Annotated in this window: 49 protein-coding genes and 1 riboswitch (2 of these 50 only partly in view); of the genes, 28 read left to right on the forward strand and 21 right to left on the reverse strand. The window is 53.4% G+C overall.

The genetic code is table 11. From position 1 onward, the window contains the following. The 5 genes from rapA to araB form a co-directional block, all read right to left on the reverse strand. Positions 1-838 carry the start of an RNA polymerase-associated protein RapA gene (gene rapA, locus HV127_RS12050; protein ID WP_182236293.1) on the reverse strand. The gene continues 2069 nt to the left of window position 1, outside the view, so only the first 838 of its 2907 coding nucleotides appear in the window; its start codon is at positions 836-838; its stop codon lies beyond the left edge, outside the window. Positions 839-1024: 186 nt separating this feature from the next. Further along, entirely contained in the window at positions 1025-3355 is a 2331-nt protein-coding gene (polB, locus tag HV127_RS12055; protein ID WP_182240639.1) for a DNA polymerase II, read from the reverse strand. Between the two features lie 177 nt (positions 3356-3532). Then, entirely contained in the window at positions 3533-4228 is a 696-nt protein-coding gene (gene araD / locus HV127_RS12060) for an L-ribulose-5-phosphate 4-epimerase (RefSeq protein ID WP_182236295.1), read from the reverse strand. A 187-nt stretch (positions 4229-4415) separates the two neighbouring features. Further along, entirely contained in the window at positions 4416-5918 is a 1503-nt protein-coding gene (gene araA / locus HV127_RS12065; RefSeq protein ID WP_110272591.1) for an L-arabinose isomerase, read from the reverse strand. Positions 5919-5928: 10 nt separating this feature from the next. Beyond that, positions 5929-7638, reverse strand: coding sequence for a ribulokinase (gene araB / locus HV127_RS12070; RefSeq protein ID WP_182236297.1), 1710 nt, complete (start codon positions 7636-7638; stop codon positions 5929-5931). Between the two features lie 337 nt (positions 7639-7975). Between araB and araC the strand changes: the two genes are divergently transcribed. Then, positions 7976-8821, forward strand: a complete 846-nt coding sequence (gene araC, locus HV127_RS12075) for an arabinose operon transcriptional regulator AraC (protein WP_110272589.1) — start codon at positions 7976-7978, stop codon at positions 8819-8821. Between the two features lie 128 nt (positions 8822-8949). After that, complete coding sequence (locus HV127_RS12080; protein ID WP_182236299.1) at positions 8950-9717, forward strand: DedA family protein; 768 nt, start codon at positions 8950-8952, stop codon at positions 9715-9717. On the opposite strand, the gene thiQ is transcribed toward HV127_RS12080, so the two are convergent. From thiQ to sgrR, 4 genes are all read right to left on the reverse strand, one after another. Then, the gene (gene thiQ / locus HV127_RS12085; RefSeq protein WP_182236301.1) at positions 9704-10405 is read right to left on the reverse strand and encodes a thiamine ABC transporter ATP-binding protein ThiQ; all 702 of its coding nucleotides are present in this window, start codon (positions 10403-10405) and stop codon (positions 9704-9706) included. The genes HV127_RS12080 and thiQ overlap by 14 nt on opposite strands. Further along, positions 10389-11999, reverse strand: coding sequence for a thiamine/thiamine pyrophosphate ABC transporter permease ThiP (gene thiP / locus HV127_RS12090; RefSeq protein ID WP_182236303.1), 1611 nt, complete (start codon positions 11997-11999; stop codon positions 10389-10391). The genes thiQ and thiP overlap by 17 nt, the downstream gene beginning before the upstream one ends. Beyond that, positions 11975-12958 carry a thiamine ABC transporter substrate binding subunit gene (thiB, locus tag HV127_RS12095; RefSeq protein WP_182236305.1) on the reverse strand — a complete coding sequence of 328 codons (984 nt, stop codon included), beginning with the start codon at positions 12956-12958 and terminating at the stop codon, positions 11975-11977. The genes thiP and thiB overlap by 25 nt, the downstream gene beginning before the upstream one ends. Before the next feature lie 32 nt (positions 12959-12990). Next, positions 12991-13154, reverse strand: a riboswitch (TPP riboswitch). Between the two features lie 37 nt (positions 13155-13191). After that, positions 13192-14847, reverse strand: a complete 1656-nt coding sequence (sgrR, locus tag HV127_RS12100) for an HTH-type transcriptional regulator SgrR (protein WP_182236307.1) — start codon at positions 14845-14847, stop codon at positions 13192-13194. Positions 14848-14934: 87 nt separating this feature from the next. Between sgrR and sgrT the strand changes: the two genes are divergently transcribed. Both sgrT and HV127_RS12110 read left to right on the forward strand, forming a co-directional pair. Beyond that, on the forward strand, positions 14935-15087 hold the full coding sequence (gene sgrT / locus HV127_RS12105) for a glucose uptake inhibitor SgrT (protein WP_110272583.1): 153 nt from the start codon (positions 14935-14937) through the stop codon (positions 15085-15087). A gap of 229 nt (positions 15088-15316) precedes the next feature. Beyond that, entirely contained in the window at positions 15317-16501 is a 1185-nt protein-coding gene (locus tag HV127_RS12110) for a sugar efflux transporter (RefSeq protein ID WP_182236309.1), read from the forward strand. Positions 16502-16553: 52 nt separating this feature from the next. Here the strand turns inward: HV127_RS12110 and HV127_RS12115 are convergent, their stop codons facing one another. After that, complete coding sequence (locus HV127_RS12115; protein ID WP_182236311.1) at positions 16554-17864, reverse strand: MFS transporter; 1311 nt, start codon at positions 17862-17864, stop codon at positions 16554-16556. A 232-nt stretch (positions 17865-18096) separates the two neighbouring features. Here HV127_RS12115 and HV127_RS12120 point away from each other — a divergent pair, with 232 nt between their 5' ends. Further along, positions 18097-18993 (forward strand): LysR family transcriptional regulator, encoded by an 897-nt coding sequence (locus tag HV127_RS12120; RefSeq protein ID WP_110272580.1) that lies wholly within the window; start codon positions 18097-18099, stop codon positions 18991-18993. Positions 18994-19165: 172 nt separating this feature from the next. On the opposite strand, the gene aroD is transcribed toward HV127_RS12120, so the two are convergent. The 9 genes from aroD to leuL form a co-directional block, all read right to left on the reverse strand. Further along, the gene (gene aroD, locus HV127_RS12125) at positions 19166-19921 is read right to left on the reverse strand and encodes a type I 3-dehydroquinate dehydratase (protein ID WP_112215539.1); all 756 of its coding nucleotides are present in this window, start codon (positions 19919-19921) and stop codon (positions 19166-19168) included. Between the two features lie 33 nt (positions 19922-19954). Continuing rightward, positions 19955-21169: an MFS transporter gene (locus HV127_RS12130; protein WP_182236313.1), complete on the reverse strand. Its 1215-nt coding sequence runs from the start codon at positions 21167-21169 to the stop codon at positions 19955-19957. 12 nt (positions 21170-21181) lie between these two features. Next, on the reverse strand, positions 21182-22045 hold the full coding sequence (locus tag HV127_RS12135; RefSeq protein WP_110272577.1) for a shikimate dehydrogenase: 864 nt from the start codon (positions 22043-22045) through the stop codon (positions 21182-21184). Positions 22046-22055: 10 nt separating this feature from the next. Beyond that, positions 22056-24089, reverse strand: coding sequence for an FAD-dependent oxidoreductase (locus HV127_RS12140; RefSeq protein WP_182236315.1), 2034 nt, complete (start codon positions 24087-24089; stop codon positions 22056-22058). Between the two features lie 410 nt (positions 24090-24499). After that, positions 24500-25105, reverse strand: a complete 606-nt coding sequence (gene leuD / locus HV127_RS12145; protein WP_182236317.1) for a 3-isopropylmalate dehydratase small subunit — start codon at positions 25103-25105, stop codon at positions 24500-24502. Between the two features lie 10 nt (positions 25106-25115). Further along, positions 25116-26516 carry a 3-isopropylmalate dehydratase large subunit gene (gene leuC / locus HV127_RS12150; protein ID WP_182236319.1) on the reverse strand — a complete coding sequence of 467 codons (1401 nt, stop codon included), beginning with the start codon at positions 26514-26516 and terminating at the stop codon, positions 25116-25118. A gap of 2 nt (positions 26517-26518) precedes the next feature. Then, the gene (gene leuB, locus HV127_RS12155; protein WP_110272573.1) at positions 26519-27610 is read right to left on the reverse strand and encodes a 3-isopropylmalate dehydrogenase; all 1092 of its coding nucleotides are present in this window, start codon (positions 27608-27610) and stop codon (positions 26519-26521) included. After that, positions 27610-29181, reverse strand: a complete 1572-nt coding sequence (gene leuA, locus HV127_RS12160; protein ID WP_110272572.1) for a 2-isopropylmalate synthase — start codon at positions 29179-29181, stop codon at positions 27610-27612. Before leuA ends, leuB begins: the two co-directional genes overlap by 1 nt. 95 nt (positions 29182-29276) lie before the next feature. Next, positions 29277-29363 carry a leu operon leader peptide gene (gene leuL, locus HV127_RS12165; RefSeq protein WP_110272571.1) on the reverse strand — a complete coding sequence of 29 codons (87 nt, stop codon included), beginning with the start codon at positions 29361-29363 and terminating at the stop codon, positions 29277-29279. A 605-nt stretch (positions 29364-29968) separates the two neighbouring features. Here leuL and leuO point away from each other — a divergent pair. The 23 genes from leuO (at position 29969) to mutT (ending at position 57195) form a co-directional block, all read left to right on the forward strand. Next, positions 29969-30937: a transcriptional regulator LeuO gene (gene leuO, locus HV127_RS12170; protein WP_112215534.1), complete on the forward strand. Its 969-nt coding sequence runs from the start codon at positions 29969-29971 to the stop codon at positions 30935-30937. A 390-nt stretch (positions 30938-31327) separates the two neighbouring features. Further along, positions 31328-33052: an acetolactate synthase 3 large subunit gene (gene ilvI / locus HV127_RS12175; RefSeq protein WP_182236321.1), complete on the forward strand. Its 1725-nt coding sequence runs from the start codon at positions 31328-31330 to the stop codon at positions 33050-33052. A 2-nt stretch (positions 33053-33054) separates the two neighbouring features. Then, the gene (gene ilvN / locus HV127_RS12180; protein ID WP_110272568.1) at positions 33055-33546 is read left to right on the forward strand and encodes an acetolactate synthase small subunit; all 492 of its coding nucleotides are present in this window, start codon (positions 33055-33057) and stop codon (positions 33544-33546) included. Positions 33547-33726: 180 nt separating this feature from the next. Further along, positions 33727-34731: a catabolite repressor/activator gene (gene cra / locus HV127_RS12185; protein ID WP_112215532.1), complete on the forward strand. Its 1005-nt coding sequence runs from the start codon at positions 33727-33729 to the stop codon at positions 34729-34731. Between the two features lie 639 nt (positions 34732-35370). After that, positions 35371-35829, forward strand: coding sequence for a division/cell wall cluster transcriptional repressor MraZ (gene mraZ / locus HV127_RS12190; protein ID WP_110272565.1), 459 nt, complete (start codon positions 35371-35373; stop codon positions 35827-35829). A gap of 1 nt (position 35830) precedes the next feature. Beyond that, positions 35831-36772 (forward strand): 16S rRNA (cytosine(1402)-N(4))-methyltransferase RsmH, encoded by a 942-nt coding sequence (gene rsmH / locus HV127_RS12195; RefSeq protein WP_182236323.1) that lies wholly within the window; start codon positions 35831-35833, stop codon positions 36770-36772. Then, the gene (gene ftsL, locus HV127_RS12200; RefSeq protein WP_110272563.1) at positions 36769-37134 is read left to right on the forward strand and encodes a cell division protein FtsL; all 366 of its coding nucleotides are present in this window, start codon (positions 36769-36771) and stop codon (positions 37132-37134) included. Before rsmH ends, ftsL begins: the two co-directional genes overlap by 4 nt. Before the next feature lie 15 nt (positions 37135-37149). Next, on the forward strand, positions 37150-38916 hold the full coding sequence (locus HV127_RS12205) for a peptidoglycan glycosyltransferase FtsI (protein WP_182236325.1): 1767 nt from the start codon (positions 37150-37152) through the stop codon (positions 38914-38916). Then, complete coding sequence (murE, locus tag HV127_RS12210; protein ID WP_182236327.1) at positions 38903-40390, forward strand: UDP-N-acetylmuramoyl-L-alanyl-D-glutamate--2,6-diaminopimelate ligase; 1488 nt, start codon at positions 38903-38905, stop codon at positions 40388-40390. The genes HV127_RS12205 and murE overlap by 14 nt, the downstream gene beginning before the upstream one ends. Further along, the gene (murF, locus tag HV127_RS12215) at positions 40387-41745 is read left to right on the forward strand and encodes a UDP-N-acetylmuramoyl-tripeptide--D-alanyl-D-alanine ligase (RefSeq protein WP_182236329.1); all 1359 of its coding nucleotides are present in this window, start codon (positions 40387-40389) and stop codon (positions 41743-41745) included. The genes murE and murF overlap by 4 nt, the downstream gene beginning before the upstream one ends. Continuing rightward, the gene (mraY, locus tag HV127_RS12220) at positions 41739-42821 is read left to right on the forward strand and encodes a phospho-N-acetylmuramoyl-pentapeptide-transferase (protein WP_110272559.1); all 1083 of its coding nucleotides are present in this window, start codon (positions 41739-41741) and stop codon (positions 42819-42821) included. Before murF ends, mraY begins: the two co-directional genes overlap by 7 nt. Before the next feature lie 2 nt (positions 42822-42823). Next, positions 42824-44140, forward strand: coding sequence for a UDP-N-acetylmuramoyl-L-alanine--D-glutamate ligase (gene murD, locus HV127_RS12225; RefSeq protein ID WP_182236331.1), 1317 nt, complete (start codon positions 42824-42826; stop codon positions 44138-44140). Continuing rightward, the gene (ftsW, locus tag HV127_RS12230) at positions 44140-45390 is read left to right on the forward strand and encodes a cell division protein FtsW (protein WP_110272557.1); all 1251 of its coding nucleotides are present in this window, start codon (positions 44140-44142) and stop codon (positions 45388-45390) included. Before murD ends, ftsW begins: the two co-directional genes overlap by 1 nt. After that, on the forward strand, positions 45387-46457 hold the full coding sequence (gene murG / locus HV127_RS12235) for an undecaprenyldiphospho-muramoylpentapeptide beta-N-acetylglucosaminyltransferase (protein ID WP_182236332.1): 1071 nt from the start codon (positions 45387-45389) through the stop codon (positions 46455-46457). The genes ftsW and murG overlap by 4 nt, the downstream gene beginning before the upstream one ends. A 47-nt stretch (positions 46458-46504) precedes the next feature. Next, positions 46505-47980: a UDP-N-acetylmuramate--L-alanine ligase gene (murC, locus tag HV127_RS12240; protein ID WP_181483597.1), complete on the forward strand. Its 1476-nt coding sequence runs from the start codon at positions 46505-46507 to the stop codon at positions 47978-47980. After that, positions 47973-48893: a D-alanine--D-alanine ligase gene (locus tag HV127_RS12245; RefSeq protein ID WP_182236333.1), complete on the forward strand. Its 921-nt coding sequence runs from the start codon at positions 47973-47975 to the stop codon at positions 48891-48893. Before murC ends, HV127_RS12245 begins: the two co-directional genes overlap by 8 nt. Before the next feature lies 1 nt (position 48894). Then, positions 48895-49728: a cell division protein FtsQ gene (ftsQ, locus tag HV127_RS12250; protein ID WP_110272553.1), complete on the forward strand. Its 834-nt coding sequence runs from the start codon at positions 48895-48897 to the stop codon at positions 49726-49728. Beyond that, positions 49725-50981, forward strand: coding sequence for a cell division protein FtsA (ftsA, locus tag HV127_RS12255; protein ID WP_004098594.1), 1257 nt, complete (start codon positions 49725-49727; stop codon positions 50979-50981). Before ftsQ ends, ftsA begins: the two co-directional genes overlap by 4 nt. Positions 50982-51043: 62 nt before the next feature. Beyond that, positions 51044-52195 (forward strand): cell division protein FtsZ, encoded by a 1152-nt coding sequence (gene ftsZ / locus HV127_RS12260; RefSeq protein ID WP_110272552.1) that lies wholly within the window; start codon positions 51044-51046, stop codon positions 52193-52195. 100 nt (positions 52196-52295) lie between these two features. Further along, positions 52296-53213: a UDP-3-O-acyl-N-acetylglucosamine deacetylase gene (gene lpxC, locus HV127_RS12265; protein WP_110272551.1), complete on the forward strand. Its 918-nt coding sequence runs from the start codon at positions 52296-52298 to the stop codon at positions 53211-53213. Positions 53214-53465: 252 nt separating this feature from the next. Continuing rightward, positions 53466-53975: a secA translation cis-regulator SecM gene (secM, locus tag HV127_RS12270; RefSeq protein WP_182236334.1), complete on the forward strand. Its 510-nt coding sequence runs from the start codon at positions 53466-53468 to the stop codon at positions 53973-53975. A gap of 61 nt (positions 53976-54036) precedes the next feature. Continuing rightward, positions 54037-56742: a preprotein translocase subunit SecA gene (gene secA, locus HV127_RS12275; protein ID WP_182236335.1), complete on the forward strand. Its 2706-nt coding sequence runs from the start codon at positions 54037-54039 to the stop codon at positions 56740-56742. A gap of 60 nt (positions 56743-56802) precedes the next feature. Beyond that, positions 56803-57195 (forward strand): 8-oxo-dGTP diphosphatase MutT, encoded by a 393-nt coding sequence (mutT, locus tag HV127_RS12280; protein WP_181483594.1) that lies wholly within the window; start codon positions 56803-56805, stop codon positions 57193-57195. 65 nt (positions 57196-57260) lie between these two features. Here mutT and yacG read toward each other — a convergent pair whose 3' ends face one another. Further along, a complete protein-coding gene (gene yacG, locus HV127_RS12285; protein ID WP_112215520.1) occupies positions 57261-57455 on the reverse strand; it encodes a DNA gyrase inhibitor YacG in 195 nt (64 codons plus the stop codon). Positions 57456-57464: 9 nt separating this feature from the next. Further along, positions 57465-57671, reverse strand: partial view of a cell division protein ZapD gene (zapD, locus tag HV127_RS12290; RefSeq protein WP_182236336.1) — the 3' end only. It continues 537 nt past the right edge of the window; 207 of the gene's 744 nt are visible here — the last part of the coding sequence; the start codon falls outside the window, past its right edge — the gene reads right to left on this strand; its stop codon occupies positions 57465-57467.

The following is a 57671-nucleotide window of genomic DNA, read 5'->3' on the forward strand; positions in this document are numbered from 1 at the left end:
CGACGACCATAATGTCCCACTCGGCATCGCACAGGTGTTCCAGACGTTGCTTGCTGCGGCGCACGAAATCCAGCGAGCAGATAACCAGCTGTTCGGTTTCGAACGGGTTAAAGGCGTCGTGCTGGGCTTCGGCATAGCGTTCGTCATCAAACAGCGAGAAGCGCAGGTTGAAGCGGCGCAGCATCTCCACCAGCCATTGGTGTTGCAAAGTTTCCGGAACGACGATCAGCACGCGTTCGGCAGCGCCACTGAGCAATTGTTGATGGAGGATCATCCCGGCTTCGATGGTTTTACCTAAGCCCACTTCATCTGCCAGCAGGACGCGCGGCGCGTGACGGCGCCCGACATCGTGGGCGATATTCAACTGATGCGGGATCAGGCTGGTGCGCTGTCCGCGCAGGCCGCTCCACGGCATACGGTACTGTTCGCTTTGAAATTTGCGCGCGCGATAGCGCAGGGCGAAACGGTCCATGCGGTCGATCTGTCCGGCGAACAGGCGATCCTGCGGTTTGCTGAAGACCAGCTTGCTGTCGAGCAGCACTTCACGCAGGACGACGTTGGCTTCTTCGGTATCGAGACGGGTGCCGGTATAGGCCAGCAGGCCGTTCTCTTCATTAACTTCGTCAACCTGGAGCTGCCAGCCTTCGTGGCTGGTGATGGTATCGCCCGGGTTAAACATCACGCGGGTGATCGGGGAGTCGTTGCGTGCGTACAGACGGTTTTCGCCGATAGCAGGGAAAAGAAGGGTAACCATGCGCGCATCCAGCGCAACCACCGTCCCTAATCCCAGTTCGCTCTCTGTGTCGCTAATCCAGCGTTGACCAAGTGTAAAAGGCATATATGTTCGGCTCTTTAGTTCTTTAATTGCAGGCAATAGTTGAGAGTCTCCAGAAAGGTCGGAGATGCGTCAATATTGGGTCCGGGAATGGAAAGGGCGCTATATTACTGGATGGCGGAACGTTCGTCACGTCCTGCTCACCCTTCAATTTACTGCTTTTTTGCAGGTTGAATGAATGAGTAAAAATCAAAATAGCCCCAGCTGACCTGTCACTATTGTAGCAAAATCGTCGTCGACAAAGGGAAGAATTCCGTCGGCAACAGGCTGTAATTGCTTTGACAAATAGTGCTCATAATCGAGCGGTGATTGCTGATAGTCCACTGGCTCGGGCCCGCTGGTGGTCCAGACATACTTAATGCTGCCGCGCTGCTGATACTGCTGCGGCCTACCCAGTTTGACGTTTTGCTCATCCGCGAGCCTGGCTGCTCGCACGTGCGGCGGCACATTGCGCTGATACTCCGCCAGCGGGCGGCGCAGGCGTTTACGGTAGATCAGCCGATCGTTAAGCTCGCCGTTCATCAGCTTATCAATGGTTTCGCGCACATACTCCCGGTAAGGCTGATTGCGGAAGATGCGCAGATAAAGCTCCTGCTGAAACTGCTGGGCCAGCGGCGTCCAGTCGGTGCGTACCGTCTCCAGTCCTTTAAAAACCATCCGCTGCTCGTCACCATCCTGAATCATCCCGGCATAGCGTTTTTTACTGCCGGTATCGGCACCGCGAATGGTCGGCATTAAAAAGCGGCAGAAGTGGGTTTCAAACTCCAGTTCCAGGATGCTGGTCAGATTATCTTTGCCAAGTTCTGTTGCCCACCACGCATTGACGAAGGCCACCAGCGAATGGCCGATTTTCGTCGCCTCTTCTTCGCTGTGGGCGCGCTTTAGCCACACGAAGGTGGAGTCGGTATCGCCGTAGATAACGTCATAGCCCTGGGATTCAATCAGCGCTTTGGTCTGGCGCATAATCGCGTGGCCGCGCATGGTGATTGAGGAGGCCAGGCGCGGATCGAAAAAGCGGCAGGCGCTGGTGCCCAGCACGCCATAAAAGGCGTTCATGATGATCTTCAGCGCCTGTGACAGCGGTTTGTTTTTGTGCAGTTTAGCCTCGTCGCGCCCGTGCCAGATTTGCCCGACAATGCCCGGCAGGCAGTGTTTCTCACGCGAGAAGCGCGCGCCAAGGAAGCCTTCGGTGCTGTGTTCGTTATCGGGCTGCGCCAGCCCCTCAACCAGCCCGACCGGGTCAATCAGGAAGGTACGGATAATTGACGGGTACAGGCTCTTATAGTCCAGCACCAGCACCGAATCATACAGGCCGGGCCGCGAGTCCATCACGTAGCCGCCGGGGCTGGCCTGCGGCGGTACTTCGCCGAGGTTTGGCGCGACGTAGCCCAACCGGTGCATACGCGGGAAATAGAGGTGGCCGAAGGCGGCGACCGAGCCGCCGTGACGATCCGCGGGCAGGCCGTTGACCGTCGCGCGTTCCAGCAAAAACGGCATGATCTCCGTTTTATGAAAGATACGCGTAACCAGCTCGCAATCCTGCAGGTTATAGGTCGCCAGCGCCGGTTTATCTTCATTAAAGCGGCGGTCGATTTCGTCCATCCGATCCCAAGGATTATCGATGGCTTTCCCCTCGCCGAGCAGCTCGCGAGCGACTGATTCCAGCGCAAAAGAGGAGAAGTTCCAGAAGGCGGATTTTAGCGCCTCAATGCCGTCGATAATCAAGCGGCCGTTGGCCTGAGCGAAGAAGACGCCGTTTTTAAACCCGTGCTCGCGCCACTCCAGTTCGCTGTTGCCGCGCCCTAGCATCAGCGGGATACGATAGCGCTCGGCGTGCTTTTGCAGGACACGTAAATCGAACTGCACTACGTTCCAGCCAATCAGTACGTCCGGGTCGTGGGCGGCAAACCAGGCGTTCAGCTTTTCCAGCAGCAGGGGGCGGCTGGCAACATACTCCAGCTCAAAATTGACGGCTGGCGGCGAGGCCGGTTCAGGCCCGAGCATATAGACGACGCGCTGCCCGCAGCCTTCAAGACCGATGCAGTAGAGCTCGCCGTGGCGGCTGGTTTCGATATCCAGTGAGACCCATTTCAGCGGCGGGCGGTAATCGGGGTTGGGCTTCATCCGCGCGTTAACCAACTGCTGGCCGCGCGCGTCACCTTCGACCCACACCGGGGCGGTGATAAAGCGCTCCATCAGATAGCGCTCTGGCGGACGAATATCGCCTTCATAGACCGTGATGCCGTTTTCGCGCAGCTTTTTTTCCAGCCGCATCAGCTGGCGGTGAGCGCGGCAGTAGAGGCCAAACACCGGCTGGCGATGAAAATCTTTTAGGGTAAGGGGAGCAAGACGGTGGCCGTTTTCCCCTTGCAGCAGGCGTTCAACCTGCGCGCGCTGGGATTCGGGGATGAAAGCAACGGATTCCTGCGGCGGCAGCGTGACCTGAAGCGGGCCGTCATCGGTCGCTAGCCAGAAGGTCAGTTCGGTGCCCTGCGCGGTATCCCGCCAGTGACGGGTCAGTAAAAAACCTTCTCGTGGCTGCGTTACGCCGTGCTCTCATTAGTAAAAACCAGGCCTGATTATAGCCTGGTTCATGCAATGGTGCTGGGGTTTTATACAGGTGTGGCGGGCATCCGTTCCCGGAGGCGGCGCTTCGCACCTGTCCGGGCTACCAGACTTGCAGACGGTTGTGGAGTTTTACTGCCCGTAATAGGCTTTCGCCCCGTGTTTACGCAGATAGTGTTTATCCAGCAGCGTTTGCTGCATATCTGGTAATTGCGGTGCCAGCTGGCGGCAGAAGATGCCCATATAGGCGATCTCTTCGAGCACAATAGCGTTATGCACAGCGTCTTCGGCGTTTTTCCCCCAGGCAAACGGGCCGTGGGAGTGCACCAGTACACCGGGCATTTGCGCCGGATCGATGCCTTTTTCACGGAAGGTTTCGACAATCACCTCGCCAGTTTCCCACTCGTATTCACCATTGATTTCGTCGTCGGTCATCAGGCGGGTGCAGGGAACCGCGCCGTAGAAATAGTCGGCGTGGGTGGTACCGGTAGCGGGAATCGACTGCCCGGCCTGCGCCCAGATGGTGGCGTGGCGCGAATGGGTGTGGACGATGCCGCCCAGCGTTGGAAATGCCTGATACAGCAGGCGGTGAGTTGGCGTATCTGAAGAGGGTTTTTTCTTGCCTTCAACCACTTCGCCAGTCTCAAGGCTGACCACGACCATGTCTTCGGCTGTCATCACGCTGTAGTCGACGCCGGAAGGTTTAATCACCAGTACGCCCTGTTCACGGTCGACGGCGCTGACGTTGCCCCAGGTAAGGGTGACAAGATTGTGCTTTGGCAGGGCCAGGTTGGCTTCCAGTACCTGGCGTTTGAGATCTTCTAACATAATGTACTCCAAATAGCAGGCGAGTCAGGTTTCCCTCACCCCGGCCCTCTCCCAAAGGGAGAGGGTGAACGGCGGGCCGCGCTTGAACTTTCCTCCTCAGCCGAAGGGAGAGGGAGAAAGGCGGCATTGCGCTCGATCGGTCCCCTCTCCCCGCAGGGGAGAGGGTTAGGGTGAGGGGAACGGCCTCTTAACGTTTTGAACCGTAATAAACTTCGTTCCAGCGCAGCGCATCTTTGAACGACGGCAGGCGGGTCTCGTTATCAATGACGGTCAGCTCGATATCCTGCAGTTCGGCGAACTGGCGCATATCGTCCAGGGTCAGCGCGTGGCTGAAGACGGTGTGGTGCGCGCCGCCTGCGATAATCCAGGCTTCAGACGCGGTGCGCAGGTCCGGATGGGCTTTCCACAGGGCGTTAGCCACCGGCAGCTTCGGCAGATCGTGCGGGGTTTTCACCGTTTCAATGGTGTTAACCAACAGACGATAGCGATCGCCGAGATCGATCATGCTGGCGACGATCGCCGGGCCGGTCTGGGTATTGAAAATGATACGCGCTGGATCGGCTTTACCGCCGATGCCCAGCGGCTGCACATCGAGAATTGGTTTCTCGGCGGTAGCGATGGTCGGGCAGACTTCCAGCATGTGCGAGCCCAGTGCCAGATCGTTGCCTTTCTCGAAGTGGTAGGTGTAATCCTCCATAAAAGAGGTGCCGCCCTGCAGACCAGTTGCCATCACCTTCATGATGCGAAGCAGAGCGGCGGTTTTCCAGTCGCCCTCGCCCGCAAAGCCGTAGCCCTGCTGCATCAGACGTTGTACGGCCAAACCCGGAAGTTGTTTCAGGCCGTGTAAATCTTCAAAAGTGGTGGTGAACGCATGGAACCCACCTTGTTCGAGGAAGCGCTTCATCCCCAGTTCGATGCGTGCGGCATCAATCACGTTCTGACGCTTATCGCCGTGGATTTGCGCCGCAGGCGTCAGTCGGTAGGTACTTTCGTACTCATCGATCAGCGCGCTGATTTCACCCTCAGTGACCGCGTTGACCACCTGCACCAGATCGCCCACCGCCCAGGTGTTAACCGTGAAGCCGAACTTGATTTGCGCGGCAACTTTATCACCGTCAGTGACCGCCACTTCACGCATGTTGTCGCCGAAACGGCACACTTTCAGATGGCGAGTATCCTGTTTTGATACCGCCTGGCGCATCCATGAGCCGATGCGCTGATGAGCTTCCTGATCCTGCCAGTGGCCAGTCACCACGCTGTGCTGCTGACGCATACGCGCGCCGATGAAACCGAACTCGCGGCCGCCGTGTGCGGTCTGGTTCAGGTTCATAAAGTCCATATCGATGCTGTCCCACGGCAGAGCCGCGTTGTACTGGGTATGGAACTGCATCAGCGGTTTATTGAGGATAGTCAGGCCGTTAATCCACATTTTGGCAGGCGAGAAGGTATGCAGCCACACCACCATTCCGGCGCACTTATCATCGTAGTTCGCGTCGCGGCAAATATGGGTGATTTCATCCGGGGTGGTGCCTAACGGTTTAAGCACCAGTTTGCACGGCAGTTTGGCTTCCGCATTGAGGCTATTCACCACATGTTCGGCATGCTTCGTGACTTGACGCAGCGTTTCTGGGCCATACAGATGCTGGCTACCAATAACGAACCACACTTCATAGTTATTAAAAATTGTCATTTTCATGTCCTTAATGGGTGAGAGCTGCCTGGGATTGCGGGGCTGTTTCCGCCTTTGCAGTCGAAGGGAGATAGAGTTGTTCTGCGCTGACCGACCATTGTTGGTAGCGCTGATAGAGTTGTTCGAAACGTTGTGCCTGCTCAGGGCGCGGCTGCAAGGTACTTTCCACCTGGCTGGCCATGTTCTCCTGCGCGGTCGGAATATCGCGGTACACGCCAGCGGCGACGGCGGCGAAGATGGCGGCGCCCAGGGCGCAGCACTGATCGGAGGCGACGATTTGCAGCGGGCGATTCAATACATCGCAGCAGGCCTGCATGATCACCTGGTTTTTCCGCGCAATGCCGCCGAGCGCCATCACGTTATTGACCGGGATACCCTGTTCGGTGAAGCACTCCATAATGGCGCGTGCGCCGAAAGCGGTAGCGGCAATCAGCCCGCCGAACAGCGCCGGAGCGTCGGTGGCGAGGTTCAGGTCGGTAATCACCCCTTTCAAACGCTGGTTTGCGTTCGGCGTGCGGCGACCGTTAAACCAGTCCAGCACCACCGGCAGATGTTCGAGGGACGGATTTTTCGCCCAGGCTTCGGTCAGCGCAGGTAGCAGCTGTTTTTGGCTAACTTTGATCTGCTCTTTCAGCTCCGGATGCGCGAGCGCCAACTGCTCCAGCGGCCAGCCAAGAATGCGGCCAAACCAGGCATAGATGTCGCCAAAGGCGGATTGCCCGGCTTCCATACCGATAAAGTCGGGCACCACGCTACCGTCTACCTGACCGCAGATCCCTTTCACCGTACGTTCGCCAACGCTTTGTTTGTCGGCAATCAGGATGTCGCAGGTTGAGGTACCGATAACTTTGACCAGTGCGTTAGGTTGGGCACCAGCACCGACTGCGCCCATATGACAGTCGAAAGCGCCGCCGGAGATGGTGACGGTTTGCGTCAGACCCAGGCGCTGCGCCCATTCGGCGGTCAGCGTGCCGACAGGTAAATCGGCGGTCCAGGTTTCGCTGAACATCGGCCAGGTCAGGTTCTGGTTAAGAATGGGGTCGAGTTCATCGAAGAAGCTGGCCGGCGGCAGGCCACCCCAGCTATCGTGCCACAGTGATTTGTGCCCGGCGCTGCAGCGGCCACGACGAATATCCTGCGGGCGGGTGGTGCCGGAAAGCAGGGCTGGGACCCAGTCGCACAGCTCAATCCACGAAGTGGCGGCCTCGGCAACGGCGCTATCCTCGCGGGTGACATGGAGGATCTTGGCCCAGAACCACTCGCTGGAGTAGATGCCGCCGATATAGCGAGAGTAGTCCTCTTTGCCTGGCTGGTGGCACAGACGGGTGATGGCCTCCGCCTCTTCCACCGACGTGTGGTCTTTCCACAGTACGAACATGGCATTCGGGTTGTTGGCGAACTCTTCGCGTAACGCCAGGACGTTGCCGTCGGCATCAATCGGCGCGGGCGTTGAGCCAGTGCTGTCGACGCCGATACCCACGACGGCGGCGCGTTGTTCGGCGCTCAATGACGCGAGGACGCTTTTCAGCGCGGCTTCCATTGATTCAATGTAATCACGTGGATGATGGCGGAACCGATTGTTCGGGCCATCGCAGAACAGCCCCTCCTGCCAGCGCGGATACCATTCGACGCTTGCGGCGAGCTCTTCGCCGGTCGCGCATTCCACTGCCAGGGCGCGTACTGAATCACTGCCAAAATCGAGGCCAATCGCAATTGCCATTCTGTTACTCCATGCTAAAAAACATTCATGGTGAAACAGTAGATATTCGTGCCGAAAACCGTCAGGCTGTATTCGCTAATCTTATGGACTATATTGCTGTGAGGTCGCAAAGTGTGACGCCGTGCAAATATTCAATGTGGACTTTTCTGCCGTATTTATAGACACTTCAGTTATGTGCTGAATGCGTATGAATTGTGCGCTGTGCTCAGTTTTTGCCGAGAGAAGGCGGGTTTTAATTCGATTTCTAATCCACGTCGCAGTACGGGCTGTCAGCCAGACGATAAAATACAAGGTATGGACAATTGGTGTCCAAAATGTCTCCGGGAGAGCTGATTTTATGGCCGAAACGCAAAACGATCCTTTATTGCCGGGTTACTCCTTTAATGCCCATCTGGTGACGGGCCTGACGCCAATTGACGCAGAAGGCTATCTGGATTTCTTCATTGACCGCCCGCTGGGTATGAAGGGGTATATTCTGAACCTGACGATCCGCGGCGAAGGGGTAATCAACAACCACGGAGAGCAATTTATCTGCCGACCCGGCGATATGCTGCTGTTCCCACCGGGGGAGATTCACCATTATGGGCGCCACCCTGATGCCCGGGAGTGGTATCACCAATGGGTTTACTTCCGGCCGCGCGCCTACTGGCATGAATGGCTGAACTGGCCGACGATTTTTGCCCAGACCGGTTTTTTTCGCCCCGATGAGCAGTGGCAGACGCGTTTTTGCGAACTGTTTGGTCAAATTGTTGATGCCGGGCAGGGGGCTGGGCGTTATTCCGAGCTGCTGGCGATAAACCTGATGGAGCAACTGCTGCTAAGGCGCATGGAGGCGATCAACGAGTCGCTGCACCCGCCGCTGGATAACCGGGTGCGCGATGCCTGTCAGTACATCAGCGATCATCTGGCGGACAGCCATTTTGATATTGCCAGCGTCGCCCAACATGTGTGCCTGTCTCCGTCGCGCTTATCGCATCTGTTCCGCCAGCAACTGGGCATCAGCGTACTCGGATGGCGGGAAGATCAGCGAATTAGCCAGGCCAAGCTACTGCTCAGCACCACGAGGATGCCAATCGCCACCGTAGGTCGCAACGTGGGCTTTGAGGACCAACTGTACTTTTCCCGGGTATTTAAGAAATGCACCGGCGCCAGCCCGAGTGAGTTCCGTGCGGGATGTGAATAAAAAGTAAAGAAAGTGAAATGATCACCCGGATTATTAACACTGCCAGTAAACTATACAAACAATTGATGGCTTGACGAAGTATTGGCGGCTCCGGAGAATCCGTGCTTCGTTTTTAAACCGGGTACATTATGCAAGCATTGCTGGAACACTTTATTACTCAATCCACGGTCTATTCCCTGATAGCCGTTCTGCTGGTTGCCTTCCTGGAGTCGCTGGCGCTGGTGGGGCTTATCTTACCGGGAACGGTAATGATGGCCGGATTGGGGGCGCTGATCGGCAGCGGTGAAGTTAACTTCTGGCAGGCGTGGCTGGCGGGGATTATTGGTTGCTTGCTCGGTGACTGGATTTCGTTCTGGCTTGGCTGGCGCTTTAAGAAGCCGCTGCACCGTTGGTCTTTTTTGAAGAAAAACAAAGCGCTGCTCGATAAAACCGAACATGCGCTGCATCAGCACAGTATGTTCACTATTTTGATTGGCCGATTCGTTGGACCGACGCGCCCGCTGGTGCCGATGGTTGCCGGAATGCTTGACCTGCCGGTCGCGAAATTTATTCCGCCTAATATTATTGGCTGCCTGCTGTGGCCGCCGCTCTACTTTTTACCAGGAATTCTGGCCGGAGCGGCGATTGATATTCCGGCCGATGAGCATAGCGCCAGCTTTAAGTGGCTGCTGCTGGGAGCGGCGCTGTTGGCGTGGCTGGCTGCGTGGTTGTGCTGGCGACTGTGGCGCAGCGCCAAAAGTTCGGGCGATCGCTTAACCCGCTTCCTGCCGCGCTCGCGCCTGATGTGGCTGGCGCCGCTGATGCTGACTGCCGCCGGAGTGGCGCTGACTTTTGCCTTCCGCCATCCGCTGATGCCGGTCTATCTTGAGATCCTGCATAAGGTTATTTTGCGCTAATCCCCAATAGCGACGAGGCGCTGCTGTTGCCGCTGAGCAGTTCGGCAGTTGTGCCATCCCAGGCGATTCTCCCCTCAGCGACCACGATTGAACGCGGCGCAATGCGCGCCGCATCTTCCACGCTGTGCGACACCATCAATAGCGTCAACTGCTGCTGCTGACAAACGTCGGCGACCAGCGCCAGCATCTCCTGGCGCAGAGCGGGATCGAGCGCCGAAAAGGGTTCATCCAGCAACAGTACCGGCTGCTTGCGCACCAGACAACGCGCTAGCGCCGCACGCTGCCGTTGGCCGCCGGACAGCTCGCCCGGTAGGCGTCCCAACAGCGAATCGATGCCCATCTGCCCGGCAATAGCCTGCAAACGGTCTGTCTGTTCGGCATTTAACTTAAGCCCCGGATTCATCCCGAGCGCAATATTGTGGCGTATGGTCAGATGGTTAAAGAGGTTATTTTCCTGAAACAGCATCGATACCGGACGGCGCGCGGGCGGCGTATGGGTATGGGACTGACCGTCGATGGAGATACTGCCGCTGGCGGGCGGTAAAAAACCGGCAATCAGGTTTAGCAGCGTGCTTTTCCCCGCGCCGCTGGGACCAAGAACCGCAATGCGCTCGCCGCGTTCAACGCCGAGCGTAAAGCGCATCGGCAGATGCTGGTAAAGCCAGGTCACATCATTCAGTTTTAGCATCACGCCCCGGAAGTTTTTCAATCACGCTAAAGAGTACAAAGCACAGCAGCAGGAGCAGCAGGGCGGTAACGGCGCCGTCCTGGCTACGGTAAGAGCCAATTTGCTGATACAGGTAGAACGGCAGGGTGCGGAAGTTTTCGTTGCCAAACAGCGCCACCACGCCAAAATCGCCAATCGACAGCACGCAGGCAAAGGCCAGAGCCTGGGCCAGCGGACGTTTTAAAGCGCGAAGCTCAACCACCCGCAAGCGGGTAAAACCGTGCATCCCCAACGACTGGCACAGCGTGCCATAGCGGGTAGCGATGTCGCGCATAGGGTTTTCCAGCACCTTAAGCGCATAGGGAATCGCCATTAGCGCATTGGTGAAAATCACGATGCCATCGGCGGATTCAGGCAGGCCCACGCTGTTATTGAGCAGCAGGAAGAAACCGGTCGCCAGTACGATGCCGGGCATCGCGAGGATTAACATCCCGCTGAGTTCAAGCGCCTGTCCGGCCAGCGGGTAACTGCGGGCGCGAAGCTCGCGGCTGCTCCACAGCAACATCATGGTCAGAATGACGCTTAAGACGCCAGCAGCAAGGGCGATGCGCAGTGAAGTCCATAGCGCCTGCCATAGCGCGGGCTGGCGCAGCACGCTAAACAGATTGCTGTTCAGACCGTCGAATACTACCGCCAGCAGCGGAGGCAGCAGAAGCATGAGCGCTGCGGTGATCAACGCAAAATCGCTTAAGCGACTGTGTAGTCGGTCGTCGGGATCGCGCCAGCCGTGGATGTTGCTGGCCCCGATGGCAAGGGCTTTGCTCAGGCGCTGGCTGAGCAATACCAGCCCGAGACAGCAGATCATCTGGATAAGCGCCAGCATTGCGGCGCGCGCCGGGTCGTAGTCAAAATTAAGCGCCTGGTAAATCGCCAGTTCGATGGTGGTGGCTCGCGGGCCGCCGCCCAGCGATAGCACGGTCGCAAAGCTGGCAAAGCAGAGCATAAAAATAAGCGCGGCGACAGGTGGAATTTGCCGACGCAGCCACGGCCATTCAACCAGCCTGAAGAAGACGTAACCGCGCATCCCTAGCTGGGCGGCGATTTGCCGCTGCTCGCCGGGGATATTCTCCAGCGTCTGAAGTAACAGGCGCGTGGCCATCGGCATATTAAAGAACACGTGCGCCAGCAGGATCCCCTGTAGCCCGTAGGGCGAGAACTCCCACTGCCAGCCGAAAGCGTTAAATAATTCGGCGAGCCAGCCCTGGCGGCCATAGACGCTAAGAATACCAAACACCGCGACCAGCACCGGTAGGATTAAGGTCATTGCGCACAGACGCAGTAGCAGCGTGCGTCCGGGAAAGCGTCGACGATAGAGGGCGCGGGCGAGGAAAATCGCCGGAATTACCGAAAGCAGGGCCGAAAGAAACGCCTGCCAGAAGGAGAAACGTACCACGTGCCAGAGATAGCTATCGCTGACGATCGTACGCCAGGCTGCATCCGGTGCGCTGTTCCAGAGCGACAGAAAAGCGGCCAGCGCGACGGCGACCAACAAAGTGGCCGCCGTCAGGCCCGGCAGAAGCCAGCCGAAAGTTAGCGGCTGACGGCGCGTTGCCATGCGCTTATCCAGTTCTGGCGGTCTGTCGCCACCTGCTGCGGGGTAAACTCGAGGGTAGTTTGCGGTTTCATCAGCGTGTCAAAGCCTGCCGGGAGCGCAACCTGAGTGACCGGATACATCCAGTTGCCGGTCGGGATAGCGTTCTGGAAGCCAGGAGATACCATAAATTTGAGGAATTTTTCCGCCAGTTCCGGCTGCTTGCTGGCTGCGGTGCGGGCGGCAACCTCGACCTGTAGATAGTGGCCCTCAGCGAAGTTCGCCGCGGCATAGTTATCTTTCTTCTCTTCGATAATGTGATAGGCCGGGGAGGTGGTGTAGCTCAGTACCAGATCGCTTTCACCTTTCAGAAACAGGCCGTAGGCTTCGCTCCAGCCTTTGGTGACGGTAACGGTTTTCGCCGCCAGCTTCTGCCAGGCTTCCGGGGCTTTATCGCCGTAGACTTTTTGCATCCACAGCAGCAGGCCAAGGCCCGGCGTACTGGTGCGCGGATCTTCATAAATCACCCGCCATTTCTGGTCGCTCTCAACCAGTTCTTTCAGGCTTTTCGGCGGATTTTTAAGCTTATTTTTATCGTAAACAAAGGCGAAGTAGCCGTAATCAAAGGGGACAAAGGTATCGTTGTCCCAGCCGCCAGGCACGCTGAGCGCGGTGGCTGGTACGCCGCTTTTGGCGAACAGTTTGCTCTGGGAAGCAGCTTCTAGCAGGTTGTTATCCAGCCCAAGCACGACATCGGCTTTGCTGTTTTTACCTTCCATGCGCAGGCGGTTGAGCAGCGAGACGCCATCTTCCAGCGCCACAAACTTCAGCTCGCAGTTGCAGTCGGCTTCAAAAGCTTTTTTAATCGCCGGACCTGGTCCCCAGTCGGCGGAGAAAGAGTCGTAGGTATAAACGGTCAGGAGTGGTTTGGCGAAAACGGGCGCAGCGACCAGCGCCAGTAGCGGGAGTAATTTTTTCAACACTTTGCACCTCAGAAAAAAGGGGTGGCAAAGGATTTTGAGTGGGCCTCAAATCCCTTCGCCGGCGTTATCCGGATCAGGTTCGACGGGTATTTTCTCAGCCCATACGCTTTTTCTTTCAGGTCGCTTCTGTGCTAACCGCACTTTGATGCAACTCGAATGATATTGCGTATGTTTAATAGCACCCCGTTGAGAACGGCAGTTAGTGTAATGATTTTGCCTGCTGACGGAAAGCCTTACGGCTCCGGTGGCGCAAACCACGCGGACTTAAAGTCGAACCAGCCGAGGGTATTCATGCGCACGCCGCGCATGCTGCGCTGCCCCTGGATCATCAGCCAATGGTGTATGAGCGGCACAATGGTTTGGTTGGCCAACAGCTGCTGGCTCCAGGTGGCCGGATTAAGCTCTCCTGCGCGCCAACGGCTGGCGTCCTGCTCCCAATCAATGGGAATACAGTGGCGAATCAGCGGGACTTCATACAGCCAGGCAAACAGGGAAAAATCGATCGGTAACGTGAAGTTGGCGCTATTGAGCCACACGTCGCTGACCACTTCGCCGCGATGCCACTCTGCGTACTCCAGCTCCTGAATTTCCAGTTTGACCTGATGCTCGGCCAGCAGCGTCGCCATAATCCCACCTATCAAGCGATGCTCGACGTGGTCCTGGTAATAGGTCAGCTTGACCGTCTCCAGTCCCGGCGGTTTTTCGCAAGCGTGGCTGCGCGCATGGTGCCAGCGGGGTAGCAGGCCGTAGGCCGGGAACCAGTTGCCCTGATAATGTTCACCAGCGTGATAGAGCAGGCTGGCGGGCTGGAACAGGTAGCTTAACCACTGGCGAACCGCGGTGTTGCTGCCGAGCGGGCTGCGGGCGTCGAACAGCAGATAGTAGCAACCCTCTTCCAGACGGCTTTCCACCGCTTTTTCACTCTCCGTGGTGCCCTGGAGCGTTAATCCTCCATTGGGTTCTTCGCTGATTTCCGGCAGCACCCAGACGTTAACTTCATCGATTAAGGCCCGATAGCCGAAATAGTCATCGAAGGCATGGATCTTCAACTGGTTTTGGTTATTGCGGGCGACCGCATAAGGGCCGGTACCTATGGGGATGCTGGAGAAGTTGTCCATTGACTGCCAGTCGTGTGGCAGGATCATCGCGGGAACCTGGCTAAGCAGCCACGGTAGCCAACGATCGGGGTGACTGAGATGAATATCCAGCGTCCATGCGGTAGGGGAGTCGATGCGCTCGATATGAGAGAACAGCGGCAGCGCGTTGCTACGCTGTAAGGAGGTGATGACATCTTCCATTTCCAGTTCACGTCCATGATGAAAATGAATGCCAGGACGCAGAAAAAAACGCCAGTGGGTTGGGGTCATTTGCTGCCAATGGTGAGCTATATCCGCTTCCAGTTCCCCATTTTCCTCATTTACTCGCGTCAGGGCGCTAAAAATCTGCCGGGCGATGTGCGTTTCCGAGCGGCGCAGTGCGCTACCGGGCAGCAGATTTTTCATCGGGCGGTAGTAAAGTACGCGCAGGATGTGCCGCCCCTGACGGAAGCTGCGGCCGAGATGGGAAACCAGCATTTGCCGGACGGCGGCTTTATCGCCAACCAATTGCACCAGTTGATCGATTCTGTCCTGCTCAAGCAGGTCTTCCGCTCGCTGCTGTTGCAAGGCGAGACCGGTATAGAGGAAAGCCAGCCGGGAGCGCTTACCGCGCCCGACCTCCGCCTCCCAGGTCAGCCAGCCGCGCTCTTCCATCATATTCAGTAAGGTACGCATATGACGACGCGAGCAGCTCAACATATCTGCCAGCTCATTAAGCGTTGTCTCCTGCGACTTGCCGTCGCAGCACTGCCATAAGCGGATGAACTGCTGTTGTAAACGACCGGAAGACATAAAAGGGGAACTCCTGATAAAAACTCAGCAATTTATTACTTCCTATATTAAGTCAATAATCAACCTCGATGAAGTGAGGAGGTGAATATGATGAGGTCAACCACAAAACAGTTCTACCTACGCTACTTTTCTGCGACGCAGGATGCGTCCTGGCTGGCCCGCCTGATGGCAGGAAGACAGCAGGAAATTCTTGGCGAACTGATGCAGTGGGGAGTTACGTCGCAGACCTCTGATCATTGACTTGCAGACATCATGTGTGACTGAGTATTGGTGTTATACTCGTCGTCTTTCAAGCTGCAGGTGCGTTGGCTGCGCCCGCTCGCCCAGGTCACATAGTTATCTATGTTCCCAGGGACTTACGTTCTGGCCGCCTGCCCGCAACTCGAAATCCATAGAGTATAGAATCACCCGCCAGCAGAAAACCTCTGCTGGCTTTTTTCGTTTTCTTCGCGTGGTTTAAGGACATGACATGCTGTGGTTAATGACGATGGGGCGACGTCTTAACGGCGTTTACGCCGCTTTTATGCTGGTCGCTTTCATGATGGGAATCGCTGGTGCGCTACAGGCGCCAACGCTCAGTTTATTTCTTAGCCGCGAAGTGGGTGCACAGCCTTTCTGGGTGGGGCTTTTCTATACGGTTAACGCGATTGCCGGGATTCTTGTCAGCCTGGCGCTGGCCAAGCGCTCCGATAGCCGGGGCGATCGTCGGCGCTTGATTATGTTCTGCTGCCTGATGGCGGTAGGCAATGCGCTGCTGTTTGCATTTAATCGCCATTATCTGACGCTGATTACCTGCGGGGTGATGCTGGCTTCGGTGGCGAATGCCGCGATGCCGCAGCTTTTTGCGCTGGCGCGGGAATATGCCGATAGTTCGGCGCGCGAAGTGGTGATGTTCAGTTCGATAATGCGTGCTCAGCTCTCGCTGGCGTGGGTGATTGGCCCACCGCTGGCTTTTATGTTGGCGCTGAATTACGGCTTTACAACCATGTTTACGATAGCGGCGGGCATTTTTGTCATCAGCCTGGCGCTGATTGCCTTCAAGCTGCCGTCGGTTGCCCGCGTTGAGCAGCCTTCGGAAGGTGCGGAAGTGCTACAGCAGGCTGGGGGGTGGCACGATAAAAACGTGCGTATGCTGTTTATCGCCTCTACCCTGATGTGGACCTGCAACACGATGTATATCATTGATATGCCATTGTGGATCAGCAGCGATCTGGGTCTGCCGGATAGTCTGGCGGGGATTTTGATGGGGACCGCCGCCGGACTGGAAATTCCGGCAATGATTTTGGCGGGCTATTACGTTAAACGCTGGGGTAAACGCAACATGATGGTTGCGGCGGTTGCGGCAGGCGTGTTGTTTTATGTCGGCCTTATTCTGTTTCACGACCGGGTGGCGTTGCTGGCACTACAGTTGTTTAACGCCGTGTTTATTGGCATCGTTGCCGGGATTGGTATGCTGTGGTTTCAGGACCTGATGCCCGGAAGGGCAGGGGCGGCAACGACGCTGTTCACCAACAGTATCTCCACTGGGGTGATTCTGGCTGGGGTCATTCAGGGGGCGGTATCGCAGAGCTATGGACACGCCAGCGTTTACTGGACCATTGCCGCTATTTCGCTGGTGACGCTGTTTATGACCTGTAAAGTTAAGGATATCTAATTATTTAGCTACCCCGGCAGGTGATATGGCCGGGGTAGTTTCACGCAACTTGCTATTTCAATACAATCCGTTTGATATCGCCGATAATAAAAATATAGGCGATAACGCCAATAAATGCCGTCAGACCAATATAAATGAGTGCGTAGAAGAAATTACCGGTCATCGATATAATGACGCCAATAATCAATGGGGTAATGATCGATGCCATATTTGCGCAGAAGTTGAAGATCCCACCGGTAAGCCCAGCCATATTTTTAGGGGCAATATCTGAAATTAGCGTCCAGCCTAGTCCAACCATCCCCTGACCAAAGAAGGCTATCGACATAATAATAATGACGGCAGTGTTACTCTCCACCCAGTTAGCCGCGATGATACAGCTGGAAAGCAACAGCCCTGAAATAATGGGTAGTTTTCGACTAATATTTACAGACTTGGTTTTTCTTAATATTTTGTCGGAGACCCAGCCACCGAAAAGGATGCCAACAGCCGCTGCCATAAACGGCCAGGAGGCGAAGAAACCAACGTGAAGCCATGGCAAATGGCGCTCATTGGCCAGATAGGTGGGGAACCAGGTCAGGAAGAAAACCAGCGTAGTATTACCTGCAAACTGCCCAAGGCTGGCGCCAATGATTTGCCTGCAGCACAGTAAACGTTTTGCATCGGGCCAGTTGAAAGGGACATTTTCATTCGCTTTCTCGGTATTTTCTAAACCGATGTATTCCAGTTCGGCTTTATTTGCGGTTTTGGATTCATGCGGTTCGTGATAAAACTTCCACCATACAAAAGTGAAGGCAATACCTAATCCACCAGTGATAAAAAATAACGTTCTCCAGCCGTGATGTTCAAGAATAATAAAGAGTAAAGGAGAAAATGCCGCCAGGCCAATATATTCTCCGACGGTGTAAGTTGCCGTTGCACGTGCGCGTTCATGTTGGGGAAACCATTTGCTCACGACCCGACTGTTGACCGGGAAACAGGGTGCTTCACTGATTCCCAGACCTAAACGCAATAGCAATAAGGATTTTAACCCGACTGAAAAGCTTTGTAATAGAGTGAAGGTTGACCAGAAAAAAATTGAAAGCGCGTAGGTTAACTTGTTACCAAAGCGATCTAAAAACATGCCGCCAGGGATTTGTGCCAGCGCATAGGTCCAGGCAAAAGCAGAAAAGACGATGCCCATCATTGCCGGATCGATATGTATTTCGCTTGTTAACTTAGGAGCAACAATACCAAGGATAGTACGATCAAGATAATTTATCATCGTACCGATAGAGAGTAACATTAAAATTACAATTCGCGTTTTGGTTCGCTTCTGCGTGGCCGGTGGCGAAATAGGCCTTTCCTGAACATTGATTGTCCTCATTGAGAGTTCCTTTAAAGTTTAAAATATTTTTGCATATATTGACACATGCAAAAATATTCTACTGAACCATTGATTTAGTCTATGATATTGCAATCCTTTGTTACGTGATGAATAAAATAACAAAACAATATTTGATGCGACGCCGATATTTGCCCTTTGCGACTCATCATAGATGGCTTGTATGGTATATTAGGTGCATTAGTTTTATTCTTATATTATACGAGCAAAAATAATGAACCTAAAGCAACTTTATTATTTTAAGCGACTGGCAGAAACCGAGCATTACACCGAGGCGGCCTCTAGTCTTTTCATCACCCAGCCCTCCTTAAGCCATGCCATATCTGAGCTGGAGAAAGAACTGGGAGTGGCGCTATTTGCCAGAAAAGGGCGAAATGTCAAGATCACACAGAATGGTAAACGCTTTCTGCCCTACGTGGAAGATGCGCTGGCTTCTCTGGAAAATGGTCGCATGACGCTGCAAAAAAATAGTGCGGAAAACAAAGAGAATATTCGTATTGCTTTTATTTATACAATGGGTGAGTTTGTTGTTCCGCAGTTAATTAATAAATACTCACTTTCACCATCTTGTCACAATGTGACGTTTTCTTTTACTCAGGGCACGTCGCTAACGTTGCTACAGGAACTAAAGGCCGGAAAGACTGATTTAGCCATTTGCTCTTATATTGCTGATGAACCAGATATTGATTTTATTCCAATTATTCAGCAAGAACTGGTTGTAGTGACAGCGAAAGATCATCCTCTTGCCAGGCTATATGATGATGAAGTCGATCTGGTTGAGACGATTCATTATCCCTATGTCTATTTTTCAGAAAATAGCGGTCTGCGGCCTTTTATCGATAACGTATTTATGCAGCAAAAATTAGTGCCGGACATTGCTTGCTACGTTGACGAGGATACGGCGATGGCGGGGCTGGTAAGTATTGATTATGGTATTGCGATTATGCCGCGAATTTCCGCACTCTCGTACTACAACGTGCATATCCTGACGATCAAAAATGCGATTCCTCCACGCTATATCTATCTGGCAACGATGAAAGAGCGGGTACTTTCCCCTGCAATTCAGTCGTTTAAGAATGTCATTATTAATGACAGCCAAAAAATGATCTAAGTCTCTGGAGTATATACCCAATGGATTTCGAGTTGCTTTGAGGCGGCAAGAGAGAGAATCCCCGGGAGCTTACTCAAGTAAGTGACTGGGGTGAACGAACGTAGCCAACAAAGAAGCAACTTGAAAGACGACGGGTATAGATGCCCGGAGGAAACCTCCGGGCACCGTTTTATCAGGAAAGAATATCCATCAGTTCACGCAGCTGAGTAATGGCGATTTGTCCCGGTGCTGACGCCTGACCTACGGTACCGAAGGTCATTGCGGAACCGAACAAACGACCCGTTACCCGGCTAACCCCGCCGGATTTACCCATCGACATGGTAATTAATGGGCGGGTTGCATACTTTTCTTTCATCGTCAGGGTTGCAGACAGCAGGGTTAACACATCCTGCGGCGACTGCGGCATGACGGCGATTTTCGGTAAATCGGCACCCAGGTCCTGCATACGACGCAGGCGGTAGATAATATCTTCCTGAGCTGGAGTTTTATGGAAATCATGATTACTCATGATGACTTTTACGCCAGCCGCATGGGCATCGTTCACCAGTGAACGAATCTGTGCTTCATCATTGAATAGCTCGACATCAATGACGTCAGCGAGTCCGCTAACCGCCGCCTGGCGATTCAGTTCAAAATAAGCTTCATCGCTAATTTCCGTTTCGCCGCCCTCTTTTTTACTGCGGAAGGTGAACAGCAGCGGAATGTCTTTCAGCAATTGACGAATTTCGCCCAGCGCCAACAGTACCTGCTCAATTTCTCTAACCTGCGTGAAGTGATCAACACGCCATTCGATAATGTCGGCTCCGGCGGTAGCCAGGGCGCGAGCATTGACTTGCAGTTCGTCAATGGTTTTACCAATCAGCGGAACGCAAATCAGGGTTTCCCCTTCCTGGAAGGTGATGTTTTTTACTGTTACTGCTTTAGTCATGTTGGTATCCATTATTCTTTTTGTCATTGACCATCAGGCGGTTGCTGCAACATGAGATGTTTTTGCAGCGGCGCGAGCCTGAAACTGACGATAACCGATGTACAGAGCGATCACAAAGCCGACGATAGCGATCAGGAGATCAAACCACATAATGCTGGCGATACCAATCTTCGACAGTTTTGCCGTGATGAGTGGAATCGTAAAGCTTGCCAGACTCCCGGCGGTATAAAAGATCCCGGTGGCTTTGCCTTTTCCGTTAGGAAAGCTCATCGCCATAATGGTTGCGCCTATCTGCAGAACACCGCCAGCGGCGGCAAAGCCGATGATAAAGGCAAACCCGGTAACCACCATTGGCGTCGGGAACAGGCAGACGATCAGCAGTGAAATCATCGACAGGAAGGTATAGATGATCATGGCGACGGCTGAACTGAACACCTCTTTGACGAAGGCCGCAGTGACAAATACGCAAGTCAGAGAACCCGCAGTGTAGACGCTCAGCAGTTTAATGGCTGACTCATGCGGGATTCCTGCAACGAACTCGCCGTACTGCGCTAACCATTGGCTAACCAGATAGAAAGTCGCCATCCCGATATAGCCGTACAGGGTAAATATCACCATATCCAGCTTGCCGGAATTAGCTTGCGGAGCGGCTGTAACAGCCTGCGACTTTTCGACAGTTTCCTTTTTCGCCCGATGATCCGGGAAAGGCATTTTTATCAGGTAGATGGCGCTCAGAACCATCAATGCTGCGGCGATGATAAACGACCAGCCATACCACATATTCGCCCATATCAGCGCGCCGATAATGAACGGCAGCAGGAACTGTCCGGCAGAGACGAAGGCTTTAATCAGCACGTTCGCGCGGCTGGCGGAGTTAGGGAAAGACTCCATCAACGCCGGATAGGTTCCGGAATCGAGGAAGCTGTTTGCCAGGCCGGCCATAATGCCGAAGAAGTAGGCCATATAAATGTTTTTCGTCAGTAAAATACCGAGGAAAAACACCAGATAGCTGGCGATCCCGAGATAGATAAAGGGTTTGCGTCCAAAGCGATCGGACAGGAATCCTGTCACGATCGTGGCGAGTTTACCAATACCTAGCGACGATATGACGATGGAGACGCCGGCAGCGTCGGTTCCCCATTGCGTCTGTAAATTCGCCATATTGAGGGTAATTAATAATACCCCCATGCCATGGATCAGATAGTTAAGGTATAGCCCCGCTGCCGTTGGGACATATTTATTTTTCATCGCGCCCCATCCTTAAAAAAGGATACTTTTGACGTGTTCAACCGGCATTTCTTTGCCCGTCCAGATTTCAAAAGCGCGCGCACCTTGCCAGAGCATCATGCCCAGACCGTTGATGGTGCGGCAGCCTTTTTTCTCAGCCACTTCCAGCAGATACGTTTTGCGTGGGTTATAAACCACGTCAGAAACGATCAGGTCCGGACGCAGGAAGCTGTCGTCAGGCAGCAGCATCTGGCCTTCAAACGGTTTCATGCCAACGCCGGTCGCGTTAGTAAGAATGACGCTGCTGTCGATCTCGGCGCGCAGTTTGTCATGATCGTCCAGGTCGAACAGATGGATCGCACAGTTGGTGTTATTACGGATCTTGGCGACGGTTTGTTCTGCGTTGGCGAAGAATTTATCTTTACGGTTGAAGATGGAGATCTCTTTGACGCCATCCAGCGCGGCCTGTACGCAGAGCGCGGTTGCCGCGCCGCCTGCGCCTAATACGGTCATTTTTTTGCCGATGATATCGATGCCTGCTTCAGACAGCGCGCGCATATAGCCGGTGCCATCGGTGATGTGACCCGTTAACACGCCGTTGTCGTTCACCACGGTATTCACCGCGCCAACCAGTTCTGCTGCCGGGGAGAGCTTATCCAGATACTGGCAAATCTCGGTTTTGTTCGGCATAGAGACGTTGCAGCCGCGCAGTTTTAGCGCCCGAAAGCCCTGTACGACATCTTTCAGCTCCTCATTACCCACTTCAAAAGCCAGGTAAACATAGTCCAGCCCCAGTTTGGCAAAGGCTTCGTTATGCATTGTCGGTGACATGCTGTGGCGAATCGGAGTTGCAATCAGGCCAATCAGCTCAGTGTGTCCAGTAATACGTTCTGCCATGATAAAATCCTCAATATGTTAGAAATGGAATTTTTGTAGATTCGCGGTTACCCAGAGCACCCATGTCTTCCAGGGTGTCCAGCACGTTGCGCCCCTCGCGCACACCATCAATGATTCGCCGGGCCATCAGGCTGTCGCCGATGTTCATTATTTTTACGTTATTGGCTCTGGCCCATTGTTCAATCTCATTGAGACCGGTGGTATTGGCGCGCATTCCCAGGCAGACGAAGCCGTAATCAAAGGGAATGTCAAAGGTGCTATCCGCGTTTTTAACTGTGAAGTGCGTTGGAGTAACGGCAACCAACTGCGTTTGCATGTGCTGTTCCACGTGATGTTCATCAAGCATGGTCAACATGGCATTTTTAGTGATGATGTCCAGGTCGCGGCCCGCTGACTCCTGCATTTCGATAAGTACTGCGCTGGCACCGCGTGCGGAGAAATATTCGATGACGTCCAGACCGACGGCACCTGCGCCGACGACAGCAATGCGTTTACCTTTCGCATCGGCAAACTGGTCCAGATGATGAATCATATTGGTAATCGAAAAGACGCTGCCGCCTTCGACATCAATGTTCTCGCGCAGCCCTTCAATTGGTGGCAGCAGGGGAACCGAACCGGTCGCATTGACAATTAAATCAGGGTGCAGGGCGGAAACCGATTCAACAGTGGCGCGTTTGCCGACCTGTAGCATCAGGTTATCCAGCGAGGCGATACGGTTTTTCATAAACTGCGGGAAATCGGCAATACGCTTTTTCTCTGGCAACAGAGAGATCTCGCTGGCCAGCCCGCCGATGCTGTGTTTTTCCTCAAGCAGCCAGGTGTGGCAGCCGACTTCGGCCGCGGTACAAGCCGCTTCCATTCCCGCCGTGCCGGCGCCGATGACCACCACGTTGGTGTCGCGGTTCACACGCTGCTGTTTGTAAGCGTCGCCGTGGATAATATCCGGGTTGATAGAGCAACGCAGCGGGCGAGAGCGGGCGATACGGTGATCCGCGCAGCCAATGTTGCAGGAGATGCATTTGCGCATCAGGCGCTCGTTACCGCTCTGGACTTTTTGTACCCATTCTGGCTCGGCGATAAGCCCGCGGCCAATCGCAATCAGGTCGGCATCACCGCTGGCGATAATGTCTTCGGCGACTTTTGGTGAACGAATGTTGCCTGCAATAACCGTTGGTTTGTGGAATTTGTCGCGAACCGCGCGGGAGAGATAACGCTTCCAGCCATCCTCCAGAGACATCTGGTCAATCTGGAAATTCAGGTTGTCGTTTTGCGCGGCGGAGACGTTGATAATATCGACTTTGTCCTGGCACAGTTCGAGGATGCACAGCGAATCTTCGAGCGTATTTCCGCCTTCTAAGAAATCATCAGCGCTAATACGTAAGCTCACCGGAAAACGTGGCCCTACGCAGGCGCGCACTTTATCAACAATTAAGGTTAATATTCTGGCGCGATTTTCTATACTGCCGCCAAATTCATCGGTGCGTTTATTAAACAGCGGCGATAAAAACTGGCTAATTAAATAAGAGTGACCAGCGTGAATTTCCACACAGTCAAAACCTGCCCGGCGTACGCGCTCTGCGGCATCGCCAAATTTACTCACGGCGTGATAAATTTCATCACGCGTCATCGGGCGCGGAATATTGCCATTCTTTTTCGATGGTGTGCTGGAAGAGGAAAGCGGCATTTCACCATTCAGACGATAAGCATAAGCTGAAGCGCCGGCATGGTTTAATTGGATACCGACGCAGGCACCGTGTTTATGCAGGGTTTCGGTTAATTTGAACAGTCGTGGAATATATTGATCGTTATCGATACGCAGCTGCGTTGTGCCATTAGAAGCGAAAGGAAAATCGATACAAATATTTTCGATAGTGATGAGTCCGGTGCCACCACGCGCGCGTAACTCATAGTATTCAATCTGTTCCTGAGTGACTTCACCGTTCAGGCTGGCCAGGTTAGTCCCCATTGGCGGCATGATGATACGGTTTTTTATGGTCATCCCGTTAATGGTCAACGGGGAAAAAAGGTGGGGGTAGTGGCTCATATGCTCTCTCCACTGGATGCCTGATGGTCGCCGTACGGCGATCCTGGCCTGTCCAAAGTTAATATTTCTCTATGGGGAAAGATAACGAGGCGCCAAATGGAAAAACAATGCTTTTTTTTGCGTAGAGCTATAGTGTGCTTCTATGAAATTAACGTTTTAGTTACATGTTTGTATTCTTATCTTAAATATCTCAAGCGATTTTTTACTTGTACTTGTGAATTGACACAATAAAAGGAGGGGAATGATTGAATAAATGCCCAATTGATAAATATTTATTTTCCTGGCTTTAAATATTTCTATATATCAGGCCGAGCAATATCGATATATGTGCGCCAGATCTCATTTTTCTACTGAGGAAAACAAAAAAGCCCGGCGCAAAGACCGGGCTGAGAGGTGAACTGCGCGTGGTTTTAATTCATAAAGGCGGGTTGTTTATTCTCGTAAGTAGAGATTGCATCTTCATGCTGCAGCGTCAAGCCGATGCTGTCCAGGCCATTGAGCATGCAGTGACGGCGGAAAGCATCAATTTTAAAGCTGTAGGATTTATCGCCCGCTTTAACCACTTCAGCTTGCAGATCAACTTCAAATGTAATGCCTGGCTGCGCCTGAACCAGCTTAAACATTTCATCGACCTGTTCGTCGCTCAAGGTGACCGGCAGCAACTGGTTGTTGAAACTGTTGCCATAGAAGATATCGGCAAAGCTTGGGGCGATAACGACTTTAAAACCATAGTCGGTCAACGCCCACGGCGCATGCTCACGAGAGGAGCCGCAGCCAAAGTTTTCTCGCGCCAGCAGAATCGACGCTCCTTTGTACTCAGGAAAGTTCAGCACGAATTCCGGATTCGGCTGCTCACCTTTGTCATCAAGGAAGCGCCAGTCGTTAAACAGGTGTGCACCAAAGCCGGTACGAGTGACTTTTTGCAGAAACTGCTTTGGAATGATTGCATCGGTGTCCACGTTCGCGGCATCCAGCGGAACCACCAGGCCGGTATGTTGGGTAAATTTCTCTGCCATGATGGTTTCCTTATTTCAAGCTACGGATGTCGGCGAAATGGCCGGTAACGGCTGCCGCTGCGGCCATTGCCGGGCTGACCAAATGGGTGCGTCCGCCACGGCCCTGACGGCCTTCAAAGTTACGGTTGCTGGTGGATGCACAGCGCTCACCCGGGTTCAGGCGATCGTTGTTCATTGCCAGGCACATGGAGCAACCCGGCAGACGCCATTCAAAACCGGCCTCGATAAAGATCTTATCCAGGCCTTCCGCTTCGGCCTGCGCCTTCACTGGGCCAGAACCTGGTACAACCAGCGCCTGAACGCCCGGAGCCACTTTGCGACCTTTAGCGATTTCCGCTGCGGCGCGTAAGTCTTCGATGCGAGAGTTGGTACAGGAGCCGATAAAGACTTTATCAATCGCCACTTCAGTTAACGGCACGCCAGACTTCAGACCCATATACGCCAGCGCTTTTTCAGCACTCGCACGTTCTACCGGATCGGTGAATGATGCCGGGTCCGGAATAATGTCGGTAACGGAGATAACCTGGCCTGGGTTTGTTCCCCAGGTGACCTGTGGGGCAATCTCTTCTGCTTGCAGAGTGACAACGCTATCAAAAGTCGCGCCATCGTCGGTGGTCAGGGTCTTCCAGTATGCGACCGCATCGTCAAAATCCTGGCCTTTGGGCGCGTGCAGACGGCCTTTCACATAGTCAAAAGTCGTTTGGTCAGGCGCTACCAGGCCCGCTTTGGCGCCCAGTTCAATGGCCATATTGCACAGGGTCATACGACCTTCCATGCTTAAATCACGAATAGCTTCGCCGCAGAATTCGACAACGTGCCCGGTACCGCCAGCGCTGCCGGTTTTACCAATAATCGCCAGTACGATATCTTTTGCCGTGATGCCTGGAGCCGCTTTACCCTTGACTTCAATTTTCATGGTTTTAGCGCGACCCTGCTTGAGGGTCTGGGTCGCCAGCACGTGCTCAACTTCTGAGGTGCCGATACCAAAGGCCAACGCACCGAATGCGCCATGAGTCGCCGTGTGGGAATCGCCACAGACGATAGTCATACCCGGCAGGGTAACGCCCTGTTCCGGCCCCATCACGTGGACGATGCCCTGGTAAGGGTGGTTCAGGTCATACAGTTCAACGCCAAACTCTTTGCAGTTTTTAATCAGTTCCTGCATCTGGATGCGCGCCATTTCACCGGACGCATTAATGTCCTTGGTTTGCGTTGAAACGTTGTGATCCATGGTGGCGAAGGTTTTACCCGGCTGGCGTACCGGGCGGTTGTGGGCGCGCAGGCCATCAAATGCTTGCGGCGAGGTAACCTCATGAACCAGATGACGGTCGATGTACAACAGCGGGGTTTCGTTTTGCGCTTCATAAACGACATGAGCATCAAACAATTTTTCGTATAACGTCTTCGCCATGATTACACCCCTTCAGCGACATAGCGGGCAATGATATCGCCCATTTCATCGGTACCGACCGCTGCCGCACCGCGAGCTAAATCGCCGGTACGCACGCCTTCTTCTAATGCACGGTTGATCGCATTCTCAATTGCCGTTGCCGCGTTATCGGCATCCAGGCTGTAGCGCAGCAGCAGCGCCAGCGACAGGATCTGCGCGATCGGGTTAGCGATGTTTTTGCCTGCGATATCCGGAGCGGAGCCGCCGGCTGGTTCGTACAGGCCGAAACCTTGCTCGTTGAGGCTGGCGGATGGCAGCATGCCCATAGAACCCGTGATCATGGCGCACTCATCGGACAAGATGTCGCCAAACAAGTTGGAGCACAGCAGAACGTCGAACTGAGACGGATCTTTAATCAGCTGCATGGTGGCGTTGTCGATGTACATATGTGCCAGTTCAACATCAGGATACTGCTTGCTAATTTCACTGACGATTTCGCGCCACAAAATAGAAGACTGCAGCACGTTGGCTTTATCAATAGAAGTGACTTTGTGACGACGCTTGCGGGCAGACTCAAACGCAATGTGAGCGATACGCTCAATCTCAAAACGGTGATACACCTCGGTATCAAACGCTTTCTCGTGCTGGCCACTGCCTTCACGACCTTTTGGTTGGCCGAAGTAGATGCCGCCGGTCAGTTCACGAACGCACAGAATATCGAAACCGTTGGCGGCGATATCCGCACGCAGCGGGCAGAACTCTTCCAGACCCTGGTACAGCTTGGCTGGACGCAGGTTGCTGAATAATTTGAAGTGTTTACGCAGCGGCAGCAGCGCGCCGCGCTCCGGCTGCTCTGCAGGCGGCAGGTGTTCCCATTTCGGGCCACCAACTGAACCAAATAAAATCGCATCAGCCTGCTCACAGCCTTCTACGGTCGTCTGTGGTAACGGAGTGCCCTGACGGTCGATGGCGATGCCGCCGACGTCATGTTGACTGGTGGTAATGCGCATATCAAAACGGTTGCGAACAGCTTCCAGTACTTTCATCGCCTGGTTCATGACTTCCGGGCCAATACCATCACCTGGCAAAACAGCAATATGGTAATTCTTCGACATTACACGGTTTCCTTATTGTTCTCTTTATTCTGAGCTTTGCGTTGCAATTCTTTCTCGACTTCGGCGGCGCGCCAGATGTTGTTCAGGACGTGAACCATGGCTTTCGCGGATGATTCCACGATATCCGTTGCCAGACCCACGCCGTGGAAGCGACGTCCGTTGTAGGTAGCCACGATATCCACCTGACCCAGCGCATCTTTGCCCTGACCCTTGGCGTTCAGATCGTATTTAACCAGCTCAACCTCATAGCCGGTGATACGGTTAATCGCCTGATAAATGGCATCTACCGGGCCATTGCCGTTGGCGGCTTCAGCTTTGGTTTCTTCACCACAGGCCAGCTTCACGGACGCGGTCGCGATATCGCTGGACCCGGACTGGACGCTGAAGTAGTCCAGGCGGAAATGTTCTGGCTCTTCTTGCTGCTTGTTAATGAAGGCTAAAGCTTCCAGATCATAATCAAACACCTGGCCCTTTTTATCCGCCAGCTTCAGGAAAGCGTCATACAGATGATCCATGTTGTAGTCGCTTTCTTTATAGCCCATCTCTTCCATACGGTGTTTCACCGCGGCACGGCCTGAACGAGAAGTCAGGTTCAACTGAACCTGGTTCAGACCGATAGATTCCGGGGTCATGATTTCGTAGTTTTCGCGATTCTTCAGCACACCATCCTGGTGAATACCAGAGGAGTGAGCGAAGGCACCGGTACCGACGATGGCTTTGTTCGCGGGGATCGGCATATTACAAATCTGGCTAACGGTCTGGCTGGTGCGCCAGATTTCGTTGTGATTAATGCGGGTGTGCACATCCATGATGTCTTTGCGCACTTTGATAGCCATGATCACTTCTTCCAGCGAGCAGTTACCTGCGCGCTCGCCGATGCCGTTCATTGCGCCTTCAACCTGACGAGCGCCGGCGTGAACCGCAGCGATGGCGTTACCGACCGCAATGCCTAAATCGTCATGAGTGTGGACGGAGATAATCGCTTTATCGATATTAGGAACGTGTTCATACAGACCGGTAATGATATTGGCGAATTCGAACGGCATGGTGTAGCCAACGGTGTCCGGGATGTTGATAGTGGTTGCGCCAGCGTTGATCGCCGCTTCAACGACGCGCGCCAGATCGGCAATTGGCGTACGGCCAGCATCTTCACAGGAAAACTCAACGTCGTCAGTGTAATTACGTGCGCGCTTCACCATATAAACCGCGCGCTCAATCACTTCGTCCAGGGTGCTGCGCAGCTTGGTGGCGATATGCATCGGTGAGGTGGCGATAAAAGTATGAATGCGGAACGCCTCGGCCACTTTTAAAGATTCTGCCGCTACATCAATATCTTTTTCAACACAGCGGGCCAGCGCGCAAACGCGACTGTTCTTAATGTTGCGAGCGATGGTTTGTACGGACTCAAAGTCGCCCGGAGAAGAGACCGGAAAACCGACTTCCATCACATCAACGCCCATACGCTCCAGGGCCAGAGCAATTTGCAGCTTCTCTTTCACACTCAGGCTGGCCTGTAAGGCTTGTTCGCCGTCACGTAAGGTTGTATCGAAAATAATGACTTGCTGGCTCATGGTTTAAATCCTTAGTCTGTGTCCGGGCGCCTTGCTGACGAGCATAAAAAAACCCGCGCATCGGCGCGGGTTTTATAGTCTTGCTGGAAGATGACTTAACGATGAACGTCGCCCAACAGCCTACCGCGCAAAATGGATGCGTTTAGTAGTAGTAGGCTGAGGAAGCGAGTGGTGCAAATCATTGCGTCATACTCCAAATGAAATCGTTATGCTTTTAGAGTTACTGGATATGGCGTTTAATGTCAACACTCGGAAGAAGAAAACGTCTTTTTGCCTGAGCAGTGAATTAGCTAATTGTGCTAGAGATCGCGCTTTTTGACCGATGATCCTTTTTTGGATGTTGCTCCTCGCTGTGTGACTGTCAACATTTGATAAGTTTTCTTTTCACTTACGCTCTCATTTCCTGTGCGTTGTGGCTAGATGATATCTTAATGAAAATTATGAATTTATTTATTGTGTGAATGTTTTTGTGTGAATGTGGATAGATTATCAATGATAAATAAACGTTAACTTTAAGGGTGACTTAAATAGATACTTTAATAATGCTTAAATTATAGTTAACCATTACTGTTGTTGTTTATTTTTAATATTTATGGGTAAACTTAATACCATCAAGTAAACGATATGGTTTAAGTGGTTTCGGTACTTTCAATCGCGCGGATTTTTCGTCGCCACTCATAACCTTGATATATTCCTAAAATTCATCTTTGCCCTTTTGCAAATGTCATATGCATGATAAATGATATTCTCAGAATTAATTACTGCACTTTGGCAAAGGGAATTTAGCGTGACAGTGGAGTTAGATATGTTAATTGAAGGTACTGAATATAAAGCTGCCCCAGGGGCAGAGATCACTAAACCTCAACTGCGTATGGTTGATCTCAATCTACTTACCGTTTTTGATGCGGTGATGCAGGAACAAAACATCACCCGTGCGGCACATTCTTTGGGAATGTCCCAACCAGCGGTCAGTAATGCGGTATCACGTTTAAAAGTGATGTTTAATGATGAGCTGTTTGTTCGCTACGGACGCGGCATCCAGCCTACAGCACGTGCTTTCCAGCTATTTGGCTCAGTACGTCAGGCACTGCAATTAGTACAAAATGAATTACCAGGTTCTGGCTTTGAGCCGCTCAGTAGTGAACGTGTTTTCAATCTGTGTGTCTGCAGCCCGTTAGATAACTATTTGACTTCCGTTATCTTTAATAAAGTTGGCGAAATTGCGCCGAACATTCATTTGGTTTTTAAATCAGCATTGAATCAAAACACTGAGCATCAATTGCGTTATCAGGAAATTGAATTCGTTGTTGGTTATGAAGAGTTTCGTCGTCCTGAGTTTGCTTGTGTTCCATTATTTAAAGATGAAATGGTGCTGGTTGCCAGTCGGAAGCATCCGCGTATTTCCGGGCCGTTAATGGAAACGGATATTTATCAGGAAGAACATGCGGTGGTTGCTCTCGACCGCTACGCATCATTTAGCCAGCCATGGTATGACTCTGCTGATAAACAATCTCGCATTGCGTATCAGGGAAATGCGATGGTCAGCGTATTAAATGTTGTTTCGCAGACCAACATGGTTGCAATTGCACCACGCTGGCTGGCGACTGAATTTGCCGATAAGCTGGATCTACAAATATTACCTTTGCCGCTGAAAGTGAATAGCCGCACCTGCTATCTCTCATGGCACGAAGCAGCGGGCCGCGATAAAGGCCATCAGTGGATGGAAGAATTACTGACGAGTATTTGCCAGCGCTAAATTGTCGCTAAACAAACGGGGGCTTCGGCTCCTGCTTTGTGTGACAAAAGTCATCAAATGCAGAATTTTATTCTGTTTATCCTCGTCGGTGGCCATCGACATCAGATGAAAAATGGATGATTTACTGTAGTTGGTAATTTTATCCGAGTATTGACCATCATATTTTCTTATCCCTGAAGTTTTTCACCGCTTTTCTTCTTAGAATCTTTCTTTTCTTCTATTAATGCTTGCAGTGTGGCGGCGGTGGCTAATTGCCTGCCCGTTGGCGAGCAGTTATGGTAAAGGCATGCAGTCTATTCACCTCACTGCGGAGCCTTTTGCTTCGTATTGTGCGAGCGCGCGGAAATTGGATTCCGCTGTCGTTAAAAACAATAAGCCGGGAGGCAAACCATGGAGATGTTGTCAGGAGCCGAGATGGTCGTCCAGTCGCTAGTCGATCAGGGCGTCAAGCAAGTGTTCGGTTACCCCGGGGGCGCAGTCCTCGATATCTATGATGCGTTACATACCCTTGGTGGTATCGATCATATTCTGGTTCGCCATGAACAAGCCGCTGTTCATATGGCTGATGGCCTGGCCCGTGCGACAGGCGAAGTCGGCGTGGTGCTGGTGACATCGGGGCCAGGAGCCACGAACGCGATTACCGGCATTGCGACGGCCTACATGGATTCTATTCCGCTGGTGATTCTTTCCGGACAGGTTGCGACCTCTTTGATTGGTTACGATGCTTTTCAGGAGTGCGATATGGTGGGGATTTCCCGACCGGTGGTTAAGCACAGCTTTCTGGTTAAGCAAACCGAAGATATCCCTGGCGTCCTAAAAAAAGCCTTTTGGCTGGCGGCGAGTGGACGTCCTGGTCCGGTGGTGGTTGATTTGCCGAAGGATATTTTGAACCCGGCGAAAAAGCTGCCTTACACCTGGCCAGTTACGGTCAGCATGCGCTCCTATAATCCGACGACAACGGGCCATAAAGGGCAGATTAAGCGTGCGCTGCAAACGCTGATTACGGCAAAAAAACCGGTCGTTTATGTTGGCGGTGGGGCGATTAATGCGAAATGTGAGCCGCAGCTATATACCCTGATTGAGAAACTGAAGCTGCCCGTCGTTTCTTCGCTGATGGGGCTGGGCGCTTTTCCTGCATCGCATCAGCAGGCATTAGGGATGTTAGGTATGCATGGCACCTATGAAGCCAACATGACCATGCATAACTCTGATGTGATTTTCGCTGTTGGCGTGCGCTTCGACGATCGTACGACGAACAATCTGGCAAAATACTGTCCGAACGCGACGGTGCTGCACATTGATATTGATCCCACTTCGATTTCAAAGACCGTTCCCGCCGATGTTCCTATCGTTGGTGATGCGCGTCTGGTGCTGGAACAAATGCTGGAGCTACTCGAACACGAGGAGTCTCTACAGCCGTTAGATGAAATTCGCGACTGGTGGCAGCAGATTGAACAGTGGCGCGCGCGTCATTGTCTGCAATACGACACCCAAAGCGGCAAGATCAAACCGCAGGCGGTTATCGAGACTATCTGGCGTCTGACTAACGGCGATGCGTACGTGACGTCTGATGTTGGCCAGCACCAAATGTTTGCAGCACTCTATTATCCTTTCGACAAACCAAGGCGTTGGATTAATTCCGGCGGGCTGGGGACCATGGGGTTTGGCTTACCCGCAGCACTTGGCGTGAAGATGGCGCTACCGGAAGAAACGGTTGTCTGCGTCACCGGCGACGGCAGTATTCAGATGAATATTCAGGAGCTGTCTACCGCGTTGCAATACGATCTTCCTGTGTTGGTACTGAATCTGAACAACCGTTATCTCGGAATGGTTAAGCAGTGGCAAGATATGCTCTATTCTGGCCGTCATTCACAATCTTATATGGAATCGCTACCCGATTTTGCCCGCGTAGCGGAAGCCTATGGTCATGTCGGGATTCGTATTAGCGACCCACAGGAGCTGGAAGCGAAGCTGACTGAAGCGCTGGAGCAAGTACGTAACAATCGCCTGGTTTTTGTCGATGTGACGGTTGACGGCAGTGAGCATGTATACCCTATGCAGATTCGCGGCGGTGGTATGGACGAGATGTGGCTGAGCAAAACGGAGAGGACCTGATTATGCGCCGGATATTATCAGTATTGCTGGAGAATGAATCGGGTGCATTATCCCGCGTGATCGGTCTCTTTTCGCAGCGTGGCTATAATATTGAAAGCCTGACGGTAGCACCGACGGACGATCCGACGCTGTCCAGGATGACGATTCAAACCGTTGGTGATGAGAAAGCGATAGAGCAAATAGAAAAGCAATTACATAAGCTGGTGGACGTTTTACGCGTTACTGAGCTTGGGCAGGGCGCGCACGTTGAGCGAGAAATTATGCTGGTGAAAGTCCAGGCCAGCGGTTATGGGCGCGATGAGGTCAAGCGCAACACGGAGATTTTCCGTGGGCAAATTATCGATGTGACACCGTCTATTTATACCGTTCAACTGGCGGGCACTAGCGACAAGCTGGATGCGTTCCTGGCTTCACTGCGCGATGTTGCGCGAATTGTGGAAGTGGCTCGCTCCGGCGTGGTCGGATTGTCGCGCGGCGACAAAATCATGCGTTGAGTCGCTGAAACTGATGTAAAAATAGCCCGACACCGCCTGTCGGGCTATTTTTTTGCGAAATCGGTGGGAACTGTGGACTAAAGCGGTTGCTGTGCTCACTTTTCTGCGCTTAGATGTTATAAAAATGAATCCATACCTGAAGAATGGTTATGTTCTGTACTTATTACCCAAGGGGCAATTGTGAAACTGGATGAAATCGCCCGGCTGGCCGGTGTCTCGCGAACCACCGCTAGCTATGTGATTAACGGTAAAGCGAAGCAGTATCGCGTTAGCGATAAGACTGTTGAAAAGGTGATGGCGGTTGTTCGTGAGCACAACTATCACCCGAATGCGGTCGCTGCGGGCTTGCGTGCAGGACGCACGCGTTCCATTGGTCTGGTCATTCCGGATCTGGAAAATACCAGCTATACGCGCATCGCTAATTACCTGGAGCGTCAGGCGCGTCAGCGCGGCTATCAGTTATTGATTGCTTGTTCTGAGGATCAACCGGATAACGAAATGCGCTGTATTGAGCACCTGCTACAGCGTCAGGTTGATGCCATTATCGTTTCTACCTCGCTACCGCCTGAACATCCGTTCTATCAACGCTGGGCCAATGATTCCTTCCCGATTGTCGCCCTTGACCGGGCGCTCGATCGTGAACACTTTACTAGCGTTGTTGGTGCCGATCAGGACGATGCTGAAATGCTCGGCGCAGAATTACGTAAATTCCCTGCTGAAACGGTACTGTATCTTGGTGCGTTACCGGAGCTATCGGTGAGCTTCCTGCGCGAGCAGGGCTTCCGTACGGCGTGGAAAGACGATCCGCGAGAGGTGAATTACCTCTACGCCAACAGCTATGAACGCGAAGCAGCGGCACAGCTATTCGAGAAGTGGCTGGAAACGCATCCCATGCCGCAGGCGCTGTTCACGACATCATTTCCGCTGTTGCAGGGGGTGATGGATGTCACTCTGCGTCGTGAAGGGAAGCTGCCTTCTGAACTGGCTATTGCGACTTTTGGCGATAATGAGCTGCTGGATTTCCTCCAGTGTCCGGTGTTAGCCGTTGCTCAGCGCCATCGTGATGTTGCTGAACGCGTACTGGAGATTGTGCTCGCTAGCCTTGATGAACCGCGCAAGCCAAAGCCGGGCTTGAGCCGCATCCGGCGCAATCTGTATCGCCGTGGTAGTTTGAACCGTCGTTAAACATATCGGCAGTATGCGGTTAGGATTATTCGCAGGTTGTTCGCCAGACGGATACTCGTCTGGCGATAATCCGAACAAATGACGTAAATATTTTTTGGCTGAATATCTTTCAGACAAATCCCTAAACTTCTTTACGTATTATTTTTGTTTTATTAGGACCCATTGCCTTTTTGTATCAAGTGCGTGCATGAAAAGCGCCGCAGGTTTTTATTCGTATTATTTTGTTACATTCATTTGGTTATTTGCTGAATTAACAATCATTTTATGCCCGTGCTCCCCCTCATTCCTCTGTACCCCGCGGCAAACGTGCTTCTCTGACAACAACTGGTGCTGTTAACGGACATCAGAATGGCCTAAAATGCCGCTCGCGTCGCAAACTGACACTTTATATTTTCCCCGCGAAGATATTTTGCTGCTTTTAACTGTTACAAGTTTGTTGGTTGTTTTCTTACCGATATTCATAACGTTAATTTGCTTCGTTTGTTGGGTGATTTTCCATCAGGGTGAATATCGGCTGTAAATAATGGGTTTTTGAGCTCTGTTAGCATCCGTGCTGGCTTGACAAGCTTTTCCTCCGCTCCGTAAACTCCTTCTTGTGGGAATTTGTGGGTTAAAGTGGCGAAAAGGGGTGAGGCTGGCATGTTCCGAGGGGCAACGTTAGTCAATCTTGACAGCAAAGGCCGTCTGGCCGTACCGACGCGTTACCGCGACGGGCTGATCGAGGACGCTTCCGGTCAATTGGTTTGCACCATTGACATTCATCACCCATGCCTGCTGCTTTACCCCTTGCCCGAATGGGAAATCATCGAGCAAAAATTGTCGCGTTTATCGAGCATGAATCCCACTGAGCGGCGCGTGCAGCGTTTGCTTCTGGGGCATGCCAGCGAATGTCAGATGGATAATGCCGGGCGACTATTGATTGCCCCGGTGCTGCGGCAACATGCCGGGCTGACAAAAGAAGTGATGCTGGTCGGGCAGTTCAATAAATTTGAGCTGTGGGATGAAACGACCTGGTATCAACGGGTCAAGGAAGATATCGACGCTGAGCAGTCCGCATCCGGGGAACTGTCGGAGCGCCTGCAGGACTTGTCTTTGTAAAATGATGGAAAATTTTAAACATACTACGGTACTTCTGGATGAAGCCGTCAACGGCCTGAATATTCGTCCGGATGGTATCTACATTGATGGAACCTTTGGTCGCGGCGGTCACTCGCGTCTGATTCTCTCCCAACTGGGAGCGGAGGGACGTCTGCTGGCAATCGATCGCGATCCGCAGGCTATCGCCGTCGCGAAGACCATCGATGATCCGCGCTTCTCCATCATTCATGGTCCTTTCTCTGCGCTTGCTGATTATGTTAGCGAGCGCGAACTTACTGGCAAGATCGATGGGATTCTGCTCGATCTTGGCGTTTCCTCTCCGCAACTTGATGACGCTGAACGCGGTTTTTCGTTTATGCGCGATGGCCCGCTGGATATGCGCATGGATCCAACTCGCGGTCAATCTGCCGCCGAGTGGCTACAAACCGCCGATGAAGCCGATATCGCCTGGGTGATTAAAACCTTTGGCGAGGAGCGTTTTGGTAAACGTATTGCCCGCGCCATTGTTGAGCGCAACCGTGTGGAGCCGATGACGCGAACTAAAGAGTTGGCGGAAGTTGTGACGGCCGCCACCCCGGTAAAGGACAAATTCAAACATCCCGCGACCCGTACCTTCCAGGCGGTGCGCATTTGGGTGAACAGTGAACTGGAGGAGATAGAGCAGGCGCTAGAAAGCTCGCTCAGCGTGCTGGCTCCGGGTGGGCGGCTCTCAATCATCAGTTTCCATTCGCTGGAAGACCGTATTGTGAAGCGCTTTATGCGTGAACAAAGCCGCGGTCCGCAGGTTCCGGCTGGATTACCGATGACCGAAGAGCAGCTCAAAAAACTGGGCGGCCGTGAGTTAAGAGCACTAGGCAAGTTGATGCCGGGTGAAGAAGAGGTAGCTGAAAATCCTCGTGCCCGTAGTTCAGTTCTGCGTATTGCAGAGAGGACGAACGCATGATCGGCAGAGTGACAGAAGCCCTAAGCAAGGTTAAAGGGTCGATTGGAAGCAACGAGCGCCATGCTTTGCCTGGCGTGATCGGAGACGACCTTCTGCGGTTTGGGAAGCTGCCACTCTGTCTGTTCATTTGCATCATTGTTACAGCGATTACGGTGGTGACAACGGCGCACCATACTCGCCTGTTAACGGCACAGCGTGAACAGCTGGTTCTGGAACGTGACGCGCTGGACATTGAATGGCGCAACCTGATCCTTGAAGAGAACGCCTTGGGCGATCATAGTCGGGTTGAGCGGATCGCGACGGAGAAGTTGCAGATGCAACACGTTGATCCATCACAAGAAAATATCGTTGTACAGAAATAAGGATTATTGCGACGCATGAAAGCAGCGCCGAAAACGCCAAAAGCAAAACGTCAGGAAGAACAAGCCAACTTTGTCAGTTGGCGTTTTGCGTTGTTATGCGGCTGTATTCTGCTGGCGCTGGGCTTCCTGCTGGGTCGCGTGGCCTGGCTGCAGGTGATTAGCCCGGATATGCTGGTACGTCAGGGCGATATGCGCTCTCTGCGCGTACAGGAAGTTTCCACCGCGCGTGGGATGATTACCGACCGCTCTGGTCGCCCGCTGGCGGTGAGCGTGCCGGTAAAAGCGATTTGGGCTGACCCGAAAGAGCTACACGATGCTGGCGGCGTCACGCTGGATAATCGTTGGAAAGCGCTGGCCGATGCGTTGAATATGCCGCTGGATCAGCTGGCATCGCGTATTAATACCAACCCGCGAATGCGTTTCATCTATCTGGCGCGTCAGGTGAACCCTGATATGGCCGATTACATCCGCAAGCTGAAGCTACCGGGGATTCATTTGCGTGAAGAGTCTCGCCGCTACTACCCGTCAGGAGAAGTAACCGCTCACCTTATTGGCTTCACCAACGTGGATAGCCAGGGGATTGAGGGCGTCGAGAAGAGTTTCGATAAGTGGCTTACCGGCCAGCCTGGCGAACGTGTCGTGCGTAAAGACCGCTATGGCCGCGTGATTGAAGATATCTCTTCTACCGACAGCCAGGCGGCGCATAACCTGGCATTGAGTATTGATGAACGCCTGCAAGCACTGGTTTACCGCGAGCTGAATAATGCCGTGGCGTTTAACAAAGCGGAGTCAGGCACTGCGGTTCTGGTTGATGTGAGCACCGGCGAAGTGCTGGCGATGGCCAACAGCCCCTCTTACAACCCGAATAATTTCGCCGGTACCGCCAAAGATACTATGCGTAACCGCGCCATCACCGACGTGTTTGAACCAGGTTCAACGGTGAAGCCGATGGTAGTAATGACGGCGCTCCAGCGCGGTATCGTTAACGAAAATACCGTGCTGAATACCATTCCATACCGAATTAACGGCCACGAGATTAAAGACGTGGCGCGCTATAGCGAATTGACCCTGACCGGGGTACTACAGAAGTCGAGTAACGTCGGTGTTTCCAAGCTGGCGTTAGCGATGCCGTCCTCAGCGTTAGTAGATACTTACTCACGTTTTGGACTTGGAAAAGCGACCAATTTGGGGTTGGTCGGAGAACGCAGTGGCTTATATCCTCAAAAACAACGGTGGTCTGACATAGAGAGGGCCACCTTTTCTTTCGGCTATGGGCTAATGGTAACGCCGTTACAGTTAGCGCGAGTCTACGCAACGATTGGCAGCTATGGCATCTATCGCCCGCTGTCGATTACCAAAGTTGATCCACCGGTTCCGGGCGAGCGCGTCTTCCCGGAATCACTCGTTCGTACCGTTGTTCACATGATGGAAAGCGTGGCGCTGCCTGGCGGCGGCGGCGTGAAGGCGGCGATCAAAGGCTATCGCATCGCCATTAAAACCGGTACGGCGAAGAAAGTAGGACCAGATGGTCGCTACATCAACAAATACATTGCTTACACCGCAGGCGTTGCGCCCGCCAGCCATCCGCGTTTCGCACTGGTGGTGGTGATCAACGACCCGCAGGCGGGTAAATACTACGGCGGCGCCGTTTCCGCGCCGGTCTTCGGTGCCATCATGGGCGGTGTCCTGCGCACCATGAACATCGAGCCGGATGCGCTGGCAACGGCTGAGAAAAGTGAATTAGTCATTAATCAAGGCGAGGGAACAGGTGGCAGATCGTAATTTGCGCGACCTTCTCGCTCCGTGGGTGCCAAATGCGCCGGAGCGAATTCTGCGGGAAATGACGCTGGACAGCCGGGTGGCTGCTTCTGGCGATCTTTTTATCGCGGTTTTGGGTCATCAGGCGGACGGGCGTCGTTATATCCCGCAGGCGATAGCGCAAGGTGTTGCTGCCATTATTGCTGAGGCCAAAGATGAGGCTGATGACGGCGAAATCCGTGAGATGCACGGCGTGCCGGTCATTTACCTGAGCCAACTCAATGAGCGCTTATCCGCGCTGGCCGGGCGTTTTTACCATCAGCCTTCGGAACAGCTGCGCCTGGTTGGCGTTACCGGGACGAACGGCAAGACCACCACCACTCAACTGTTGGCGCAATGGGCGCAACTGCTTGGCGAAACCAGTGCGGTGATGGGTACGGTAGGCAATGGTCTGCTGGAGAACGTGATCCCGACAGAAAATACTACCGGTTCAGCGGTGGATGTGCAGCACGTACTCTCCGGCCTGGTAGGGCAGGGGGCGACGTTTGCCGCGATGGAGGTTTCCTCCCATGGCCTGGTGCAGCATCGTGTTGCCGCGCTGAAGTTTGCCGCATCGGTCTTTACTAATCTGAGTCGCGATCACCTCGATTACCATGGCGATATGGAGCATTACGAAGCGGCGAAATGGCTGCTCTATTCAACGCATCATTGCGGTCAGGCGATCGTCAACGCTGACGATGAAGTGGGCCGCCGCTGGCTGGCGAAGCTGCCGGATGCGGTTGCTGTTTCAATGGAAAACCATATTAATCCGAACTGCCGGGGCCGCTGGCTCAAAGCAACCGCTGTGAATTATCACGATAGCGGTGCAACCATTCAGTTTGAATCCAACTGGGGCAACGGTGAGATCGAAAGCCGCCTGATGGGCGCGTTTAACGTCAGTAATCTGCTGTTGGCGCTGGCAACGCTGCTGGCGTTGGGGTATCCGCTGGCTGAACTGTTAAAAACCGCTTCTCGTCTGCAACCGGTTTGCGGGCGAATGGAAGTGTTCAGCGCGTCGGGTAAACCGACCGTTGTGGTTGATTATGCCCATACGCCTGACGCCCTGGAAAAAGCGCTGCAGGCAGCGCGTCTGCACTGTAGCGGCAAGCTGTGGTGTGTGTTTGGCTGCGGCGGAGACCGCGACAAAGGCAAGCGCCCGTTGATGGGCGCTATCGCCGAAGAGTTTGCCGATATTGTGGTTGTCACCGATGACAATCCGCGCACTGAAGAGCCGCGGGCGATCATCAACGATATTCTCGCTGGCATGCTAGATGCGGGCCACGCGAAAGCGGTGGAAGGCCGTGCGGAAGCGGTCACCAACGCGGTAATGCAGGCAAAAGAAAACGATGTGGTGCTGGTGGCAGGTAAAGGCCATGAGGACTACCAGGTCGTCGGCAATCGCCGACTGGATTACTCTGACCGCCTCACCGTGGCGCGTCTGCTGGGAGCGGTAGCATGATTCGCTTGACTCTCAGCCAGCTTGCCGACGTGACGCGCGGTGAACTGCGCGGTAGCGATGTGGCGATTGATGAAGTTACTTCAGATACCCGCAAGATCACAGCAGGCTGTCTGTTCGTGGCACTGAAAGGCGAGCGCTTTGATGCGCATGATTTTGCCGAGCAGGCAAAAGCCGCAGGTGCCGGCGCATTGTTAGTCAGTCATCAGCTGGCGTGCGATCTACCGCAGGTGGTGGTGAAAGATACGCGTCTGGCCTTCGGCGAACTGGCCGCGTGGGTGCGCCAGCAGGTTCCGGCGCGAGTTGTTGCACTGACTGGTTCTTCCGGAAAAACCTCGGTCAAAGAGATGACCGCCGCGATTCTCAGCCAGTGTGGCAACACGCTGTATACCGCAGGCAATCTGAATAACGATATCGGCGTCCCGATGACGCTGCTGCGCCTGACCAAAGAACATGATTACGCAGTTATCGAATTAGGTGCTAATCACCAGGGCGAAATAGCCTGGACCGTCAGCCTGACGCGACCTGAAGCCGCGTTAGTCAACAATCTTGCCGCCGCGCATCTTGAAGGTTTTGGTTCGCTGGAAGGTGTTGCCAAAGCCAAGGGCGAAATTTATACCGGTCTGCCGGTCAATGGCATTGCCATTATGAACGCCGATAACAATGACTGGCTGAACTGGCAAAGCGTGATTGGCGAACGTAAAACGTGGCGCTTTTCGCCGAATGCCGCTAATAGCGATTTTACGGCGACTAACGTTCATGTGACCTCGCACGGTACTGAATTTACCCTGCAAACCCCAACGGGCAGCGTTGATGTACTGCTGCCGTTGCCGGGTCGTCACAACATCGCCAATGCGCTGGCCGCCGCTGCGCTGTCAATGGCGGTAGGCGCAACGCATGAGGCGGTTAAAGCTGGATTGCGGGATCTGAAAGCGGTACCGGGGCGTCTGTTTCCGATCCAACTGACCGACAGCCAGCTCCTGTTGGACGATTCATACAACGCAAACGTCGGCTCGATGACCGCCGCGGTGCAGGTTTTGTCTGAGATGCCGGGCTACCGGGTGCTGGTTGTTGGCGATATGGCCGAGCTCGGCGCAGAAAGCGAGGCGTGCCATCGTCAGGTAGGCGAGGCGGCGAAAGCGGCTGGTCTCGATTGCGTGTTGAGCGTCGGAACGTTGAGTTCAGATATCAGCAGCGCCAGCGGTGTTGGCGAACATTTTAGCGAGAAGGCCGCGCTGTTAGCTCGTCTGCGCGAGCTTATTGCAGAACACAAAATTATGACCATTTTAGTGAAGGGTTCACGTAGTGCCGCCATGGAAGTGGTAGTACGCGCATTACAGGAGAACGGAACATGTTAGTATGGCTGGCCGAACATTTGGTCAAATATTATTCAGGCTTTAACGTCTTTTCCTACCTGACGTTTCGCGCCATTGTCAGCCTGCTGACCGCGCTGTTCATCTCTCTGTGGATGGGACCGCGCATGATCGCCCGTCTGCAAAAACTCTCTTTCGGCCAGGTTGTGCGCAACGATGGCCCGGAGTCACACTTTAGCAAGCGCGGTACTCCGACGATGGGCGGGATCATGATCCTGACCGCTATTGTTGTCTCCGTACTGCTGTGGGCCTATCCGTCCAACCCTTACGTCTGGTGCGTGCTGACCGTGCTGATCGGCTACGGCATCATCGGCTTCGTTGACGACTACCGCAAAGTGGTGCGCAAGGATACTAAAGGCCTTATCGCCCGCTGGAAATACTTCTGGATGTCAGTGATTGCGCTTGGCGTCGCCTTTGCGCTGTATATGGCGGGCAAAGATACGCCAGCGACTCAACTGGTGGTCCCATTCTTTAAAGACGTGATGCCGCAGTTGGGTCTGTTCTATATCCTGCTGGCCTATTTTGTCATCGTTGGTACGGGTAATGCAGTCAACCTGACCGATGGCCTTGATGGTCTGGCGATTATGCCAACCGTGTTTGTGGCGGCGGGCTTTGCGCTGGTGGCCTGGGCGAGCGGTAACATGAATTTTGCCAGCTATCTGCACATTCCTTATCTACGTCATGCGGGTGAATTGGTGATCGTCTGTACGGCGATTGTCGGTGCGGGTCTGGGCTTCTTGTGGTTTAACACTTACCCGGCACAGGTCTTTATGGGTGATGTTGGCTCGCTGGCCCTCGGCGGCGCGCTGGGCATCATCGCCGTGCTGCTGCGCCAGGAGTTCCTGCTGGTGATTATGGGCGGCGTTTTCGTCGTAGAAACGTTATCGGTGATTTTGCAGGTCGGCTCCTTCAAGCTGCGTGGACAGCGCATCTTCCGTATGGCGCCGATTCACCATCACTATGAATTGAAGGGCTGGCCGGAACCGCGCGTTATCGTGCGCTTCTGGATTATTTCGCTGATGCTGGTGCTGATTGGCCTGGCGACGCTGAAGGTACGTTAATCATGGCAGATTATCAGGGTAAAAAAGTCGTCATTATTGGGCTGGGTATGACCGGCCTGTCATGCGTGGACTTTTTCATGGCTCGTGGCGTCACGCCTCGGGTGATGGATACCCGCGTCGCGCCCGCTGGACTGGATAAACTGCCGGAAGCCGTTGAGCGCTATGTCGGCGGTCTGAACGATGACTGGCTGCTGACGGCCGATCTGATTGTCGCCAGCCCTGGTATTGCCCTGGCGCATCCTTCCCTGAGCGCGGCGGCTGATGCTGGTGTGGAAATTGTCGGCGATATTGAGCTGTTCTGCCGCGAAGCGCAGGCACCGATTGTCGCTATCACCGGTTCCAACGGCAAAAGCACCGTGACCTCGCTGGTTGGGGAAATGGCGAAGGCCGCGGGCGTTAACGTTGGCGTAGGGGGCAATATTGGCCTGCCAGCGCTGATGCTGCTGGATGATGAACGCGAGCTGTATGTCCTTGAACTCTCCAGCTTCCAGCTGGAAACCACCTCCAGTCTTCGGGCCGTTGCGGCGACCATTCTTAACGTCACCGAAGATCATATGGACCGTTATCCGTTGGGGCTGCAGCAGTATCGTGCTGCCAAACTGCGTATTTATGAAAATGCACAGGCCTGTATCGTCAATGCCGATGATGCCTTGACCATGCCGGTACGCGGCGCTGACGAGCGCTGCATCAGCTTCGGCGTTGACGTTGGTGACTATCACCTGAACCGCCAGCAGGGGGAAACCTGGCTGCGCGTCAAAGGCGAGAAAGTGCTTAACGTCAAAGAGATGAAGATTAGCGGCCAGCACAACTACAGTAACGCTCTGGCGGCGCTGGCGCTGGCGGATGCCGCCGGACTTCCGCGCGCCAGCTGCCTGCAAGCGCTGACGACCTTTACCGGCCTGGCGCACCGTTTTCAGGTGGCCCTGGAACATAACGGCGTGCGTTGGATTAATGATTCCAAAGCGACCAACGTTGGCAGCACCGAGGCCGCGCTCAACGGACTCCATCTTGAAGGGACGCTGTATCTGCTGTTAGGCGGCGATGGGAAATCGGCTGATTTCACACCGTTAAGTCGCTACCTGACCGGCGACAATATCCGTCTGTACTGCTTTGGCCGCGATGGGGCACAGCTGGCAGCGCTTCGCCCGGATGTTGCAGTACAAACTGAAACTATGGAACAAGCGATGCGTGAGATAGCGCCGCAGGTTGTTCCCGGCGATATGGTGCTGTTGTCGCCTGCATGTGCCAGCCTGGACCAGTTTAAGAGTTTTGAACAACGCGGCGATATCTTTGCTCGTCTGGCGAAGGAGTTAGGCTGATGCGTTTATCACTCCCGCGCCTGAAAATGCCACGGCTGAGACTGCCGGGAATGTTTATTTTCACCTGGCTGTTCGCTGCGATGAAAGGCTGGGTGATGGGGTCGCGTCAGAAAGATACCGATAGCCTGGTGATGTATGACCGGATGCTGCTGTGGCTGACCTTTGGCTTGGCCGCCATCGGTTTCATCATGGTGACTTCGGCTTCAATGCCGGTGGGGCAGCGCCTGGCCAACGATCCGTTTTTGTTCGCCAAGCGTGATGGTTTATACATCCTGCTGGCGTTAGGGCTGTCGATGGTGACGTTGCGTCTGCCGATGGAGTTCTGGCAGCGCCATAGTACCGCGATGCTGATCGCCTCTATCGTGATGCTGCTGATCGTTCTTGTCGTCGGCAGCTCGGTTAACGGGGCATCGCGCTGGATTGCGCTGGGGCCGCTGCGTATTCAGCCTGCGGAGTTTACCAAGCTGTCGCTGTTCTGTTATATCGCCAACTACCTGGTGCGCAAAGGTGACGAAGTGCGTAACAACCTGCGCGGCTTCTTAAAACCGATGGGCGTGATTTTCGTACTGGCGATTTTGCTGCTGGCGCAGCCTGACCTGGGGACCGTGGTCGTACTGTTTGTCACGACCCTGGCGATGCTGTTCCTCGCGGGAGCCAAGCTGTGGCAGTTTATCGCGATTATTGGGATGGGGATTTCGGCGGTCGTGCTGCTGATTCTCGCCGAACCGTATCGTATTCGCCGCGTGACCTCCTTCTGGAACCCGTGGGAAGATCCGTTCGGCAGTGGTTACCAGCTAACCCAGTCGCTGATGGCTTTTGGTCGCGGTGAAATGTGGGGGCAGGGCCTGGGTAACTCGGTGCAGAAACTGGAGTATTTACCCGAGGCGCATACCGATTTCATCTTCGCCATTATCGGCGAAGAACTCGGTTATATCGGTGTGGTGCTTGCGCTTTTAATGGTATTCTTCGTCGCTTTTCGCGCCATGTCTATTGGTCGTAAAGCACTGGAGATTGACCACCGTTTTTCCGGTTTTTTGGCCTGTGCTATCGGGATCTGGTTTAGCTTCCAGGCGCTGGTTAACGTTGGGGCGGCGGCGGGTATGCTGCCAACTAAAGGCCTGACGCTGCCGCTGATTAGTTACGGTGGTTCCAGTTTGCTGATTATGTCGACGGCCATCATGTTGCTGTTACGAGTTGATTACGAAACGCGTCTGGAAAAAGCCCAGGCGTTTACACGGGGTGTTCGATGAGCGGTCAGGAAAAGCGGTTAATGGTGATGGCGGGCGGTACCGGCGGGCATGTGTTCCCGGGACTGGCGGTTGCACACCATTTAATAGACCAGGGCTGGCAGGTTCGCTGGCTGGGCACCGCGGATCGTATGGAAGCGGACTTAGTGCCGAAAAACGGCATTGAGATTGATTTCATCCAGATTTCCGGCCTGCGTGGCAAGGGTTTGAAGGCGCAGCTGTTGGCGCCGGTCCGTATTTTCAACGCCTGGCGTCAGGCGCGGGCGATCATGCAGCGTTTTCAGCCGGATGTGGTGTTGGGGATGGGCGGATATGTTTCCGGTCCCGGCGGTCTGGCGGCCTGGTCGCTGGGTATTCCAGTCGTACTGCATGAGCAAAATGGGATCGCTGGCCTGACCAACAAGTGGCTGGCAAAAATTGCTAAAAAGGTGATGCAGGCGTTTCCTGGCGCTTTTCCGGATGCCGATGTTGTTGGTAACCCGGTTCGTACCGACGTCCTCGCGCTGCCGTTGCCAGAACAACGCTTAGCCGGGCGTCAGGGGCCCATTCGCGTATTAGTCGTGGGGGGCTCGCAGGGCGCGCGCGTACTGAATCAGACGATGCCGCAGGTGGCGGCGAAGCTCGGCTCTTCTGTCACCATCTGGCACCAGAGCGGTAAAGGTGGTCAGGAAACCGTGCAGCAGGCTTATACCGACGCTGGACAGCCGCAGCATAAAGTAACTGAGTTTATTGACGACATGGCGGCGGCTTATGCCTGGGCCGATGTTGTTGTGTGTCGTTCCGGCGCATTGACGGTGAGCGAAATTGCCGCCGCAGGTTTACCGGCGCTGTTTGTGCCTTTCCAGCACAAAGACAGGCAGCAGTACTGGAACGCACTTCCGCTGGAGAAAGCGGGTGCAGCGAAGATTCTCGAACAACCGCAGTTTACCGTGGATGCCGTCGCGCAAGTCCTGGCCGGTTGGGATCGCGAAACGTTGCTGGATATGGCGGAGCGAGCGCGTAGAGCCTCGATTCCGGACGCTACCGAGCGGGTAGCAGAAGAAGTCAGCGCCGCAGCACTGGCGCGCTAATCGCGGTGAATATCACCGTCCGAATAAAGAAGTTGATGGCGTAAAGAATGAATACACAAGATCTGGCAAAACTGCGTTCCATAGTGCCCGAGATGCGTCGCGTCCGGCACATTCACTTTGTTGGCATTGGCGGTGCCGGCATGGGCGGTATTGCCGAAGTTCTGGCCAACGAAGGTTATCAGATTAGCGGCTCCGACCTGGCGCCGAATCCGGTGACTCAGCAGTTGACTCAGCTTGGCGCCACCATTTATTTCAACCATCGTCCTGAAAACGTTCGCGATGCGAGCGTAGTGGTGGTTTCCAGCGCGATCTCTGCGGAGAACCCGGAGATTGTCGCTGCCCATGAAGCACGAATTCCGGTTATTCGTCGCGCGGAGATGCTGGCGGAGCTGATGCGCTTTCGCCACGGTATTGCTATCGCCGGGACGCACGGAAAAACGACGACGACAGCGATGGTTTCCAGCATTTATGCTGAAGCGGGTCTCGACCCAACCTTCGTGAACGGTGGACTGGTGAAAGCGGCGGGTGTTCATGCGCGCCTGGGACATAGCCGTTATCTGATTGCCGAAGCGGACGAAAGCGATGCCTCGTTCCTGCACTTGCAGCCGATGGTCGCCGTGGTGACCAATATCGAAGCCGATCACATGGACACCTATCATGGCGACTTCGAAAACCTGAAGCAGACGTTTATTAACTTTCTGCATAACCTGCCGTTTTACGGACGCGCAGTGATGTGCGTGGACGATCCGGTTATCCGTGAACTGCTGCCGCGCGTTGGCCGCCAGATAACCACCTACGGATTTAGCGATGATGCCGATGTTCGTATTGAAGATTATCGCCAGGTTGGTGCTCAGGGGCATTTCCGCCTGATTCGCCAGGACAAAGACGTTATTCAGGTGACGCTCAACGCGCCAGGTCGCCACAACGCGCTAAACGCAGCGGCGGCGGTGGCCGTGGCGACGGAAGAGGGCATTGAAGATGACGCTATTCTGCATGCCCTGGAAAGCTTCCAGGGCACCGGTCGTCGTTTTGATTTCCTTGGCGAATATCCATTAGCAGAAGTGAACGGCAAAAGCGGTACCGCCATGCTGATTGATGATTATGGTCATCATCCGACGGAAGTTGATGCCACGATTAAAGCCGCGCGGGCTGGCTGGCCGGATAAAAATCTGGTCATGCTGTTTCAGCCGCACCGTTTTACTCGTACACGCGATCTGTACGACGATTTCGCCAACGTTCTGACTCAGGTTGATGCCCTGCTGATGCTTGATGTTTACTCAGCTGGCGAGGCCGCTATTCCGGGGGCTGATAGCCGTTCGCTGTGCCGCACGATTCGCGGGCGTGGCAAGGTTGATCCGATTTTGGTGTCCGATCCGGCACTGGCGGCGGAGATGCTGGCTTCTGTACTGACTGGTAACGACTTGATACTGGTACAGGGTGCGGGAAATATTGGAAAAATCGCGCGTCACCTGGCTGAAATCAAACTGCAACCGCAAAAAATGCAGGAGGAGCGCCATGGCTGATAAAATCGCGGTTCTCTTCGGTGGCACCTCAGCAGAGCGTGAAGTCTCACTCAATTCAGGTTCAGCGGTGCTTGCTGGCCTGTGTGAAGCTGGCGTTGACGCGCATCCGGTAGATCCGCGCGATGTTGATATTACTCAGTTGAAAAACATGGGTTTTCAGAAAGCGTTTATTGCGTTACACGGCCGCGGTGGTGAAGATGGTACGTTGCAGGGGCTGCTTGAACTGATTCGATTGCCTTATACCGGCAGCGGTGTGATGGCTTCCGCTATCTCGATGGATAAGCTGCGTAGCAAATTGTTGTGGCAGGGAGCAGGATTACCCGTTGCACCATGGGTTGCGTTGACGCGTAAACAGTTTAACGCAGGGCTTTCCGCTGACATAGAGCAGCAGATTGCTGCCCTCGGGCTGCCGCTGATTATTAAGCCCAGTCGTGAAGGTTCCAGCGTCGGCATGTCGAAAGTGAGCGAAAGCTGCGCATTACAAAATGCATTGGCGCTGGCTTTTCAGCATGATGATGAAGTTCTGATCGAAAAATGGCTCAGTGGGCCGGAATTTACCGTCGCAATCGTTGGTGAAGAAATTTTACCGTCGATACGTATCCAGCCGGCAGGAACCTTCTATGATTATGAGGCGAAGTATCTCTCTGATGAGACGCAATATTTCTGCCCTGGTTTTGAAGATCCTGTAACTGAGTCAGAAATCCAGGCTCTGGTGCTGAAAGCCTGGAATACCCTTGGCTGTAATGGTTGGGGACGAATTGACGTGATGCTGGACAGCGATGGCCAGTTTTATCTGTTGGAAGCGAATACATCTCCTGGCATGACCAGCCATAGCCTGGTGCCGATGGCGGCTCGTCAGGCAGGGATGAGCTTCTCGCAGCTTGTTGTACGAATTCTGGACCTGGCGGGGTGATATGTCGCAGGCTGCGCTGAATACGCGGAACCACGAAGAAGAGGAAGAGTCTTCTTCGCGTAGAAGTAATGGAACTCGCCTGGCAGGCATTTTCTTCCTGCTGGCGGTGCTATGTACCGTGCTGGTCAGCGGATGGATGGTTCTGGGTTGGATGGAAGATGCACAGCGTTTACCGCTGTCAAAGATGGTGGTTACCGGCGAACGTCACTACACGCGTAATGATGATATCCGTCAGGCGATTCTGGCGTTAGGTTCACCGGGTACCTTCATGACGCAGGACGTCAACATTATTCAAAGCCAGATTGAGCGTCTGCCGTGGATTAAGCAGGCGAGCGTTAGAAAGCAGTGGCCGGACGAATTGAAGATTCATCTGGTTGAATATGTGCCGATTGCGCGCTGGAATGATCAGCATATGGTCGACGTGGAAGGAAATTCTTTCAGCGTGCCATCAGATCGCACCAGTAAACAGAATTTACCGATGTTATACGGCCCGGAAGGTAGCGAGAACGAAGTTCTTCAAGGATACCGCGACATGGGGCAGGTGCTGGCAAAGGATAAGTTCACGTTGAAAGTGGCGGCAATGACCGCGCGCCGTTCCTGGCAGTTGACGCTTAATAACGATATTAAGCTCAATCTTGGTCGGGGCGACACCATGAAACGGCTTCAGCGCTTTATGGAACTCTACCCGGTTCTTCAGCAGCAGGCGCAGACCGACGGCAAACGGATAAGCTACGTTGATTTGCGTTATGACTCGGGGGCGGCAGTCGGTTGGGTACCGGTTCCCGTAGAGGAAACTAATCAACAACAGAATCAGGCACAGGCAGAACAACAATGATCAAGGCGACGGACAGAAAACTGGTAGTTGGACTGGAGATCGGCACCGCTAAGGTTGCCGCTTTAGTAGGGGAAGTTCTGCCCGACGGTATGATTAATATCATTGGCGTGGGCAGTTGCCCATCGCGTGGTATGGATAAAGGCGGAGTGAACGACCTGGAATCCGTGGTGAAATGCGTACAGCGCGCCATTGACCAGGCCGAACTGATGGCCGATTGCCAGATCTCGTCAGTCTATCTGGCGCTTTCAGGCAAACATATCAGCTGTCAAAATGAAATTGGTATGGTGCCGATTTCTGAAGAGGAAGTGACGCAGGATGACGTCGAAAACGTAGTGCATACCGCGAAGTCGGTTCGCGTGCGCGATGAGCATCGTGTTCTGCACGTTATTCCTCAAGAATATGCGATCGACTACCAGGAAGGGATTAAAAACCCTGTCGGACTGTCTGGTGTCCGCATGCAGGCGAAAGTGCATTTGATTACCTGCCATAACGATATGGCAAAAAATATTGTCAAAGCGGTGGAACGTTGCGGTCTGAAAGTCGACCAACTGATATTCGCCGGTTTAGCCGCTAGCTATTCCGTATTAACAGAAGATGAACGTGAACTGGGCGTCTGCGTGGTGGATATCGGCGGTGGTACAATGGATATTGCCGTCTATACCGGCGGTGCGTTGCGTCATACCAAAGTGATCCCGTATGCGGGCAACGTAGTGACCAGCGATATCGCCTACGCCTTCGGTACGCCGCCGAGCGACGCTGAAGCCATTAAGGTACGTCATGGTTGCGCGCTAGGTTCCATCGTAGGTAAAGACGAGAACGTCGAAGTACCAAGCGTGGGTGGACGTCCTCCTCGTAGTCTGCAGCGTCAGACGCTGGCTGAGGTTATTGAGCCGCGATATACCGAATTGCTCAACCTGGTAAACGAAGAGATCCTGCAACTGCAGGAGCAGCTCCGCCAGCAAGGGGTGAAGCACCACCTGGCGGCAGGAATTGTATTAACCGGCGGCGCGGCGCAAATTGAAGGTCTTGCCGCCTGTGCACAGCGAGTGTTCCATACGCAGGTACGAATCGGTGCGCCGCTGAACATTACCGGATTAACGGATTATGCCCAGGAGCCGTATTACTCAACGGCGGTTGGGCTGCTGCACTACGGGAAGGAATCTCATCTCAGTGGTGAAGCCGAAGTGGAAAAACGCGTAACGGTTGGGTCGTGGATCAAACGGCTCAACAGTTGGTTGCGAAAAGAGTTTTAATTTTTTAAGAGAACGCAGAAAATTAGCGTTCTCAGGCGACAGGCACAACGGAGAGAGAAATTATGTTTGAACCTATGGAACTGACCAACGACGCGGTGATTAAAGTCATCGGCGTCGGTGGCGGCGGCGGTAACGCCGTTGAGCACATGGTGCGCGAGCGCATTGAGGGTGTTGAATTTTTTGCGGTGAACACCGACGCGCAGGCTTTGCGCAAAACAGCGGTTGGCCAGACTATTCAGATCGGTAGCGGTATTACCAAAGGTCTGGGCGCAGGCGCAAACCCGGAAGTTGGTCGTAATGCGGCGGATGAAGATCGTGAAGCGCTGCGCGCTGCACTTGACGGTGCAGACATGGTATTTATCGCAGCCGGTATGGGCGGCGGTACCGGAACCGGTGCGGCACCAGTTGTCGCTGAAGTAGCAAAAGATTTAGGTATCCTGACCGTTGCCGTCGTGACCAAGCCTTTCAATTTCGAAGGCAAGAAGCGCATGGCATTCGCTGAGCAGGGGATTACCGAGCTGTCCAAGCACGTAGACTCGCTGATCACTATCCCGAACGACAAGCTGCTGAAAGTCCTGGGCCGCGGTATCTCACTGCTTGACGCTTTTGGCGCAGCAAACGACGTGCTGAAAGGCGCGGTGCAGGGGATCGCCGAATTGATTACCCGTCCGGGTCTGATGAACGTCGACTTTGCAGACGTGCGTACCGTGATGTCTGAAATGGGCTACGCGATGATGGGCTCCGGTGTGGCGAGCGGTGAAGACCGTGCAGAAGAAGCGGCTGAAATGGCTATTTCTTCCCCGTTGCTGGAAGATATCGATCTGTCCGGCGCGCGCGGCGTACTGGTCAACATCACCGCGGGCTTCGATCTGCGTCTGGATGAGTTCGAGACCGTAGGTAACACTATTCGTGCATTTGCTTCGGATAACGCGACCGTGGTTATCGGTACTTCTCTGGACCCTGATATGAACGACGAGCTGCGCGTGACCGTTGTTGCCACTGGTATCGGTATGGACAAACGTCCAGAAATTACCCTGGTAACCAACAAACAGGTTCAGCAGCCGGTGATGGATCGCTACCAGCAGCACGGTATGTCTCCATTGAATCAAGAGCAGAAACCGGCAGCTAAAGTGGTGAACGACAATACGCCACAAACTGCAAAAGAGCCGGATTATCTGGATATTCCAGCGTTCCTGCGTAAGCAAGCCGACTAAGAATTGGCTGGAAGTTGGGCATCTGCGCTCTTTGTGCTAAACTGGCCTGCCGAATGTATTGTACACTTCGGTTGGATAGGTAACTTGGCGAGATTATACGATGATCAAACAAAGGACTCTTAAACGTATCGTTCAGGCGACTGGCGTCGGTTTGCATACCGGCAAAAAGGTCACACTGACGTTACGCCCTGCGCCGGCAAATACCGGGGTCATCTATCGTCGCACCGACTTGAATCCACCGGTTGATTTTCCGGCTGATGCCAAATCTGTGCGTGATACCATGCTCTGTACTTGCCTGGTCAACGAGCATGACGTGCGGATATCGACGGTCGAACACCTCAATGCCGCACTGGCTGGCTTAGGTATCGACAACATTGTTATTGAAGTCGATGCCCCGGAAGTCCCGATTATGGACGGTAGTGCGGCTCCGTTCGTTTATCTGTTGCTGGATGCCGGCATTGATGAATTGAACTGCGCTAAGAAATTTGTACGTATCAAAGAGACAGTTCGCGTTGAAGATGGCGATAAATGGGCTGAATTCAAACCGTATAATGGTTTTTCACTGGACTTCACCATTGATTTTAACCATCCGGCGATTGATTCCAGCAGCCAGCGCTATGCAATGAACTTCTCGGCTGATGCGTTTATGCGCCAAATTAGCCGCGCGCGTACTTTCGGTTTCATGCGTGATATCGAATATCTGCAGTCCCGTGGCCTGTGCTTGGGCGGCAGCTTCGATTGTGCCATCGTTGTTGACGATTATCGCGTACTGAACGAAGACGGTCTGCGCTTTGAAGATGAGTTTGTCCGCCATAAAATGCTGGATGCGATTGGTGACCTGTTTATGTGTGGTCACAATATCATCGGTGCATTCACGGCGTACAAATCCGGTCACGCGTTGAATAACAAACTGCTGCAGGCTGTTCTGGCAAAACAGGAAGCCTGGGAGTATGTGACTTTCGAAGACGACGCAGAAATGCCGCTGGCATTCCGTGCACCGACGTTGGTTATGGCATAAGCCTGACCATGCAGTAAATTCGACTGGTAACCTGGTACTCTCTCCGGCCAGGGAGCCAGTCGTTTTTCTTTCTGAGTTTCCAGTCCTGTATTCTGCTCCGATCTTTCTTCTGCATTTATCGTGCGTTCGCTCCTTTTTTAAACGTTTTTACCCCGCGTAAGCCTTCATTCCTGCTGCTGTGATGGCGTATTAATGTTAATATTTGGGCGCAAAATATTTCTCAGGGTTGCTACCAACATAAAGGTAATGTAAGTGAGTGGATTGCTGACGCGCTGGCGACAGTTTGGCAGACGGTATTTTTGGCCGCATCTCCTGTTGGGGATGGTCGCGGCTAGCCTTGGCCTGCCTGCGCTTAGTAATGCTCATGAGCATGAAACCGCATCACCTGCAAAAACGACATCCAGCAACCATAACCCGGCTAAAGTTAACTTCTCTCAGCTGGCACTGCTGGAATCCTCCAATCGTCGCCCCAATTTCACGGTTGATTACTGGCATCAGCACGCTATTCGCACGGTTATTCGTCACCTGTCATTTGCGATGGCACCGCAGGTGTTGCCGGTAGCCGAAGAATCTTCGCCGCTTCAGGCACAACATCTGGCCCTGCTCGACACGCTCAGCGCGCTGCTGACGCAGGAGAGCAAACCGCCAGCCATTGTCCGCCAGGTGGCATATAACCCGTCCTGGGCTCATTGTGCATTTCGTGTCTGTACCTGGATTAGCCAGGTAACGGGTATCCGCGCCGGGCCTCAACGTCTCAGCTGAAACAAAAACGAACCTTTCTATTTTTTGTGACTCCGCATCGCGGGGCGTTTGAGATTTTATTATGCTAATCAAATTATTAACTAAAGTATTCGGTAGCCGTAATGACCGTACACTGCGTCGTATGCGCAAAGCCGTCAACGTCATCAATGCCATGGAACCGTCCATGGAAAAACTTTCTGATGATGAGCTGAAGGCTAAAACCGTCGAGTTCCGTGCTCGTCTGGAAAAAGGCGAAAGCCTGGAGAGTTTGATTCCGGAAGCCTTCGCGGTGGTACGCGAAGCCAGTAAGCGTGTTTTTGGTATGCGCCACTTTGATGTCCAGCTGCTGGGCGGGATGGTGCTTAATGAGCGCTGCATCGCGGAGATGCGTACTGGTGAAGGTAAAACCCTGACCGCAACCCTGCCAGCATATCTTAATGCACTGACTGGTAAAGGCGTACACGTGGTTACCGTCAACGATTACCTGGCGCAACGTGATGCGGAAAACAACCGCCCGCTGTTTGAGTTCCTCGGGATGAGCGTGGGTATCAACATGTCTGGCCTGCCAGCTCCGGCCAAGCGCGAAGCATACGGTGCAGATATTACCTACGGCACTAACAATGAATATGGTTTTGACTATCTGCGCGACAACATGGCGTTTAGTCCTGAAGAACGCGTACAGCGCAAACTGCACTATGCGCTGGTGGATGAGGTGGACTCCATCCTGATTGATGAAGCGCGTACCCCACTTATCATTTCTGGCCCGGCTGAAGACAGCTCCGAAATGTATAAGAAAGTGAACAAAATCATCCCGCATCTGGTACGTCAGGAGAAAGAAGATTCTGAGACCTTTACCGGTGAAGGTCACTTCTCTGTCGATGAGAAAGCGCGTCAGGTTAACCTGACTGAACGCGGTCTGGTGTTGATTGAAGAGCTGCTGGTTAACGAAGGCATCATGGATGAAGGTGAGTCTCTTTACTCACCGACTAACATCATGCTGATGCATCACGTTACCGCCGCGCTGCGTGCTCATGTACTGTTCACGCGTGACGTTGACTACATCGTTAAAGATGGCGAAGTTATCATCGTCGACGAACATACCGGTCGTACTATGCAAGGTCGTCGCTGGTCAGATGGCCTGCACCAGGCCGTTGAAGCGAAAGAAGGTGTTGATATCCAGAACGAAAACCAGACGCTGGCCTCCATCACCTTCCAGAACTATTTCCGTCTGTATGAGAAACTGGCGGGGATGACCGGTACTGCCGATACCGAAGCCTTTGAATTTAGCTCGATCTACAAACTGGATACCGTTGTGGTTCCGACCAACCGTCCGATGATTCGTAAAGATATGGCGGACCTGGTCTATATGACCGAAGCGGAAAAAATTCAGGCCATTATTGAAGACATCAAAGAGCGTACTGCCGCGGGTCAGCCGGTCCTGGTGGGGACTATTTCTATTGAAAAATCAGAAGTAGTCTCCAATGAGTTGACGAAAGCAGGTATCAAGCACAACGTGCTGAACGCCAAGTTCCATGCCAGCGAAGCAGACATCGTCGCCCAGGCGGGTTATCCGGCTGCGGTGACCATCGCGACCAACATGGCTGGTCGTGGTACCGATATTATGCTCGGCGGTAGCTGGCAGGCTGAAGTCGCAGCCCTGGAAGATCCTACCGAAGAGCAAGTTGCTCAGATTAAAGCTGACTGGCAGATTCGTCACGATGCGGTATTGGCTGCAGGTGGCCTGCATATTATCGGTACCGAGCGCCACGAATCTCGCCGTATTGATAACCAGCTCCGTGGCCGTTCAGGTCGTCAAGGGGATGCCGGTTCTTCCCGTTTCTATCTGTCAATGGAAGATGCGCTGATGCGTATTTTTGCCTCTGACCGTGTGTCGGGAATGATGCGTAAATTGGGCATGAAGCCTGGAGAAGCGATTGAGCACCCTTGGGTGACCAAGGCGATTGCCAATGCTCAGCGTAAAGTGGAAAGCCGTAACTTTGATATTCGTAAGCAACTGCTGGAATATGATGATGTTGCTAACGACCAGCGTCGCGCAATCTACAGCCAGCGTAACGAGCTGTTGGATGTGTCTGATGTGAGCGAAACTATTAACAGCATCCGCGAAGACGTTTTCAAAGTGACTATTGATGCGCACATTCCGCCGCAGTCACTGGAGGAAATGTGGGATGTTGAAGGCTTGCAGGAACGTCTGAAAAACGACTTCGATCTCGACATGCCAATCAAAGAGTGGCTGGATAAAGAGCCGGAGCTGCATGAAGAAACCCTGCGCGAGCGTATTCTGCAGAGCGCCATCGAAACTTATCAGCGTAAGGAAGAGGTTGTTGGCGCTGAGATGATGCGTCACTTCGAGAAAGGCGTCATGCTGCAGACTCTGGACTCCCTTTGGAAAGAGCATCTGGCGGCAATGGACTACCTGCGTCAGGGTATCCACCTGCGCGGCTATGCGCAGAAAGATCCGAAGCAGGAATATAAGCGTGAATCCTTCTCAATGTTCGCTTCTATGCTGGAATCGCTGAAATATGAAGTGATTAGCACGTTGAGCAAGGTCCAGGTGCGGATGCCGGAAGAGGTTGAGGCGATGGAACAGCAGCGTCGTGAAGAGGCTGAACGTCTCGCGCAGATGCAGCAGCTTAGTCATCAGGATGATGACACCGCCGCCGCTGCCGCACTGGCAGAGCAAACTGGCGATCGCAAAGTGGGCCGTAACGATCCTTGCCCATGCGGTTCTGGGAAAAAATTCAAGCAGTGCCACGGTCGCCTGAGCTAAGCTCTACAACATTAAACATAAAGGCGCAGATATCTGCGCCTTTTTTATGGAATGAATACAATGAAGAAACTGCAAATCTCAGTCGGTATCATCCGCAATCCGCAAGGCGAAATTTTTATAACACAGCGGTCTGCTGATGCACATATGGCGAATAAACTTGAATTTCCCGGTGGAAAAATTGAAGAAGGTGAGTCGTCAGAGCAGGCATTAGTTCGTGAATTGCAGGAAGAAGTGGGCATTACGGTTAAATCGTGCCGACTGTTCGATAAGCTGGAATATCAGTTTCCTGACCGCCATATCACGCTGTGGTTCTGGCTGGTAGATGTCTGGGAAGGTGAACCGTGGGGGAAAGAGGGACAACCTGGCCGTTGGATGGCGCAGAATGCGCTGAATGCTGAGGATTTCCCTCCCGCAAATGAGCCTGTGATTGCAAAATTAGTTCAAAACTCGTGAGCCATTATTCGGTAAATTATGGCGGGAGCGCTATGCTTGCCCGCCTTAAGAAAAAACCAGACGACTTACTCTTTCTCTTCGCTCCAGCCATCGCTGTCTGATAGATCGCTACTGCTTGGGATGCGTTTTTCTTCTGCTGCCCATTCGCCTAAATCAATAAGCTGGCAGCGCTTGGAGCAAAAAGGGCGATACGGGCTCTGTTCATTCCAGACCACAATTTTGCTACAGGTTGGGCAATTGACGGTTATCTCTTCTGACATATTTTCTCCTTAACAACAGGCCAGTTCAAAATCAAAACGCTCTGGCACGATGCCATGCTCGCTGTCCAGCGGCAAAAAGCGGATAGCAAAACGGCTCTTATGACCGGATATTTGCGGGTACAGCTGGCTGGCAAGATCCAAACGCAGGCGTAACAGATCGGCATCCTCGCCGTTATCCTGATAAAAACCGTTCAGGCTGGTCTGCTTGCGAAAGGC

The organism is Klebsiella sp. RHBSTW-00215, assembly GCF_014103785.1.
Taxonomy (GTDB): Bacteria; Pseudomonadota; Gammaproteobacteria; order Enterobacterales; family Enterobacteriaceae; genus Klebsiella.

Excerpts from the sequence above, each read along its gene's own strand:
- araD (WP_182236295.1), bottom strand. The coding sequence starts at position 4,228 with ATGTTAGAAGATCTCAAACGCCAGGTACTGGAAGCCAACCTGGCCCTG.
- araA (WP_110272591.1), bottom strand. The coding sequence starts at position 5,918 with ATGACAATTTTTAATAACTATGAAGTGTGGTTCGTTATTGGTAGCCAG.
- araB (WP_182236297.1), bottom strand. The coding sequence starts at position 7,638 with ATGGCAATTGCGATTGGCCTCGATTTTGGCAGTGATTCAGTACGCGCC.
- araC (WP_110272589.1), top strand. The coding sequence starts at position 7,976 with ATGGCCGAAACGCAAAACGATCCTTTATTGCCGGGTTACTCCTTTAAT.
- HV127_RS12080 (WP_182236299.1), top strand. The coding sequence starts at position 8,950 with ATGCAAGCATTGCTGGAACACTTTATTACTCAATCCACGGTCTATTCC.
- thiQ (WP_182236301.1), bottom strand. The coding sequence starts at position 10,405 with ATGCTAAAACTGAATGATGTGACCTGGCTTTACCAGCATCTGCCGATG.
- thiP (WP_182236303.1), bottom strand. The coding sequence starts at position 11,999 with ATGGCAACGCGCCGTCAGCCGCTAACTTTCGGCTGGCTTCTGCCGGGC.
- sgrR (WP_182236307.1), bottom strand. The coding sequence starts at position 14,847 with ATGTCTTCCGGTCGTTTACAACAGCAGTTCATCCGCTTATGGCAGTGC.
- sgrT (WP_110272583.1), top strand. The coding sequence starts at position 14,935 with ATGATGAGGTCAACCACAAAACAGTTCTACCTACGCTACTTTTCTGCG.
- HV127_RS12110 (WP_182236309.1), top strand. The coding sequence starts at position 15,317 with ATGCTGTGGTTAATGACGATGGGGCGACGTCTTAACGGCGTTTACGCC.
- HV127_RS12115 (WP_182236311.1), bottom strand. The coding sequence starts at position 17,864 with ATGAGGACAATCAATGTTCAGGAAAGGCCTATTTCGCCACCGGCCACG.
- HV127_RS12120 (WP_110272580.1), top strand. The coding sequence starts at position 18,097 with ATGAACCTAAAGCAACTTTATTATTTTAAGCGACTGGCAGAAACCGAG.
- aroD (WP_112215539.1), bottom strand. The coding sequence starts at position 19,921 with ATGACTAAAGCAGTAACAGTAAAAAACATCACCTTCCAGGAAGGGGAA.
- HV127_RS12130 (WP_182236313.1), bottom strand. The coding sequence starts at position 21,169 with ATGAAAAATAAATATGTCCCAACGGCAGCGGGGCTATACCTTAACTAT.
- HV127_RS12135 (WP_110272577.1), bottom strand. The coding sequence starts at position 22,045 with ATGGCAGAACGTATTACTGGACACACTGAGCTGATTGGCCTGATTGCA.
- HV127_RS12140 (WP_182236315.1), bottom strand. The coding sequence starts at position 24,089 with ATGAGCCACTACCCCCACCTTTTTTCCCCGTTGACCATTAACGGGATG.
- leuD (WP_182236317.1), bottom strand. The coding sequence starts at position 25,105 with ATGGCAGAGAAATTTACCCAACATACCGGCCTGGTGGTTCCGCTGGAT.
- leuC (WP_182236319.1), bottom strand. The coding sequence starts at position 26,516 with ATGGCGAAGACGTTATACGAAAAATTGTTTGATGCTCATGTCGTTTAT.
- leuB (WP_110272573.1), bottom strand. The coding sequence starts at position 27,610 with ATGTCGAAGAATTACCATATTGCTGTTTTGCCAGGTGATGGTATTGGC.
- leuA (WP_110272572.1), bottom strand. The coding sequence starts at position 29,181 with ATGAGCCAGCAAGTCATTATTTTCGATACAACCTTACGTGACGGCGAA.
- leuL (WP_110272571.1), bottom strand. The coding sequence starts at position 29,363 with ATGATTTGCACCACTCGCTTCCTCAGCCTACTACTACTAAACGCATCC.
- ilvI (WP_182236321.1), top strand. The coding sequence starts at position 31,328 with ATGGAGATGTTGTCAGGAGCCGAGATGGTCGTCCAGTCGCTAGTCGAT.
- ilvN (WP_110272568.1), top strand. The coding sequence starts at position 33,055 with ATGCGCCGGATATTATCAGTATTGCTGGAGAATGAATCGGGTGCATTA.
- mraZ (WP_110272565.1), top strand. The coding sequence starts at position 35,371 with ATGTTCCGAGGGGCAACGTTAGTCAATCTTGACAGCAAAGGCCGTCTG.
- rsmH (WP_182236323.1), top strand. The coding sequence starts at position 35,831 with ATGATGGAAAATTTTAAACATACTACGGTACTTCTGGATGAAGCCGTC.
- ftsL (WP_110272563.1), top strand. The coding sequence starts at position 36,769 with ATGATCGGCAGAGTGACAGAAGCCCTAAGCAAGGTTAAAGGGTCGATT.
- HV127_RS12205 (WP_182236325.1), top strand. The coding sequence starts at position 37,150 with ATGAAAGCAGCGCCGAAAACGCCAAAAGCAAAACGTCAGGAAGAACAA.
- murF (WP_182236329.1), top strand. The coding sequence starts at position 40,387 with ATGATTCGCTTGACTCTCAGCCAGCTTGCCGACGTGACGCGCGGTGAA.
- mraY (WP_110272559.1), top strand. The coding sequence starts at position 41,739 with ATGTTAGTATGGCTGGCCGAACATTTGGTCAAATATTATTCAGGCTTT.
- murD (WP_182236331.1), top strand. The coding sequence starts at position 42,824 with ATGGCAGATTATCAGGGTAAAAAAGTCGTCATTATTGGGCTGGGTATG.
- ftsW (WP_110272557.1), top strand. The coding sequence starts at position 44,140 with ATGCGTTTATCACTCCCGCGCCTGAAAATGCCACGGCTGAGACTGCCG.
- murG (WP_182236332.1), top strand. The coding sequence starts at position 45,387 with ATGAGCGGTCAGGAAAAGCGGTTAATGGTGATGGCGGGCGGTACCGGC.
- murC (WP_181483597.1), top strand. The coding sequence starts at position 46,505 with ATGAATACACAAGATCTGGCAAAACTGCGTTCCATAGTGCCCGAGATG.
- HV127_RS12245 (WP_182236333.1), top strand. The coding sequence starts at position 47,973 with ATGGCTGATAAAATCGCGGTTCTCTTCGGTGGCACCTCAGCAGAGCGT.
- ftsQ (WP_110272553.1), top strand. The coding sequence starts at position 48,895 with ATGTCGCAGGCTGCGCTGAATACGCGGAACCACGAAGAAGAGGAAGAG.
- ftsA (WP_004098594.1), top strand. The coding sequence starts at position 49,725 with ATGATCAAGGCGACGGACAGAAAACTGGTAGTTGGACTGGAGATCGGC.
- ftsZ (WP_110272552.1), top strand. The coding sequence starts at position 51,044 with ATGTTTGAACCTATGGAACTGACCAACGACGCGGTGATTAAAGTCATC.
- lpxC (WP_110272551.1), top strand. The coding sequence starts at position 52,296 with ATGATCAAACAAAGGACTCTTAAACGTATCGTTCAGGCGACTGGCGTC.
- secA (WP_182236335.1), top strand. The coding sequence starts at position 54,037 with ATGCTAATCAAATTATTAACTAAAGTATTCGGTAGCCGTAATGACCGT.
- mutT (WP_181483594.1), top strand. The coding sequence starts at position 56,803 with ATGAAGAAACTGCAAATCTCAGTCGGTATCATCCGCAATCCGCAAGGC.
- yacG (WP_112215520.1), bottom strand. The coding sequence starts at position 57,455 with ATGTCAGAAGAGATAACCGTCAATTGCCCAACCTGTAGCAAAATTGTG.